Genomic DNA, 57,671 nt, shown 5'->3' with positions numbered 1-57,671 from the left:
TGAAACGAGTAGGACGATTCCTTTCATTTGTTTCTCCATGATTGTAAATGCTGAGGGTTGAGGGTGATGACGGGGGCTTACCAACTGCCATAAGGAATGCCGAAACGTTCGACGTATTGCTTCGAATCTTCGGTTTGTTGAAAGTAATGCCCGTTTGATTTACCCAGATACGGGCCTAAAGGCTCGACTTCGACTTGAGCGCGGTTGAAGGCGACTCGGCGTAAACACTCATCCCACACCCACACTTGAACAATACCGCCGGGGGCAAGTCCCAAGGTCATGCTGGGGTGCCAGGAAGCGGGGCGATCAGGGTATTTGGCGCAGCGTCGAGCGATGGAGTGGCGCATCAGTTGTCGGGCTTCTTCCGGGATTTCTATCCAGCCTTGGTAGGTTTGGGGCTCAACCGAGGATTGCCAACGCACGAAGACCCGTTTCGGGAGATCGGCGCCGGTGACAAAACTTCCATTTCCACCGGTATCCGACCATCCTCTAGCATCTTCGATATCGTCGTTCTGGAAAACTTCAATGCCAATTCCACCGGCACCTAGGTGTGGGAAGAATCGGTTATTGATATCCACCACCGCGCCCATTTCGACCCAACCCGTCATATAGTACGGTGCAGAAAACCGTAAATCCCACCATGGGTGATGGGGGTCATTTACGCCAGACAATGGGTCGGCGGCTTGGCATCCTGCGATCAGAGCTAGACCCAGTAATGCGACGAGTTTTCTGATAATCATCCGGGATCACCAACTGCCATAAGGAATGCCGAAACGTTCGACGTATTGCTTCGAATCTTTGGTTTGTTGGAAGTAGTGCCCGTTTGATTTGCCAAGGTCCGGACCTAAAGGTTCTATCCCAACTTGAGCACGGTTGAAGGCGACTCGGCGTAAACACTCATCCCACACCCACACTTGAACAATACCGCCGGGGGCAAGTCCCAAGGTCATGCTGGGGTGCCAAGAAGCGGGTTCCTCCGGGTCCTCGGCGCACCGTCGAGCGATGGAGTGGCGCATCAATTGTCGGGCTTCTTCCGGGATCTCTATCCAGCCTTGGTAGGTTTGAGGCTCGACCGAGGACTGCCAGCGTACGAAGACCCGTTTCGGGAGATCGGCGCCGGTGACAAAACTCCCGTTTCCGCCGGTATCCGACCATCCTCTAGCATCTTCGATATCGTCGTTCTGGAAAACTTCAATGCCAATTCCACCGGCACCTAGGTGTGGGAAGAATCGGTTATTGATATCCACCACCGCGCCCATTTCGACCCAACCCGTCATATAGTACGGTGCAGAAAACCGTAAATCCCACCATGGGTGATGGGGGTCATTTACGCCAGACAATGGGTCGGCGGCTTGGCATCCTGCGATCAGAGCTAGACCCAATAATGCAGCGAGTTTTCTGATAATCATCCGGGATCACCAACTGCCATAAGGAATGCCGAAGCGTTCGACGTATTGCTTCGAATCTTTGGTTTGTTGGAAGTAGTGCCCGTTTGATTTGCCAAGGTCCGGACCTAAAGGTTCTATCCCAACTTGAGCGCGGTTAAAGGCGACTCGGCGTAAACACTCATCCCACACCCACACTTGAACAATACCGCCGGGGGCAAGTCCCAAGGTCATGCTCGGGTGCCAAGAAGCGGGGTCCTCCGGGTCCTCGGCGCACCGTCGAGCGATGGAGTGGCGCATCAGTTGTCGGGCTTCTTCCGGGATTTCAATCCAGCCTTGGTAGGTTTGGGGCTCAACCGAGGACTGCCAGCGCACGAAGACCCGCTTCGGGAGATCGGCGCCGGTGACAAAACTTCCGTTTCCGCCGGTATCCGCCCATCCATGGGCATATTCGATGCCGTCGTTCCGAAAAGCTCCGGTGCCGATAGCGCCGCCGCCTCTGCGTGGAAAGAATCGGTTATTGATATCCACCACCGCGCTCATCTCGACCCAACCCGTCATATACCTTGGTGCAGAAAACCGTAAATCCCACCATGGGTGATGGGGGTCATTTACGCCAGACAATGGGTCGGCGGCTTGGCATCCAGCGATCAGAACTAGCCCCAATAGTGCCCACAACTTCTTGATCTTCATCGTTCACCTTTGATTGCGTGTGGGTGTTGGACGCGTATGCCATTTGCAGTCGGTGCATTAAAGTAAAAAAGCTTTAGGCCTGTCCCATCTCGCTTAGTCACGGGGTTGTTCCAATGGGCAGAGGTATGGATATAGCGCAGTTTTAAAAGCGCCTCTTCAGCCGCAGTGGTGCTGTACTCACCTGCGACAAATTGATCACACAGCGATTGGAGTTCTTTAGGGAGCTTGTAGTCAGCACGCTGCTCCTCGATATCGATAAACCGTACCTTCTTTTGTTTCGCCAGCGTGTACATCACCCGCAAATAAACTCGCGATAACTCTCCTCGAACTGTTCGCTTGAGTTGTAAACCAGCAAACACTCTTTTTTGTCGGGGAGCCTGTCGATCCTGCGGGTCGATCGCTAACTCCGTAGAGGGCGGGGTTATAATCTCCAGCATCTCAGCGGGCCAGCCTTTAGCGATCATGTGCATTTTGGCCTGCAGCGCGTCGTAGTAAATGGATGTGGTTTTTACGTCACAGTTTTCCGCGACCGTCAGCGCCTGCATGGGGGTGATCAGCACGCATTCGTCCGCCTCGGCGCGATAGCCGCCTCCAACGTCCGAGTGGACTCCGGGCACGATAATTTCAGGATGATCGGGGCCTACTTTATTAAGGGCGAAATTGTCTCGACACTCGTCGCGGGCCACTAATTGCACCACGTGTCTGAAGTCTGACGGTGGCAACGCGATGTTTAACCCAGGGGTAATTGAACTGCTGACATTCAGCAAGTTACTCAACCCACCTGTAGCCGCCACGGTATCGAACAGGCCAATAAATCCAATGCGGATGTGTTTTTTGTATTGGCCCATGAATTTGGGGCTGAATGCAATCTTTTGGCTATTGAGCACAACGCCTAAGGGACCGTTCCTAACTTTGGCGACTTCTGTGGCAAAGTGCCTGGCCGCCGCGGCGCCTCGACTGAAACCGAAGACGTCAAAGATGATATGGGTGATTTCATTATTCGGATCTTGCTTATGTATATCCCGGATATGTCGACCTATCGCAACGAACACCGACTGCACACGTTCGGCCACGCCAGTCTCGCCACGCCCGAGGCTTGACCCGAGCTTGCTGTCTTCTTCTCCCGCCACAGTCCCTATACCGTCGACGTAGATTTTTCGGTAGGCGAACGAACTTTGTTCCCCTACCTCCGCTTCCTCGAACCTTTTGGGTGCGTGATAAAGGCGATATAACTTCGCTACATTGCTTAAATCATTCCCATAACTGCTGTCTGGATCCGCCATGTACGGCTTGCAACTGGCGTCGAGGTCTTGCGGCTGAATCGGGTGATGCGCGCCACACATAATGCCTTGCGCGGTGTTGCTGGCGTTATTGCAGGTGCCATCGAAGAACACACCAATGGTCAAGAAGACCGGCACCTTGCTTGCGCGCTCGCGTTTTTTCTGTTCCTCCACCCTGCGATAGACCTCTTGCCGGTGTGCCTCTCCTTGGGCAATTGCCGCCAGGAAGGGCTTTTGCATTTCTTCGCGGGCGGCGAGTTGCTGAGGGGTCATTTCTTTAGGCCGGTTCGCCAAACATACCCGGCAGGAATTGGGGTCGTGTTTTTCCACAAGCGGTACTCCTGAATAACTGTTCAAACACTAGCCGTTTTAGACTGCGCAACTATTTGCGCACTTGTTGCTCAAAATGGCGCACTTAAGACAAATGAGGCTGCTATAGGTGCAACCGCCCCAATACTGAAGTTCAGGCAGTCAGTGTATAGATACATATGTACTAATAATTTGGTTGCGGAAAAATACGACGATTAAGTTTATTTAACAAGCGGAATTATGCCATTTAAAAAACTCCAATTTCCGTTATCTGAGTGGGATATTTCCTACAGATAGTAGCGAGTTTCAAGTATTGGTAATCTCTATCATAAGTTTCGGAAGCGTCATCAGACGCCCCTGACATAGAACGGTAAAAAATCTTACATAGCGGATGTATTATCGCTCTTATTATTCGACCCAAGTCCGAAGAGCCCAATTATGACGTACGATAAAAAATAGGTTATTCGGTCAGCTTGCACGCTGACACCACGCAAGCACCTCGGGACCGCCTGACCCCACCGCGCAACTCTGAAGCGCCAAAGGACTACGCGCCCAAGACCCCAAATGCACCCGGCATGCTGGACGAGCATTACGGTTTGAAAAAGTGATGTGAGCGGCACGCATCAACAAAAAGCCCGCCGTTCGGAATGAATGGCGGGCTTTTTTGTATGGGCGCTGTGGGAGATTCTTGCCAACGAAAGCGTCATTGCAGGCGAACCAGGTTTTTCGGCTGAAATCGGCGGCGTGATGATGGCCTCTTCGCAGGCAAGCCTGCTCCCACGGGATTTGCGGCTGCTTGCGGTCGTCTGCGTCAATGAATCGTAGGGCTTGATTGCAAATCTCTGAAGGAGCGAATTCATTCGCGAAGGCCGCGACGCGCTGTTCCTGACCAGACCCGAATCTCTGTGGGAGTTCAGCTTGCCAACGAAAGCGTCATTGCAGGCGAACCAGGTTTTTCAGCTGAAATCGGCGGCGTGATGATGGGCCTCTTCGCAGGCAAGCCTGCTCCCACGGGATTTGCGGCTGCTTGCGGTCGTCTGCGTCAATGAATCGTAGGGCTTGATTGCAAATCTCTGAAGGAGCGAATTCATTCGCGAAGGCCGCGACGCGCTGTTCCTGACCAGACCCGAATCTCTGTGTGGCTTGCCAACGAAAGCGTCATTGCAGGCGAACCAGGTTTTTCGGCTGAAATCGGCGGCGTGATGATGGGCCTCTTCGCAGGCAAGCCTGCTCCCACGGGATTTGCGGCTGCTTGCGGTCGTCTGCGTCAATGAATCGTAGAGATTGATTGCAATCTCTGTGGGAGCGAATTCATTCGCGAAGGCCGCGACGCGCTGTTCCTGACCAGACCCGAATCTCTGTGGGAGTTGGCTTGCCAACGAAAGCGTCATTGCAGGCGAACCAGGTTTTTCGGCGGCGTGATGATGGCCTCTTCGCAAGCAAGCCTGCTCCCACGGGATTTGCAGCTGCTTGCGGTCGTCTGCGTCAATGGATCGTAAAGCATGATTGCTAATCTCTGAAGGACCTTCGCCAACAAGTTGGCCCCTACAGATGGCCGTTCGTCTTTAGAAACAGTAGTTTGATAAGCGCCAAATTGTGGCGAGCGTCGCCCCGCGAACCAAGCATGGCCCATAAAAAACCCCGCGAAGAATCTCTCCTTCGCGGGGTTTTTATGGACGCGTTGCGATCAGATCGCGCCGCGGCTCCGTAGCAGTTCCAGCACTTGCTTGACGCTGTCTTCAATGGATAGCGATTGCGTGTCGATCACCAGATCCGCATTCAATGGCACGTCGTACGGGAAGGATTCACCTGGGATGTTGTCGCCATCGGCGGCATACAGGCCTTGTGGGTCTCGCTCGCGGCAAACGGTAGGCGATGCCTGGACGTAGACCGTTATCAGACGATCAGCACCCAGCAGCGTTTTGGCTTGCTCCCGGCCTTCGGCGTCCGGCGCAACGAATGCCGCCAGTGTTAGCAAGCCCGCTTCGTTGAACTGACGCGCAACGTGCGCCGCACGCCGCCAGTTTTCAGTACGACCGGCACGGGTTTGCGGCAGGCCTTTATTCAGGTCGTGACGCAGGTTTTGGCCATCAAGGACGAACACCGCTCGGCCCATGTCGAACAGCTTGCGCTCCAGCGCGTAAGCCAAGGTGCTTTTGCCCGCGCCCGACAAGCCGCTGAACAACACCGTTGCTGGCTGCTGACCAAAGCGACGAGCACGCTCTTCAGTGGCTACGTGGGCTTTATGGTCGTGGTGGCTGGCACCGGCGACGATTGGCCGGGCGATGATCATGCCCGCGGCGACCGTGCCGTTGGTCAACCGATCAATGATGATGAACGAACCGGTGGTGCGGTTGCTGTCGTAACCGTCCAACGCAATCGCGGTGTCGAGGCTGACTTTGACGCGACCGATTTCGTTCAGCTTCAACTCGCTGGCAGGGCCTTCAGCCAAGGTGTTGACGTCGACTTTGTAGCTGATGCTGGCAATCGAGCCCGGTATGTAGCTGGTGGCGCGTTTGATGTCGTATTTCTTGCCCGGCAGCATCGGTTCTTCTGCCATCCACACCAGCATGGCGTCGAAGGTGTCGGAGATTTGCGGAATGCTGTCAGCGTGTACCAGCAAGTCGCCACGGGAGATGTCGATCTCGTCTTCCATGGTCAAGGTCACGGCCTGGCCGGGGCCCGCCTGTTCCAACTCACCATCGAAGGTGACGATGGATTTGACTCGGCTGGTTTTCCCTGACGGCAGTACGACGATTTCGTCGCCCTTGTGTACGACGCCGCTGGCCAATGTGCCGGCGAAACCACGGAAATTCAGGTTGGGACGGTTGACGTACTGCACCGGGAATCGCAGGTCGGTGAGGTTGCGATCAGCCGCCACTTCAACCGTTTCAAGGATTTCCATCAGCGTTTGGCCGGTGTACCACGGCGAACGCTCGCTGTGGTTCACCACGTTGTCGCCTTTTAGGGCCGACATCGGAACGAAATGCATGGTGGTCGGCTTGAGCGCGATGCCATCGGCAAAGCTTTTGTAATCGGCTTTGATCGACTCGAACACGCCTTCATCGAAGCCTTTTAGGTCCATCTTGTTGATGGCCACCACGATGTGCTTGATACCCAGCAACGACGCGATGAAGCTGTGACGACGGGTCTGGGTCTGCACGCCGTAGCGAGCATCCACCAGAATGATCGCTAAGTCACAGGTCGAGGCGCCTGTGGCCATGTTGCGGGTGTACTGCTCATGGCCAGGTGTGTCGGCGATGATGAATTTGCGTTTCGCGGTGGAGAAATAGCGGTAAGCAACATCGATGGTGATGCCCTGCTCGCGCTCGGCCTGAAGGCCGTCGACCAGCAATGCCAGATCGATGTCATCGCCGGTGGTGCCGACTTTCTTCGAATCGCGAGTAATCGCTTCCAAGTGATCTTCGTAGATCATTTTGGAGTCATGCAGCAAGCGGCCGATCAGCGTGCTTTTGCCGTCGTCGACGTTACCGCAGGTGAGAAAGCGCAGCAGTTCCTTGCGTTCGTGCTGGCCCAGATAGGCGAGGATGTCCTCGCTGATCAATTCAGATTGATGCGACATTGTGAGACACCCTGTTTAGAAATAGCCCTGACGTTTCTTTTCTTCCATCGACCCTGCGCCATCGTGATCGATGACTCGGCCTTGGCGCTCGGAAGTTCGCGTCAGGAGCATTTCCTGAATGATGTCGGTGAGGCTGGTCGCCTCGGACTCGACCGCGCCCGTTAACGGGTAGTCGCCCAGTGTGCGGAAGCGGACTTTCTTTTTGACGATGCGTGCGCGGTCTTCTTCGCTGAGGTGATTACGCAGGCGATCGTCGTCGATCATGATCCAGGTGCCATTCATCTCGATGACTTCACGTTCGGCCGCGAAATACAGCGGTACGATCGGGATGCCTTCGAGGTAGATGTACTGCCAGATATCGAGCTCAGTCCAGTTCGACAACGGGAATACGCGGATCGATTCGCCCTTGTTGACCTTGCCGTTATAGACATTCCACAGCTCGGGACGTTGGTTTTTCGGGTCCCAACGGTGTTTGTTATCGCGAAACGAGTAGACGCGCTCTTTGGCACGAGACTTCTCTTCATCACGACGTGCGCCGCCGAACGCCGCATCGAAACCATGTTTGTCCAGTGCCTGCTTAAGGCCCTCGGTCTTCATGATGTCGGTGTGCTTGGCGCTGCCGTGGGTCAGCGGATTGATATCCTGCGCAACACCATCGGGGTTGACGTGCACGATCAAGTCAAGGCCCAGCTCTTCAACCAGCCGGTCGCGAAAGGCGTACATTTCCTTGAACTTCCACCGGGTGTCGACGTGCATTACCGGAAAAGGCAGTTTTCCAGGAAAGAACGCTTTACGCGCCAGGTGCAGCATTACGGCTGAGTCTTTGCCGACGGAGTAGAGCATCACCGGGTTATCAAACTCGGCGGCAACCTCGCGGATGATATGGATGCTTTCCGCCTCCAGCTGTTTCAGATGCGTCAGTTTGTCGACCATGGCTACTCACGGAAACGTACAGATGAACGGCCAGCGGGCCGTGTTCGAGCCGCACACTTTATCACAGCGTCTGCTTATATTAGTGGCCTGGTTAGATCGAAACGATCTACCCATAGACCGCTTCGTTCGGGCTCAGATCGGGTTCGGGCAATCGATAAACAGATGCTCAAGCGCAAAGCGCTTTGCCAGATAATCGCCCAGCGCCTTGACTCCGTAACGCTCGGTGGCGTGGTGCCCGGCGGCGATGAAGCTGATGTTGTTTTCCCGCGCGCTATGGAACGTCTGTTCCGACGCTTCGCCGCTTAGATAAAGATCGACCCCTGCCAAGACCGCCTGATCGATATAGCCCTGACCGCCGCCCGTGCACCACCCCACGCGCCGAATCATCTCGCTGCCTTCGATCAGCAGCGGCTCACGACCGAGAACATCCTGCACCCGCCGAGCAAAATCGCGCGGTGTCATCGGCTCTGCCAATGAGCCCACCAGCCCGACGATGCGCGGGTTTTCCGGGTCCAGCGGTCCTTCTACCGTGATGTCCAGCTCCCGTGCCAGTTGCACGTTATTGCCCACGTCGGGGTGCAGATCCAGCGGCAGATGGTAGGCGAGCAAGCTGATGTCATGTTTGAGCAACGTCTTTAGGCGACGCTGTTTCATTCCGACAACGCAGGGGTCCTCGCCTTTCCAAAAATACCCGTGATGAACCAGGATCAAATCCGCTTGGGCTTCGACTGCTGCATCCAGCAACGCCTGACTGGCAGTGACGCCACTGACGATGCGCATCACTTGCGGACGGCCTTCGACCTGCAAACCGTTGGGGCAGTAATCCTGGATCCGCGCGCAGTTAAGGTAACGGTCCGCTTCCTCGACCAGGGTGCTCAGGGCAACAGCCATAAAAGACTCCTAAATAGGCAGTTCAGCGCTGCTAGGTACTCGTATAATGCCCGCCATTATGGCGCAACCCCGGCAAAAAGCTGCTGCGCTTGGCATTTCTCAGGACCTTTTCAATGTTCAAGGCACTGCGCTTCTTTGCTTGGCCCCTGCTGGCAGGTGTGCTAATCGCCATGCTGATTATCCAGCGTTACCCGCAATGGGTTGGCTTACCCAGTCAGGACGTTAATCTTCAACAAGCGCCGCAGTCGTCAACGGTACAACAAGGCCCGGTGTCGTATGCTGACGCGGTGACAATTGCCGCCCCCGCCGTTGCCAATCTGTACACCACCAAAGTCGTCAACAAAACGACCCATCCATTATTCGAAGACCCACAATTCCGCCGGTTTTTCGGCGATAACTTGCCTAAACAGCGGCGCATGGAATCAAGCCTCGGCTCAGCAGTGATCATGAGCCCCGAAGGCTACTTGCTGACCAATAACCACGTCACCAGTGGTGCCGATCAAATCGTTGTGGCGTTGAAAGACGGTCGTGAAACAACCGCGAGGGTCATCGGCAGCGATCCCGAGACCGACTTGGCAGTATTGAAAATCGATCTGAAAAACCTGCCATCCATTACCATTGGCCGCTCCGACAACATCCGCATCGGTGACGTCGCGCTGGCCATCGGCAACCCGTTTGGCGTTGGTCAAACAGTGACCATGGGCATCATCAGTGCCACCGGGCGTAATCAGTTGGGCCTCAACACCTACGAAGACTTCATTCAGACCGACGCTGCGATCAACCCCGGCAATTCCGGCGGCGCACTGGTGGACGCCAGCGGCAATCTGACAGGCATTAACACGGCGATTTTCTCGAAGTCCGGCGGTTCGCAAGGCATCGGTTTCGCGATCCCTGTGAAGCTGGCAATGGAGGTGATGAAGTCGATCATCGAACACGGCCAAGTGATTCGCGGCTGGCTGGGTATTGAAGTGCAGCCGCTGACCCAGGAGCTGGCTGAGTCATTCGGGTTGAAGGATCGCCCAGGCATTGTCGTCGCTGGCGTATTCCGCGATGGGCCTGCGCAGAAAGCCGGTTTGCTGCTGGGTGATGTGATTTTGAGCATCAACGGTGAGCCCGCCGGTGACGGCCGCCGCTCAATGAACCAGGTAGCGCGCACCAAACCAAGCGACAAAATCGCGATCCAGGTCATGCGCAATGGCAAAGAACTGACGCTAAACGCCGAGGTCGGATTGCGCCCACCGCCTGCACCAACACCGGTGGCGGAAGAGGAATAAATCGACCGCTGTAGGAGCCACTGTGGGACCACTGGGTACTTTACAAATCGCCCAAACCATCAACCAGCGCCTGGTTATGCTCAGGCGTACCGATGCTGATTCGCAGGAATTGCGCGATGCGCTCTTGCTTGAAGTGGCGAACGATAACGCCCTGCTCGCGCAATCTGGCTGCCAGACCTGCGGCGTCGTGCTGCGGATGGCGGGCGAAGATGAAGTTGGCCGCAGACGGCAATACCTCAAACCCCTTAGCCTCCAGTTGCTTGATCAAGACCTCACGGCTATCGATCACTGCCTTACAGGTGCGTTCAAAATACTGACGGTCTTCGAACGCAGCGGTCGCGCCGAGGATTGCCAAGCGATCCAGCGGGTATGAATTAAAGCTGTTTTTGACCCGCTCCAGCGCCTCGATCAGGTCTGGATGTCCTACAGCCAGACCCACTCGCAATCCTGCCAACGAACGCGACTTGGACACTGTTTGGGTAACTAGCAGGTTCGGAAAACGGTCCACCAGACTGATGGCGGTTTCGCCACCGAAGTCGATGTAAGCCTCGTCGACCACCACCACCGAGTCAGGGTTGGCCGTGACCATCTGCTCCACCGCGTCCAGTGCCAAGAGGCAGCCGGTGGGCGCGTTAGGGTTGGGAAAGATGATCCCGCCGTTGGGCCGGGCATAGTCTTCGACGCAAATCTGGAACTGTTCATCCAGTGCTATCGCGTCAAACTCGATGCCGTACAAACCGCAATACACCGGATAAAAGCTGTAACTGATGTCTGGGAACAACAAGGGTTTGTCATGGCGCAACAGTGCATTGAACACGTGTGCCAGCACTTCATCCGAACCATTACCCAAGAACACTTGATTGGGTTGCACGCCGTAATAGGTGGCAACCGCTTGCTTGAGCAGATCGCTGTTCGGGTCCGGGTACAGACGCAAATCGTCGGTCAGCCCGGCGCGCATGGCGGCCAGGGCTTTCGGCGACGGGCCATAAGGGTTTTCATTGGTATTGAGTTTAATCAGCTTGGTCAGCTTCGGTTGCTCACCCGGCACATAAGGCACCAAGGTGCTGACAAACGGACTCCAGAACTTGCTCATGCTTTTGTTCCTTGTTCGGTGCTGTCGACAATTCGGAACTCAGCGCTGCGGGCGTGGGCGGTCAACGACTCGCCTCGCGCCAATACCGATGCCGTTTTGCCCAATTCCGAGGCGCCTTGCTCGGAGCAATAAATGATCGACGAACGCTTTTGAAAATCGTACACGCCCAATGGCGACGAGAACCGCGCAGTACCCGATGTTGGCAACACGTGATTTGGCCCGGCACAGTAATCGCCCAAAGCTTCGGATGTGTGACGGCCCATGAAGATTGCGCCTGCGTGGCGAATCTGCGGCAGCCAGGCTTGCGGGTCGGCTACTGAAAGCTCAAGGTGCTCTGGCGCGATTCGATTGGCGACATCAATCGCTTGCTGCATATCAGCCACTTTAATCAGTGCGCCACGGCCGTTGATCGAGCTGCGAATGATCTCCGCACGCTCCATGGTCGGCATCAGCTTGGCGATGCTTGCGGCCACTTTGTCGAGAAACTCGGCGTCCGGGCTGATCAAAATCGCTTGGGCGTCTTCGTCGTGCTCAGCCTGGGAGAACAAGTCCATGGCTATCCAGTCCGGGTCGGTCAAACCGTCGCATACCACCAGAATCTCGGACGGACCGGCGATCATGTCGATCCCCACCTGGCCAAACACGTGGCGCTTGGCAGTGGCGACATAAATGTTACCGGGGCCAACGACCTTATCGACTTTAGGCACGCTTTCAGTGCCGTACGCCAAGGCTGCAACGGCTTGCGCGCCACCAATGGTGAATACGCGATCAACACCGGCGATGCAGGCCGCAGCGAGCACCAGCTCGTTGATTTCGCCACGCGGGGTCGGAACAACCATGACCACTTCGGTCACGCCAGCGACTTTTGCTGGAATCGCGTTCATCAATACTGACGACGGATACGATGCTTTGCCGCCCGGCACATAGAGCCCGGCGCGGTCCAACGGCGTGACCTTCTGGCCCAACACCGTGCCATCGGCCTCGGTGTAGGTCCAGGAATCCTGTTTCTGCTTTTCGTGATAAATACGCACGCGGTCGGCGGCTTTTTCCAGCGCGGTACGCTGTTCAGGTGTGATACGTGTCAACGCCAGTTCTAGCCGCTCGCGAGGCAAGATCAGCTCCGCCATGGACGCCACTTCAAGCCCATCGAAACGTCGAGTGAATTCCACCAAGGCTGCGTCGCCACGCTCACGAACAGCCTTGATGATCTCAAGCACGCGCTCATTGACTGAGTCATCGGACACACTTTCCCAGCTCAGCAGATGGTCCAGATGGCGTGCAAAATCTGGGTCAGCGGCGTTGAGTCGGCGAATTGCAGTGGTCGTTGTCATAGCGGAGGCCTCAATAATTGGCGGATGCTCAGGCGCCGGTAGACTACCAAGCCATCCGCGTGGGCACCTGAGAAATTTGGCTATGACACGGATAGATGGGCGCGACTCAAGGTCGCGCAGGTGAGTCAGCCGCGGTGTCGCGACTCGACTGCTTTGCGCAGCGTATCGATCAGCGCCTGAATGCGCGCGTGCTGCATCTTCATTGACGCCTTGTTCACCACCAGACGCGAACTGATAGTTGCAATCAGCTCCTGGGGCTCGAGACCGTTGGCACGCAGCGTGTTGCCGGTGTCGACAACGTCGATGATTTTATCCGCCAGACCAATCAGGGGTGCCAGTTCCATCGAGCCATACAGCTTGATGATGTCGACCTGACGACCTTGTTCGGCGTAGTAACGTTTGGCTACGTTGACGAACTTGGTCGCGACACGCAGACGGCCCTTTGGCTCGATCGCACCAATGGCACCGGCGGTCATCAAACGGCATTGGGCAATTTGCAGGTCCAACGGCTCATAAAGGCCTTGGCCACCGTATTCCATCAACACATCTTTCCCGGCCACGCCCAAATCGGCGGCACCGTGTTCAACGTAAGTCGGAACGTCGGTAGCGCGCACGATCAGCAAGCGCACATCGGCTTGGGTCGTGGTAATGATCAGCTTGCGACTTTTGTCCGGATCCTCGGTCGGCACGATGCCTGCTTCAGCGAGAAGCGGCAGGGTGTCGTCAAGGATGCGGCCCTTGGACAGTGCGATGGTTAGCATGGGAAACGTAAGTCCTTGGCAATCGGGCGCATCCATGCGCCCCACGAGTCCTGAATCAATGAGTCAGGACCTTGTGCTGAACGATCAAAACCTAGCCCGGAACGCGACGGATCTTGGCGCCGAGCATCTGCAGTTTTTCTTCGATGCATTCATAACCACGGTCGATGTGGTAAATGCGGTCGATCAAGGTGTCGCCCTGAGCAACCAACGCCGAAATGACCAGGCTGGCCGAGGCACGCAGGTCAGTTGCCATCACTGGCGCGCCTTTGAGCTTCTCAACACCGGTAACGACAGCGGTATTACCTTCAACCAGGATCTGCGCGCCCATGCGGTGCATTTCATACACGTGCATGAAGCGGTTTTCGAAGATGGTTTCGATAACAGCACCGGTGCCTTCAGCGATGGCATTGAGCGAGATGAACTGCGCTTGCATGTCGGTGGGGAACGCTGGGTACGGAGCGGTACGCACGTTGACGGCTTTTGGCCGCTTGCCGTGCATGTTCAGCTCGATCCAATCCTTGCCGGTGGTGATTTCAGCGCCAGCTTCTTGAAGCTTGAGCAATACTGCTTCGAGAATGGTTGGATCGGTGTCCTTGAGCTTGACACGACCACCCGTGGCCGCAGCAGCCACCAAATAGGTGCCAGTCTCGATACGGTCCGGCATCACTTTATAGGTGGCGCTGTGGAGGCGCTTCACACCTTCGATGGTGATGGTGTCGGTGCCCGCACCGGTGATGTTCGCGCCCATGGCGATCAGGCAGTTAGCCAGATCGACCACTTCCGGTTCGCGAGCGGCGTTTTGTAAAACGCTGCGCCCGTTAGCCAGGCTAGCGGCCATCATGATGTTCTCAGTACCGGTTACGCTGACGGTGTCAAAGAAGAAGTTCGCACCACGCAAGCCGCCTTCTGGCGCCTTGGCCTTGATGTAACCACCGTCAACGTCAATGGTTGCGCCCATGGCTTCGAGACCACGGATGTGCAAGTCAACAGGACGCGAACCAATGGCGCAACCACCCGGCAACGCGACTTCGGCGTAACCGAAACGAGCAACCATCGGACCCAACACCAAAATCGAGGCACGCATGGTTTTCACCAGTTCGTACGGGGCGATCAAGGTCTTGATGGTGCGGGCGTCGATTTCAACGCTGAGCTTCTCGTCGATCACAGGCTCAATGCCCATGCGGCCGAACAGCTCGATCATGGTAGTGATGTCATGCAAATGCGGCAGATTGCACACCGTCACCGGCCCATCGGCCAGCAAGGTTGCAGCAAGAATCGGCAGGGCGGAGTTCTTGGCACCTGAAATACGAATCTCGCCATCAAGACGAAAGCCGCCAGTAATAATCAATTTATCCATTAGAGTCTCGACGCCAATTGGCTCAGGTGCGCTCGGACCAAGCAGCGCGGCTGAAAAATTTCATGGTGACCGCATGGATGCTGCCATCGGCGATCCAGGGGTTTAAATGGGCATAGACCTGCTGCTGACGCTTGACTGGGCTGAGGCTAGCCAGCTCGTCACTGATCATGTTCAGCTGAAAATTGCAGCCTTCGCCTTCAACTTCTACCTGGGTTTCTGGCAGCTTTCCTTCAAGGAAGCTCTTAACTTCTACGGCCTGCATGCTTAACCTCAATCGGCGCCCTACGCGCGCGGGTCGGCCATCATACAAAAAAGCCTGCCCGCTGCGAACCCCGGATTAAAAGACTCGGACGGAAAGCGCTTTGGCGGGTCACCGAAAAGCGCTTTGTTTGACCCGCTGATGGCTATTGGTGTTGATCAAACAACTCGGTCAAACCGGAAACCTGCGCAATGTCGCGCATGTCTTCCGGCAGCGACCGAACACTGACAACCTTGCCAGCTGCTTTGGCGTCGCGCATGAATGCAAGCAGCAAAGACAGGCCGACGCTGCTGGATTTCTCCACTTCGGAACAATCCAGAATCAAGGCCGGCGCGTTGCTGGCCTTAATCAGCGCTTGGCCCTGCTTACGCAAGGCCGGGCCGCTGCGATAGTCGAGCACGCCACTCAGGTGCAACTCACCTGCGCCCAGACGAACAGCTGGCTCACTCATTGTGCTGGCTTCTCGGCGGCAGCATCAACGGTGGTTTTGGCCTTGGCAACTTCGCCTGCCCAGCCGTTGATCGTGGTGTCGAGGTTGTTGCCGTTCTGCCGCATGGCATCAGAGAACTGATCACGGAACAGCTTGCCAATGTTGATGCCGTTGACAATGACGTTGCGCACTTTCCACTCGCCATTGACCTTCTCAAGCGTGTAGCTCACAGGGTAAACCGCCCCGCCGTTGCCTTTGACGGACATGTCGACGCTGGTACGGTCGCCACTTTCGTCCTTGGCAGGGGAAACGGTAATGCCCTGGTTGTTGTATTCAAGCAGTGCGTTGCCATAGAACTGAAACAGACTGCGCTTGAAGTTTTCCTGGAACCGCTGCATCTGCTCAGGGGTGGCTTTCCCGGAGTACTTCACGGTCATGACGCTTTTTGAAATGCCCTCGGCATCCACTACCGGACCCACAATCCGGTTCAGCGCATCGTAAAACGCGCTTGGATTGGTTTTGTACTGATCTTTGTGGGCAGCCAAATCGGCCAGCAACGCTTTGGTCGTACCGTCCACCAGGTCATGCGCTGACTGGCTCGGAGCCGCATTCGCGAACAACGGAAGAGCCGTCAGCAGAATCAACAGGCTACGGCGCAAGGTTGAGAACATGGAGAAATTCCTCATTTGGCGTCTTTACTCACAGTGTTGAGCATGAATTTGCCGATCAGGTCCTCGAGCACCAGGGCCGACTGGGTGTCATGGATAACACCGCCGTCTTTAAGCAGCGCTTGATCGCCCCCTACGCTGATGCCGACGTATTTCTCGCCGAGCAAACCTGCGGTAAGGATCGAAGCCGTAGAGTCCAAAGGAAGATTATTCACCTGCTTTTGGACTTCCATGGTCACGCGCCCCGTAAAGGTGTCGTGGTCCAGATCGATAGCCGTGACCTTGCCGATGGTCACACCGGCCATGGTCACCTTGGCTCTGACAGTCAAACCGGCAATATTGTCGAAGTTTGCATAAAGTTTATAGCTGTCGTGGTTCGCGCTTGCGCTCAGACCACTGACACGCAAGGCCAACAAGATCAAAGCCAGGATCCCGGCCAGCAGGAAAAGGCCAACGCCGGTTTCCAGGGTGCGGTTTTGCATCAGAAATCTCCAAACATCAAGGCGGTCAAAATAAAGTCGAGGCCTAATATGGCCAGTGAGGCATACACCACGGTTTTAGTGGTAGCACGGCTGATCCCTTCGGACGTGGGCTCACAGTCATAACCCTGGAACACGGCAATCCAGGTCACTACAAAAGCAAAGATGATGCTTTTGATTACACCGTTCAGCACGTCGCTTTGGAAGTTCACGCTGTTTTGCATGTTCGCCCAGAAAGAGCCCTGGTAAACGCCGAGCCAATCAATAGCGACCCAAGAGCCGCACCAGATGCCGACCACGCTGAAAATCATCGCCAACAATGGCAGCGAAATAAACCCGGCCCACAAGCGTGGCGCAATGATGTATTTGAGTGGATCAACACCAATCATTTCCAGGCTGGACAGCTGCTCAGTGGACTTCATGTTGCCGATTTCGGCGGTCAATGCCGAACCTGCACGCCCCGCGAACAGAAGACCGGCAACCACTGGCCCCAGCTCACGCAGCAAGGTCAACGCGACCATTTGCCCGACCGCTTGCTCGGACCCGTATTTTTCCAGAATGCTGAAACCTTGAAGCGCGAGCACCATCCCGATGAAACCGCCCGACACGACGATAATCAGCAGGGACATCACACCCACTGAATGCAACTGCCTCACCAGCAACTGAAAGCTGCCGCCAATACCGCCACGGCCAAACAATGCATGGACCAGAAACAGCCCGGAGCGGCCCAGCACGGTCACCATGTCGATTGCAGATTGGCCGAACAGATTAATTCGGCCCATTAATGACTGTTTGCGCATCAGCGCTTCCCCAAAAGATCTTCGCGATAATCCGGTGCCGGATAGTGGAATGGAACAGGGCCATCCGGTTCGCCGGTCATAAATTGATGAATGCGCGGATTATCCGAGCCCAGCAACTCTTCCGGAGTTCCCTGACCCAGCACCTGACCATCGCCGACGAAATATAGATAGTCGGCAATGCTCGCGGTTTCTGCGAGATCGTGAGAAACCACAATACTGGTGATCCCCAACGCATCATTCAGCAGACGAATCAGCCGGACCAATACACCCATGGCAATCGGGTCTTGACCAACAAAGGGTTCGTCATACATCAGAATTTGCGGATCGAGGGCGATAGCCCTGGCCAACGCTACACGACGTTTCATACCGCCAGACAACTCGTCAGGCATCAAGTCGACCGCACCGCGCAGACCGACTGCCTGCAATTTAAGCAGGACAATGTCGCGAATCATGTCTTCTGGCAATTGGGTGTGAATACGGAGCGGAAACGCCACGTTTTCGAACACGTCGAGGTCGGTGAACAAGGCCCCGCTTTGAAACAGAACACCCATGTGCTTGCGAGCATCAAACAAATCGCTGCGCGACAATTCGGGCAAATTCTGGCCATTGACCCAGACTTCTCCGCTGCTGGGACGCAATTGAGCACCCATCAATCGTAGTAGCGTGGTCTTGCCGCTGCCCGAAGGCCCCATGATTCCGGTGACCTTGCCCCGCGGAACACGTATATCAATATTATTGAAGATGCTGCGCGCGCCGCGCTTGAAGGACACTCCCTTCAGCTCGACCGCGTAGGCGTTATCGACGCTCATCTAAACTCCTCACGAGGCGGCCTCACTCTCAGAAAATAAAATCCTTGGCGCTGTGCATGCACCGACTGGGTGGGCCGAACTGGCCGCGAACTATACCACTGCGCGCGCGCCTGTCCCACGGAAGAAGCCTCTTTCGCTCAGGGGCATGACAGATAATTCGAACAATTGCGAACCACTCTCCAAGAAGTTAGGACAGCCGCAATGCGCGAACCTCACTCAGACATAAGATCAAGGGTGAGGGAATCGGCCATTACCGCTATAATCGCCGCCTTTTCATCAGGCTAACCGTTTCCGACATGAGCCAATCCAGCGACCTGATTCAAACAGCACAACGCACCATCCGCCTCGAAATAGAAGCCGTAGAAGGTTTACTGGTGCATATCGACGCTGATTTCGTACGCGCTTGCGAAATGATTCTGGCCGGCAAGGGCCGCGTAGTCGTGGTCGGCATGGGCAAGTCGGGGCATATTGGCAAAAAGATCGCCGCCACCCTGGCAAGCACTGGCACCACGGCATTTTTTGTTCACCCGGCCGAAGCCAGCCATGGCGATATGGGCATGATCACCCGTGACGACATCATCTTGGCCATTTCAAACTCGGGTACAACGACCGAAATCGTTACACTTTTGCCCCTGATAAAACGCTTGGGCATCCAGATGATCAGCCTGACCGGCAATCCGGACTCGACGCTGGCCAAGGCGGCGGAAGTCAATCTGAATGTTCACGTCGAACATGAGGCTTGCACGCTGAACCTGGCCCCCACCTCCTCCACCACTGCGGCATTGGTTATGGGTGATGCGCTGGCCGTTGCGCTGCTGGAAGCACGGGATTTCACCGCCGAAGATTTTGCTTTTTCTCATCCTGGGGGCGCCCTGGGTCGACGGTTACTGCTCAAAGTAGAGCACGTCATGCACATTGGGGACGACTTGCCCAAGGTCCAACGCGGTACGCCGTTGCGCGATTCGCTGATGGAAATGACCCGTAAGGGCCTCGGCATGACCGCAGTGCTGGAGGCGGATGGTCGTTTGGCCGGGATATTCACCGACGGCGATTTACGCCGCACGCTTGATCGCGATATCGACATTCGCAAGGCAATGATCGACGACGTCATGACGGTCCACGGCAAAACCGCCCGCCCAGAGATGCTCGCGGCCCAAGCACTGAAGATCATGGAAGATCACAAAATTGGCGCACTGATCGTGGTTGACGAAAACGATCACCCTATCGGCGCTTTTAACCTGCAAGATCTTCTACGTGCGGGAGTGATGTAGTGAGCGACGCAAAAACGAACGATTTGCTGCAACGCGGCAAGAACATCAAGTTGGCGATTTTCGACGTTGATGGCGTACTGACTGATGGCCGCCTGTATTTTCTCGAAGACGGCAGCGAATTCAAGACATTCAATACTCTGGACGGGCAAGGCATCAAGATGCTGATCGCGTCCGGCGTAATCACCGCTATTATCAGCGGACGCAAGACCCCGGTGGTCGAACGCCGAGCAAAGAATCTGGGCATTCAGCATCTGTATCAGGGCCGTGAAGATAAGCTGGTCGTACTCGACGAATTACTGGCCCAACTCAACCTGAGTTACGAACAAGTCGCCTATCTGGGTGATGATCTGCCAGACTTGCCGGTCATTCGACGCGTCGGCCTGGGCATGGCGGTTGCGAATGCGGCCAGTTTTGTCCGGCAACATGCTCATGGCATTACCCTGGCTCGCGGCGGTGAAGGCGCAGCTCGCGAATTTTGCGAACTGATCCTGAACGCCCAAGGCAGCCTTGAAGCGGCCCACGCCGCCTACTTATAGAAGTTATTTATGCTGAGCAAAAAAATTCGCAGGTTCTTGATTCTGGGTGTGCTTGCACTGCTGGTCGCAGCGGCAGGCTACTGGAACATCAGCCCGGAAAGTTTTCTGGAGCAGAAAGCGGCAGTTGTCGATCCGGGCGCTATCGACTTCTACGCCACCAAGACGCACAGCCTGCAGTTCTTGCCTGACGGCAAACTTCAGTACGACATGACATCCGACAAGGTCGAGCATCTTAAGGCCTCGGACATCACGCTTCTGACCAACCCCGACCTGCAACTGTTTCGCGGCGCCCTGTATCCTTGGCACGTACAAAGTTTGAAGGGCGAAGTCTCGCCTGGCGGCACTCAAGTCGAGCTGATTGACTCGGTACGTGTCGCTCGAACAGACGAAAAGAACCGGACAACCATTATTACCAGTAGTCGAATGACGGTATTCCCACAGAAGCAATATGCGCAGACCGAGCAAGCCGTTAGAATCGACGGCTTCGGCGGTGTTACCACCGGAACGGGTATGAAAGCGTATTTGAACGACGGCAGGATGAACCTGCTCTCCCACGTAAGAGGACAGTATGAGGCTCGTTAAAACCCTCCCTTTTTTGCTCGGACTGGGCACAGTACTGGGAAGCGTGAGCGCTTGGGCTCTCCCGACGGACCGCGATCAGCCTATTCATATCCAGTCTGACGATGCGCAACTCGATGACAAGCAAGGCATTGCCACCTATAAAGGCAACGTCATCATCACCCAGGGCACCATGAAGATCACCGGCAACACGGTGACCATCACCCGAACATCTACCGGCGAAGTCAACGTCTTTACTTCGGTGGGCAATCTTGCTTACTACGAACAGACCCCCGAACTGAACAAGCCTATTGTTCAGGCCTACGGCGTGACTATTCAGTATTTCGCCCTTGATAACAAAATCGTCCTGATCGATAAGGCCAAGGTGATCAACGACGGCAACACCTCCGAAGGTGAAAAAATCATCTACGACACGGTGAAGCAGATCGTTAACGCCGGTCGCGCAAACGGCACCAAATTGACCGCGCCGCGACCCCGGATCGACATGGTCATTCAGCCAAAAAACAAACCCGACGCGCAGAAGGCCCCTTAATGGCGACGCTGAAAGCCCAGCACTTGGCTAAAGCCTACAAGGGTCGGCAGGTCGTACGCGATGTCAGCTTGTCTATCGACAGCGGTCAGATCGTCGGACTGCTTGGCCCTAACGGCGCAGGTAAAACAACCTGTTTCTACATGATAGTAGGCCTGGCACAAGCCGATCAGGGCCGTGTATTGATTGACGACCTAGACGTCAGCCACCAGCCAATGCACGGTCGTGCGCGGGCCGGGATCGGTTACCTGCCGCAGGAAGCGTCTATTTTTCGCAAGCTGTCGGTTGCCGATAACATCATGGCGATACTTGAAACCCGCAAGGAACTCGATCGCGCGGCCCGTCGCAAAGAACTGGAAAGCCTGCTGCAGGAATTCCACATCAGTCACATTCGCGACAACCTGGGCATGAGCCTTTCCGGCGGCGAACGCCGTCGCGTAGAAATCGCACGCGCCTTGGCAACTTCACCCAAGTTCATTTTGCTGGATGAGCCGTTTGCAGGTGTCGACCCGATTTCAGTGGGCGATATCAAGCAGATCATCTACCACTTGAAAGCCAAGGGGATTGGCGTTTTGATTACCGATCACAACGTTCGCGATACGCTGGATATTTGTGAAACGGCCTACATCGTCAACGATGGTCAACTGATCGCCGAAGGTAATTCAGAAACCATTCTGGCCAACCAATTGGTTAAAGAGGTTTACCTCGGCCATGAATTCCGCCTGTAAGGTCTGCGGTATTTCGCTCTTCACAGGCGACGGACGCTAGAATCTCGCGTTGGCAAGCATTTTAATTGTCAGCGCACTCTAGGCAAACACTTAGGTTTCAGGCATATAATTTGCTTAAGTTGGCGCTTCGGCGCCCTGTAGTAGATGGCGCATGAGCGCCGGCGAATAAGGTGTTAAGCCCCAGCCATGAAACCATCGCTAGTCCTGAGAATGGGCCAGCAGCTGACGATGACACCTCAGCTGCAACAGGCCATCCGCCTCCTCCAACTGTCGACCCTGGACCTTCAACAAGAGATCCAGGAAGCGTTGGAGTCCAATCCTATGCTGGAGCGCCAGGAAGAAGGCGACGACTTCGACAACGCCGATCCGGTTGCCGACAGCGTAGAGAAACCTAATCCTGACGTTCAGGAACCGACCTATCAGGAAGCTGCCCCCACGGTAGACAACCTGGAAGACGGCGACTGGAGTGAGCGCACACCCAACGAGTTGCCTGTTGATACGGCTTGGGACGACGTTTACCAGACCAGCACCAGCAGTCTGCCGAGCAACGATGATGACGAGTGGGATTTCACCACCCGCACATCCGTTGGCGAAAGCCTGCAGAGCCATCTGCTGTGGCAGCTGAACCTGGCACCAATGTCCGATACCGATCGCCTGATCGCCGTGACGTTGATCGACTGCATTAACAATCAGGGTTACCTCGACGAATCGCTTGAGGAGATTCTCGATGCTTTCGATCCGGAGATGGACGTTGAACTGGATGAAATAGAAGCGGTGCTGCACCGTATCCAGCAATTCGAACCTGCGGGTATCGGCGCTCGTAACCTGAGCGAATGCCTGTCACTGCAATTGCGCCAGTTACCGGCAAAAACCCGCTGGCTGGCAGAAGCACAGCGCCTGGTAGGCGATTACATCGACCTGCTCGGCAGCCGCGATTACAGTCAGTTGATGCGACGCATGAAGCTCAAGGAAGATGAGCTACGCCAAGTGATCGAACTGGTACAGAGCCTCAACCCGCGTCCAGGTTCGCAAATTGAATCCGCTGAAGCCGAATACGTCGTGCCCGACGTGATCGTGCGCAAAGACAACGAACGCTGGTTGGTGGAACTTAATCAAGAGTCGGTGCCACGCCTCCGGGTCAACCCTCAGTACGCAGGCTTCGTTCGCCGGGCCGATACCAGCGCCGACAACACGTTCATGCGCAATCAACTGCAAGAAGCCCGCTGGTTCATCAAGAGCCTGCAAAGCCGCAATGAAACCTTAATGAAGGTGGCGACGCAGATTGTCGAGCATCAGCGCGGCTTTCTTGAGTACGGTGACGAAGCGATGAAGCCGTTGGTCTTGCATGACATCGCAGAAGCGGTCGGCATGCACGAGTCGACAATTTCCCGGGTGACCACTCAGAAATTCATGCACACCCCCCGTGGCATTTACGAACTGAAATATTTCTTTTCAAGCCACGTAAGCACCTCAGAGGGCGGTGAGTGTTCGTCCACAGCCATCCGCGCGATCATCAAAAAACTGGTTGCAGCGGAAAATCAGAAAAAGCCGTTGAGTGACAGCAAGATCGCTGGTTTACTGGAGGCACAAGGCATTCAGGTAGCCCGTCGCACGGTCGCCAAATACCGCGAATCACTAGGCATCGCGCCTTCGAGCGAGCGCAAGCGATTGATGTGACGAGGACTTGAAGCTGTAGCGTTCCAGTGGCAGGTATTTAGCCTGCCTCTTTATGCACTGGCAACGAAGGAGACGCTGTATGCAAGTCAACATCAGTGGACACCAGCTAGAAGTGACAAAGCCCCTGCGTGAGTACATTGAGCTCAAACTCAAAAAGCTAGAAGGGCACTTTGACAAGATTACAAATGTGCAGGTAACGATGGCGGTCGAGAAACTGAAACAGAAGATCGAAGCCACGCTGCACATCCACGGTGGGGAGGTAGTCGCTAACGCAGAACATGACGACATGTATGCGGCCATCGATCTACTTACTGACAAGCTCGACAGACAATTGCTCAAGCATAAGGAAAAGCAGCAGAACATCCTTAAAGGTGCGACAGCTCGCTAAACACTCCCAACTCATGATCCGACTTGAAAATATCCTGACCCCCGGCCGTTCCATCGTGAATGTGCCGGGCGGCAGCAAAGAAAAAGCACTCAGGCAAGTTGCCAATCTGATCGGCCATGAACTGCCAGGTCTGGATTCGCACGATATCTTCGAGAAGCTGACCGCTCGCGAAAAACTCGGTTCGACCGGTTTTGGCAACGGCATCGCCATCCCACACTGCCGCCTGAATGGTTGCAGCGACCCTATCAGTGCCTTAATTCATCTGGATGCCCCGATTGACTACGACGCCATTGATGGCGCTCCAGTTGATCTGTTATTCGTTCTGCTTGTACCCGAAGCCGCCACAGACGCTCACCTTGAGTTGCTGCGACAAATCGCCAGCATGCTCGACCGCAAAGATGTGCGTGACCGGCTGCGCGGCGCAAAAAGTAGCGAGGCTCTCTACCAGGTGGTTCTGGACGTGCAGAACGGACATTAATCATGCGAATGATCATCGTCAGTGGCCGATCTGGCTCCGGCAAAAGCACCGCGCTCAATGTGCTGGAAGATAACGGCTTTTATTGCATCGATAATTTGCCCGCCGGCCTGCTTCCCGAACTGGCTGACCGCGCCCTTGTTCATACCGAATTGGCGGAACCGCTGGTCGCCGTCTCAATTGACGCGCGGAACCTGCCGAGCCATTTATTCCGCTTTCCACAGCTGCTCGAAGAACTCCGCAGTCGGCACATTCAATGCGATGTGCTGTACCTGGACGCAGACGAAGAGACGCTGCTCAAACGCTTCTCGGAAACCCGTCGCCGCCACCCACTAAGCAGCGCCAATCGCTCGCTGGCTGAAGCGATACGAGACGAAAGCTCCCTGCTCGGCCCGATCATTGACCTGGCTGACCTGAAGATCAATACCACGCTCCTCAATCTCTATCAGCTGCGCGACATGATCAAGCTGCGCTTGTTGAACAAGCCGGAGCCAGGAACCGCATTTTTGGTGGAGTCGTTTGGCTTCAAGCGCGGCATGCCGGCGGACGCAGATCTGGTATTCGACGTGCGCTGTCTGCCGAACCCATACTGGAAGCCAGAGCTGCGTGAACAATCAGGTCTCGACCAACCCGTTATCGAGTACTTGGCCGCTCAGCCTGACGTTGAAGAGATGTTCCAGGATATCTACACCTATTTGAACAAATGGTTGCCGCGCTTTGCCGCCAGCAACCGTGCTTACGTCACTATTGCCATTGGCTGCACCGGCGGGCATCACCGTTCCGTCTACCTGACCGAGCGTTTGGGTCAGGTGTTGCAGCAATCCCTCAAGAACGTTCAGGTTCGCCACCGCGACCTCAACTGATAGGACTTACATCGCGATGCCCGTTCATCAAATTACCATTATCAATAAGCTCGGACTGCATGCGCGTGCCGCAGCAAAATTCGTCGGCGTCGCTGGCAGGTTTCCGTGCAAGATTCGAGTCGGTCGCGACGCTGAAAGTATGGTCGACGGCAAGAGCATCATGGCCGTTATGATGTTGGCCGCCGGCAAAGGCACTGATATTCACCTGCACACCGAAGGCGATGAAGAACAAGCGGCACTGGATGGGTTGATTGCGTTGATTAACAACCGGTTTGATGAGGGCGAGTGATCTGCTCTAACAGCGATTCCGGCAGACCCTGAATAGTAGGCGCTAAACATTCCATCGCAGCCTTCGCCAGCCCCTACAATTCCAATATTTGTAATTCAGTCAGTTGAATTTGGTCCCCCAGATGATTCACATCGTTCTGTAGGAGCCAACCTGTTGGCGAAGCGGTCAACCTGATTTACACGCATCAGGCCCCTCGCCAACAAGTTGCTCCTACAGATAGGGGGCCATTTAGCTCCCTGCCACCGTCATCCGCTCGATCAACACCGAACCCGTGCGAATGTTACTGCGCAGTTCAAGATCGCTGCCGATGGCGACGATTTGTTTGAACATGTCCCGCAGGTTGCCAGCGATGGTGACCTCCTGAACCGGGAATTGAATCTCGCCGTTTTCAACCCAAAAACCCGCTGCGCCACGGGAGTAATCACCCGTGACCATGTTCAAACCGCTGCCCATCAACTCGGTAACCAACAGGCCGCGTCCCATGCGACGCAATAAGGCCGCCTGATCTTCAACGCCATGGGTGACGAACAGGTTATGCACGCCGCCTGAGTTTGCGGTACTCGGCAAGCCCAGCTTGCGCCCGGAATAGGTGCCCAACACGTAAGACACCAGATCACCATTCTCCACAAATGGTTTGGCGTAGGTCGCCAGCCCGTCGCCGTCGAACGCAGAGCTGCCCATGGCGCGCATCAGGTGAGGACGTTCGTCGAGGGTTAGCCATTCAGGGAACAAACGTTGGCCCATAGCGCCTTCGAGAAATGACGACTTACGGTAAAGATTGCCCCCGGAGATGGCCGACAAGAAATGTCCGAACAAGCCGCCCGCCAGTTCCGCAGAAAACAATACCGGGACTTCGCACGTCGGGACCGGCCGTGCGCCCAAACGGCTAGCGGCACGTTGCGCGGCACGTCGACCGATACTCTGGGCGTCAGCCAACAGCTCCCCTTGACGGCTGACGTCATACCAGTAGTCGCGCTGCATCTGGCCGTCGCCTTCGGCAATCATCACGCAGCTCAGGCTGTGACGGGTCGAAGCAGAGCTACCGATGAAGCCGTGGCTGTTGCCATAAACACGGCAGCCTTGATGGGTATTAAGCGTAGTGCCGTCGGCATTCTTGATCCGGCTGTCGGCGTCAAACGCCGCCGCTTCACAGATCAAAGCGCGCTCAATGGCTTGTTCCGGCGTTATGTCCCACGCGTGAAACAGGTCGAAATCCTGCAACTCTTTAGCCATCAACGCGGCGTCGGCAAGGCCCGAGCTTTCGTCTTCGGACGTATGCTTGGCGATGGCTAGCGCCGCAGCCACTGTTTCACGAATGGCGTCAGCGCCGCTGGCCGACGTACTGGCAGAGCCTTTGCGCTGGCCGACATACAGGGTAATACCGAACCCTTGGTCGCGATTAAATTCGACGGTTTCCACTTCGCGTTGCCGAACCGATGTCGACAAACCCTGTTCCAGCGATACCGCGACTTCACAGGCGCTAGCGCCCTGGCGCTTGGCTTCAGCGAGAATCTGCTCTACCTGATCTTGCAGTGCCGGCAACGCTTGTGGGCCGACGCTTTGAGATTCACTCATGACTTTCTCCATCAAATTCTGCTTTCGGCATAGGCCGAATACCGACCGGGCCGGACAAGCGGCCCCCGACTGGTTATCATGGCGGCGATTATTAGCGGACTGCCCCCATGGTTGATTCTTACGACGACTCCCTCGACGAGGGTAAAAGCAAAACTCAGGTCAAACGCGAGCTACATGCTCTGGTTGACATGGGCGAGCGCCTGACCACACTCAAGCCTGACCTGCTGGCGAAGCTGCCCCTGACCGACGCCCTGCGCCGGGCCTTGGCTGAAGCGCCTAAGCACACGGCAAACATTGCGCGTAAGCGGCATATCCTGTTCATCGGCAAATTGATGCGCGATCAAGACCTTGACGCCATTCTGGTATTGCTCGATCAACTGGATGCCTCCACTCGCCAATACAACGAACGCTTTCACGGCCTCGAACGCTGGCGTGATCGCTTGCTTGTCGGCACCGACGACGTGATTGAAAAGTTTGTCGGTGATTACCCGGAAGCGGACCGTCAGCAACTGCGCTCGTTCATTCGTCAGGCTCAACATGAGCTGGCGCAAAACAAGCCACCGGCCGCCAGCCGCAAACTGTTCAAGTACATCCGTGAGCTCGACGAGACCCATCGCGGTCTGCGCTAGCCTTCGCTCCGGGGTAGGTGGTTTTTATCACCCAACCCCGGCTCACGTTCAACCGCCTGTACCACCTACCGTGATGGCATCGATCTTCAAGGTCGGCTGACCCACACCCACGGGTAATGACTGACCGTCTTTACCGCAAGTGCCTACGCCGCTGTCCAGCGACAGGTCGGTGCCGACCATCGACACTCGACTCATGGCTTCTGGCCCGTTGCCAATCAAGGTCGCGCCTTTGACCGGCGCAGTGATCTTTCCGTCTTCAATCAAATACGCTTCGCTGGTCGAGAACACGAACTTGCCGCTGGTGATGTCCACTTGTCCGCCGCCAAGGTTCGCGCAGTAAATACCGCGCTTCACCGAAGCAATGATTTCCGCAGGATCACTCTGTCCAGCCAGCATGTAGGTATTGGTCATGCGCGGCATCGGCAGGTGCGCATAGGATTCACGGCGACCATTGCCGGTCCGGGCCACGCCCATCAACCGCGCATTGAGCTTGTCTTGCATGTAGCCCTTGAGCACGCCGTTTTCAATCAGCGTGGTGCATTGGGTCGGCGTGCCTTCATCGTCCACAGACAACGAACCCCGGCGACCGGCCAACGTACCGTCGTCGACGATGGTGCACAGCTTGGACGCAACCATTTCACCCATGCGCCCGCTGTACGCGGAGCTGCCTTTGCGGTTGAAATCGCCTTCCAGACCATGACCAACCGCTTCATGCAACAGCACACCCGACCATCCCGGCCCCAGAACCACAGGCAAGGTGCCCGCAGGTGCCGGAATCGCTTCGAGATTGACCAGTGCCTGACGCAGCGCTTCACGGGCGTAGCCCATGGCGCGGTCATCGCTCAAGAAATAACGGTAATCGGTTCGCCCACCACCGCCGTGACCGCCGCGTTCACGTCGGCCGTTTTGCTCGACAATGACGCTGACGTTAAATCGCACCAGCGGACGCACATCTGCGGCCAAGCTACCATCGGTAGACGCTACCAGAATGCGTTCCCAGACACCGGCCATGCTGACGGTGACTTGCTGAATACGTGAATCCAATGCGCGGGTGGCGACATCGATACGCTTGAGCAACTCGACCTTCTCCGCCCGGCTCATGACTTCAAGCGGGTTATCCGGCGCGTACAGCTGCGCCACGTCTTGCGTCGTAAACGCCTGAACCGTGCCTTGTTGCCCTGCCCGGGAAATCGAACGCGCGGCACGTGCTGCCAAGCTCAACGCTTCGTGGGTAATAGTGTTGCTGTAGGCAAAGCCGGTTTTCTCACCCGACTGCGCCCGCACGCCGACGCCTTGATCGAGGTTGAAACTGCCTTCCTTGACGATGCCGTCTTCCAATGCCCAGGATTCGGAAATCTGTCCCTGGAAATACAGGTCAGCCGCATCGATCCCTGGTCCGGCCAGCTCGCCAAGAACCGACTGCAAGCTGTCGAGGCTCAGGCCGCCAGGCGCTAAAAGGTGTTCGCTGACAGAGGACAAATCGCTCATATTGACTCCGAGGTGTGCACAGGCCGCACGGCGTCCTGCGAAAAAAATCGCCGGTGATTAGACACCGGCATCCGCGCCCGTATGGACGCCTGTTCATCACTGTTGCGCTCGGCTAGCAGCACAGCCTCTCCCTGGGCCTGTTCGGCCAAAACCCGCCCCCAAGGGTCGATAATCGCCGCGTGCCCGTAAGTTTCCCGGGGGCCAGGGTGAATTCCGCCTTGCGCCGCTGCCAGCAGGTAACACTGGGTTTCTATCGCACGTGCCCGAATCAGGATGTCCCAATGTGCAGCACCGGTCACCGCAGTGAATGCCGACGGCGCGGTAATTAGCTGCGCCCCCGCCTCACGTAGCGCGCTGTACAACTCGGGGAAGCGCAGGTCGTAACACACGCTCAACCCCAAGCGTCCTACGGGAGTGTCCGCTACTACCACGTTGTTTCCGTGAGCGTAGTCATCGGACTCACGGTATCGGCCACGGCTATCGGCAACGTCCACATCAAACAGGTGCAACTTGTCGTAACGCGCTACTGGCTCGCCGTGTTCATCGATCAACAACGAACACGCGGTCACTTTGCCGTGCGGTCGGTCACTCGGTGGCAGCGGTAATGTGCCGGCAACTATCCATAACTTGAGGTCGCGGGCGACCAGTTTCAACCATGGCAGGATTGGACCTTCGCCTAACGCTTCGGCACGACCGATTTCCGCGACGTCTCGACGACCCATTGCAGCGAAGTTTTCCGGCAGTACGGCGAGGCGTGCGCCAGCCGCTGCCGCCTGCTCCAGAAGGCGACGGGCCTGAGCAAGATTGGCCAGCACATCGCTGTTGCTGACCATTTGAATCACGGCAAAAGACATGGCGCGCTCCGGACAAGACATGCGGCCACTGTACTCCAACCCGCGCTATTGAGGTTTTTCAAAAGGTTTGTAGAACGTGATTTTCGGGTCTTTGACAGGTCCTTGGACGCTGTATTGCACGCTGGCAAACCGGGCGACCTTATCGCCCAATAGCTTATCGACCAGGAACAAGGCACCGCCAATTGCAGGTGCACCTATGATCAGCGCAGCAATGGGCAGGTTATTGGTCACCGGCAGCGTCACGAGTAGTTTCGCGTCGACTCGGTCCTTGACCATGTCCAACGTGCCATCAAGCTCAAGGTTGCTCGATGGACCGGTCAACGTGATCGGGTTGCGCGTTACATAGACGCCATCGCTGGCAACCAGCAGGCCTTTGACTTGATCGTAGCTCAGGCCTTTACCGAGCAAGTCCGAGAAATCCAGGCGTAATCGGCGGCCAATGGAGTTGAAGTTCAGCAGGCCAAACACCCTGAGCGCCTGAGCAGTGCCTTCGACTTCAACGAACTGGCCTCGGCGCAATGTCGCATCGAGGCTGCCCGAGTAACGCTTGAGCGCAACCCAGGCGGGTGAGCCGGGCCAGCGGCCATCGGCGTTAAGCTCGAAGGACTCACTGGTAACTGAGGGCGCAAAGCCCCAGGCTTTCAACACATCCGCCAAGTTCTTACCGTCGATTTGACCCTTGTACCAACTGCTGGTCGATCCGGGCGCCCCTTCCCACCCCCCTTCACCCTGCAGCAACATGCCTTTGAGACCCAGGCTCAAATCCGACAGTCGTGTTCCGTTCGGGGTCGGTCGCGCCTTAAGCGACCAGCCGCCAATCAATTGATCGCCCTGAAACAGCTGGGTGATCTTGATGTCCATGGCCGGAATCGAGCGGGGATCAACATCCGCCAGCGGGTCCGGTGCATTCTCTACCACGGCGGCATTGGGGTCGGCGGCTGGCAACTTCACGTACAGCAGGTCGATAGCGATCGGCGCCGTTTTCGCGTCGGGCAAACTGGCGCTACCTTTGAGCAATGAACTGTCCACCGCCACGGCCCATGCAGCGTCTTTGCGATCAAGCTGCACGCTGACATTTTCGAGAGTCGAACCCAAAGCGCTCAGCTTGCCGATTTGCAGGTCTGCGTTGCTCAACAGCTGCTTGGCGCTGCCGCCGGGATCGTTACCCGCATAGCGGTCGACTACGCTTTTCCAGGGTGCAACGTCCAACTCGGACAATTCACCGCGCACTCTCAGGCCTTTGGCGTCTGGAACAACCGCGCCGCCCTTACCGAGAAATAGCTCACCCCGCCCTTGCGCCATCTTTCCAGCGGGTGAAGCGAAAGCGAGGTTGGCAAGGTCGCCGTAGGTGACCCAGAAACGCCGCTCCGGGCCTTGCAAATTCATTCGAAACTGGCTGTCACGGGACTCATCAGCGCCCTTGCCGAACGGTGCCGGCAAGTCGACAGCGAGTCCTTTAAGGTTGGAATCAATCTGAAGCTGGCTGTTGGCACCGCCCAGGGTCACTTGCAATTGGAACGGCATATCGCCGGAAACCGGCATCGGCTGGGAATCCCCCAACCATTCGGCGAGGCGTTTCTGTCCCACTTGGCCGCTGGCGGCGATCCGGGTAGTGATCGCCCCGGGTTTGCCTTCGGCAAAAATTTGCGCGGTGACGGAGTGTTCAAACGCTTGAGCGCGAATGTTGTTGCCGCTCAGGCCCTTGGTGTTGTCGAAGCGAAACGAGCCTTTGAGTTGGGTCAAGTCCAGTGAAGGGTTCGCCAACCTCAGACGCGAACCGTCGGTGTCGAAATCCACCAAAACTTTAGGTTCTTCGCCTTTTCCCAAGGGTATGTCCAGTTTGAGTTTGCCCTGCAAGGGGCCATCACCCTGCCAACCAGCGAACGTATCCGCGGTCCCTATGGGCGCTTCCTGGAGGATTTTCACGCCGTCGGCCAAATCCCCCGCGAAGTCACTGTCGACCAATAAATGGCTATTTTTCCCGGCAGCGGCATGGGGAATATTAACCAGGACATTGCTGACTTGGGTGTTCAGCAGAGTGCCCTTGCTGGCCTTGATTCTGACGCCGGCCCCATCAACAAATACTTTGCCGTCTACGCCGCTCAGTTGCGGCCAACCCGGTTGAAACGCCAACGAAGCGTCGTGAACTTTGAAAAACAGACTGATGTTACGCGCCGCATCCACTGCATCGTGCTGCAGCGAGCCTTGATACTGGAAGTAACCCTGATCCACGACTCCTCCCAGAATCGAAGTGCGTAACCACTCATCCAGCGCCGGGCTAAGCACTGCCGGTAAATACTTGCCGGTGTAACGACCATCTCCATCAACCAGACCGACACGCAGGTCCATGTAGTCTTCCAGCGGAGAATCGAAGTGCAGCCTAATCAGAAAATCGCTGGCGATTTTCCCCTCGTCGCCGAGCACCTTGATATACGGCGCAATCAAGGTAAAACCTTGCTTGTCCAGCTTCCAGGTCAATCGGGCGTTGGCTTTCTGGTATTGCCACGGTTTAGCAAAGATCGGATACAGGTACAGCATGAAGTCGTCGGTATCGAGGCGCAGCTCACCCTGGCCTAAATCGCCACTGATGCTGCCACTGACATTTCCGGCCGCCGGGGCGCCGTGGTAGGCGTTGAAACCTACTTTGTCGAGATTGGCGGCAAAACTGAACCGTGTGTCGTCAGTTGCCTGAGGTCGGTAATCAAGCAGGACGTTGCGCACACCGCCGGTCACTTTCAGGTTATCCAGCACCACCATGAGTTGATCGGGCAGCGGCGCCAGCGAGTCAAGAATCGGCGTAATAGGCGTCAGATCCAGACGGTCGGCCTGCACGTGCCAGCGTTCGTCGTTGTCGGCAGTGGCAGCTTGCTGCTTGAGCTGAATTCGGCTTTCCCAGCGTTTGTCGCCAATGTTCATCGCCAGTGATTCGAGGGACAGGGTAAAACCCGTCTCTTCACGCCGGAACCAGGCATTGACTGCCAGATTGCTGATCTTGGCCGGCTTGCGGTCAGCGTAGGCACCGATGAACTGCGGCGCATTCACCCGGGCCACCGCACTTTGCAGCATGCCTTTGCCCCACGTCAGCCATAGCTCACCGCCCGCCTTAAGCGAAGACAACTTCCACTGCTGGGTGAGGCTGGCTGGCAGCCAATGCGCCCAATCACTTTGCGGCAGGCTCATGTACGCCTGGGCTTCGCCATCGCGCCAATTTTGCGGCTGCACCCGTGAACGCAGGTTGAGCGCCATCGGCTGGCCATCCGGCAAGGTCAAACGCGCGTCAAGCCGCTGGTTATCGCCCGCAGTTTCGAGGGTAAAACTGAGATAGGTGAACGTTAGCGGTGGCTGCCCATAGGGCTGCAATGTGACCTGGCTGTCGAGCAATGACAGGCGTGCCACCGCTTTTATCTGGGTCAACATCTGTTCTGGATCGAGCGGTTTATCGTCTTTAACCGGCAGTCCCTGAAGTGCCCAATGCCCCTCATTGTCTTCTTTGAGGCTCAGTTGCAAGCCATCGAGTTCAAGATGAGCGATGCGCACTTCGTGGGCCACCAGGCTGGCCCAAAGATCCGGCACTGCCCTGACATGATCCAGGCGCAACGCGTTGGCGCCATCGCCTACGATCACATCATGGGCCAACAACACGGGGGCAAACCCACTCCAACGACCTTCAAGACTGCCGATGCTCAGAGGCATATCCAATGCGGCGCGGGCTTTGGTCTCAATCTCGGAACGATACTCGGCGACCAGCGGGACCAGCTGCCTGCCCACACTGACGTAGAGCGCCGTCAGCACCAAAAACAACGCGCACGAGCCCAAGCCCAAACGAATCAAGACGCCAAGAACCCGTGTCAGCCGCCCCATATCAGCGGACCGTCCAAGTTAAAGTCTGAACATGCCAACGGCACAGCCGCGCAGTCATCGGGAGGATCGGGGATTGCTCATTCGCCACGCATAATTCTCATTAGAAGGCGTCCTGCCATTATTCTGAAGCTGACGGGTCGCTGATCAGAGCAACACGACGTCATATTGTTCCTGGGAGTACATGGTCTCGACCTGAAAACGAATAGTGCGGCCGATAAAACCTTCCAACTCAGCGACATTACCTGACTCTTCGTCAAGCAGGCGGTCCACGACTTTCTGATTCGCCAACACACGATAGCCTTCAGCTTGATACGCGCGGGCTTCACGGAGGATTTCGCGAAAAATTTCGTAGCAAACTGTTTCGGGGGTCTTTAACTTGCCGCGGCCCTGACAACTGCTGCAGGGCTCGCACAGCACTTGCTCAAGACTTTCGCGGCTGCGCTTGCGGGTCATCTGCACCAGGCCCAACTCGGTAATGCCGATGATGTTGGTCTTGGCGTGGTCGCGCTCCAGTTGTTTTTCCAGCGTTCGCAGAACCTGACGCTGGTGTTCACCATCCTCCATGTCAATGAAGTCGATGATGATGATCCCGCCCAGATTGCGCAGGCGTAGTTGGCGTGCAATGGCGGTGGCGGCTTCGAGATTGGTCTTGAAGATAGTTTCTTCCAGGTTGCGATGACCAACAAACGCACCGGTATTGACGTCGATGGTGCTCATCGCTTCGGCCGGGTCGATCACCAGGTAGCCGCCCGACTTGAGCGGCACCTTACGTTCGAGGGCTTTCTGGATTTCGTCTTCGACGCCATACAGGTCGAAAATAGGCCGCTCGCCAGGGTAATGTTCCAGACGATCGGCAATTTCCGGCATTAGCTCGGAGACGAATTGAGTGGTTCTCTGAAAGGTTTCCCGTGAATCAATACGAATTTTTTCGATCCGGGGGCTGACCAGATCACGCAACGTGCGCAAGGCCAGGCCGAGGTCTTCGTAAATCACGCTGGGGGCGCTGACGGTCTGGATTTGCACGCCAATTTGATCCCACAGACGGCGCAGGTAGCGGATGTCCATTAGGATCTCATCGGCGCCGGCACCTTCGGCTGCCGTTCGCAGAATAAAACCGCCGGCTTCCTTGATGCCTTCTTGCGCGACGCAGTCGGTAACTACTTTTTTGAGTCGCTCACGCTCAGCCTCGTCTTCGATTCTCAGCGAAATCCCAACGTGAGCGGTCCGGGGCATGTACACCAGGTAGCGCGACGGGATCGACAATTGAGTGGTCAGGCGGGCACCTTTGCTGCCAATCGGGTCTTTGGTGACTTGCACCACCAGGCCCTGACCTTCGTGAACCAGCGAGCTGATACTTTCAACCGACGGGCCTTCGCGCATGGAGATTTCCGAGGCGTGAATAAACGCGGCGCGGTCCAAACCAATGTCGATAAACGCCGCTTGCATGCCGGGTAAGACCCGCACGACTTTGCCTTTGTAAATGTTGCCAACGATACCGCGCCGCTGGGTCCGCTCAACGTGGACTTCCTGCAGCACACCGTTCTCAACCACGGCCACGCGCGACTCCATCGGCGTGATGTTGATCAGTATCTCTTCACTCATGGCTTCTTACCTTCCAGGCGTTGCCAACAGGGTATGCCGAAACGGCCAAGCATTTCTGCGGTTTCGCACAATGGCAAACCGACGACGGCTGAATAACTGCCTTGCAGGCTATCGACGAAAATCGCCGCCAGTCCTTGAATTGCATAACCACCGGCCTTGTCTTGTGGTTCGCCGCTGTCCCAATAGGCCTGAGCCTCCGCGCTCTGGATCGAACGAAACCGAACAAGGCTATGGACGGTGCGAACTTCAGATCTTTGATGGTCGACGAGCGCAACGGAGGTCAGCACTTCATGCTCCCGGCCGGACAATGCACTCAGCATGGCCAGTGCATCGGCTTGATCAACCGGCTTGCCCAGGATTCGACCGTCGAGAACAACGGCGGTATCGGCGCCCAAGACGCACGCTGTTGGGCCCGTTGCGTTGATTGCAAGCAACGCCAGACCCGCCTCGGCCTTTGCGCTCGCCAGCCGCTCCACGTAGGCCACCGGAGACTCTTCAGGAAAAGGGGTTTCGTCGATGTCAGCGCTGAGCGTGGTAAAGGGCACGCCTATCTGCGTCAATAACTCACGGCGACGCGGTGAACCAGAAGCCAGATAAAGCAAGGGCATAAGGACATCTCCTTGTCGGTGATCAGGGCATCGCCACTGTGTTCGTGACTCTGCGAAAAATGCCACCGTGGAAAACGTCAGCCAAGTACATGACCGGTTAAACAGCTCAATAAATAGCCAAGCGCTTGCTCAAGCCTCTCAAGCCATAACTGACCCATGGCCACAGTAGCGCACTGACCAGCGCTGGCAATACCAACGCCAGCGTGGGCTGGCGATTACCGGTCAAGGCACTCAACCAAAGTTGCGCCAACTGCGCCAAGCCGAAAATCACCAGAATGACCATGCACTGCTGCCACATCGGGAAGGTGCGCATACGCTGCTGCAGGGACATCACTAAAAACGTGATCAGGGTCAGAATCATCGCGTTCTGTCCGAGCAATGTGCCATAAAGCACGTCTTCGGCCAGCCCGAGCATCCACGCAGTGGTCATGCCGATTTTATGCGGCAGTGCCAACGCCCAGAACGCCAACAGCAGCGCTAGCCAGAGCGGGCGAAATATTTCCATGAACTGCGGCAGTGGCGAGACACTCAGCAGCAGGCCGATAGCAAAACTGAACCACACTACCCAACCATTTTTTGCGGGCGCCAGACGGACCATTATTCTTCCCTTGCCTTAGGTGCTGCGGGTGCGGTAACCGGTGGCTTGGGCACCGCGGACTTGACCGGCGGCTTCGCAGCCGGGATCGCCGGCGCATGAGGTGCGGGGACCGCTGGCGCCGGAGCCGTCGAATGCGCCGGCGCTGTCGAGCCATGGGTTGAGGCTGGCGACGTCGGGGCATGCGAAGCAGCTGGCGTTGCAGGTGCCACAACAGCGTGCGCCGCAGCAGGGGTCGGTGGGGCATGCACCGCACGGACAGTAGATATAGCGTGCGTCTCCGCAGGTATCACACCGCCGGGCACCGAAGGATTGGCAGGCGTCGCGGCCTCTGCGCCAGGATGATCAATCGCCTCCTGAGCTTGCGCGGCGTCCGCCGCCCGTTGCTCGGGTGACCGGCCATCACTGAACACCAACAACAGGTAACGGCTGCGATTCAATGCGGCAGTGGGAACGGCTCGCACAATGGCGAAAGGTTGGCCAGGGTCGTGAATCACTTCCTTGACCGTCGCCACCGGGTAACCCGCCGGGAAGCGCTGGCCGAGGCCAGAACTGACCAATAGGTCGCCTTCCTTGATGTCGGCCGTGTCGGCCACATGCCGCAGTTCCAGGCGTTCCGGATTGCCGGTGCCGCTGGCAATGGCACGCAAGCCGTTGCGATTGACCTGAACCGGGATGCTGTGGGTGGTATCGGTCAGCAGCAGGACTCGGGAGGTATAGGGCATCAGCTCGACCACCTGGCCCATCAGGCCCCGCGCATCAAGGACGGGCTGACCCAGCACCACGCCGTCGCGCTCACCCTTGTTGATGATGATGCGTTGTGTAAACGGATTCGGGTCCATGCCGATCAACTCGGCCACTTCGACCTTTTCGTTGACCAGCGCGGAAGAGTTGAGCAATTCGCGCAGACGCACATTCTGCTCAGTCAAGGCCGCCAGCTTTTGCAGGCGCCCTTGCAGCAGCAAGGCTTCAGTCTTGAGTTTTTCGTTCTCGGCGACAAGCTCGGTGCGGCTGCCAAATTGGCTGGCGACACCTTGATAAAGGCGTTGAGGTAGATCGGCGATCCAGTAGGACTGCATCAATACCAGCGACATCTGGCTGCGGACGGGCTTCAAAACCGTGAAACGGGCATCCACCACCATCAGCGCAACGGATAAGACGACCAGTACCAACAGGCGCACACCCAGTGAGGGGCCTTTTGCGAAAAGCGGTTTAATAGGCCGCTCCTCGCGGGCATGCGTTCGATGGATTGAGCATCAACTGGTTGTACTTATTCTTCATACGGCATGCAACCGGCCTAACAACAATGGACAGAAAATAACGCCCTATTTGGCGCCAGCCTAACGAATACAGGCAGCATTGCTGCTACCTGTAGACCACGGCTGCTGGGCTTTGCGCTCAGCGAACTCACTCGGTAGAGAGCAGATCCATGGTGTGTTTGTCCATCATTTCCAGCGCACGACCGCCGCCGCGAGCAACGCAGGTCAGCGGGTCTTCGGCAACGATCACCGGCAAACCTGTTTCCTGGGCCAGCAACTTGTCGAGGTCACGCAACAAGGCGCCACCACCGGTCAGTACCAGACCGCGCTCGGCGATGTCCGAAGCCAATTCCGGCGGCGATTGCTCCAGCGCGCTTTTAACCGCCTGAACGATGGTCGCCAAGGATTCCTGCAGCGCTTCAAGCACTTCGTTGGAGTTCAGCGTAAAGGCACGTGGAACGCCTTCAGCCAGGTTACGGCCACGTACGTCAACTTCCCGCACTTCTCCGCCTGGGTAAGCGGTGCCGATTTCCTGCTTGATGCGCTCGGCTGTGGATTCACCAATCAGGCTGCCGTAGTTGCGACGCACGTAAGTGATGATCGCTTCGTCGAAACGGTCGCCGCCCACTCGCACGGACTCGGCATACACCACACCGTTGAGTGAGATCAGTGCGATTTCAGTGGTACCACCACCAATATCGACAACCATCGAGCCGCGCGCTTCTTCCACTGGCAAGCCAGCACCGATCGCGGCAGCCATTGGCTCCTCGATCAGGAACACTTCACGAGCACCGGCACCAAGGGCCGATTCACGGATGGCCCGACGCTCCACCTGGGTGGATTTGCACGGTACGCAGATCAGCACCCGAGGGCTTGGCTGCAGAAAGCTGTTTTCATGAACCTTGTTGATAAAGTACTGCAGCATTTTTTCGCACACGCTGAAGTCGGCAATAACGCCGTCTTTCATCGGACGAATGGCCGCGATATTGCCTGGAGTCCGGCCGAGCATACGCTTGGCTTCCATCCCGACCGCAACGACGCTTTTCTGATTCCCGTGGGTGCGGATAGCCACAACCGACGGTTCATTCAGTACGATACCGCGCTCACGCACGTAAATAAGGGTGTTGGCAGTGCCCAGGTCGATCGAGAGATCGCTTGAGAACATGCCACGCAGTTTCTTGAACATGGGAAAAGGACCCTAGGCAACGCGTGAGTAAAAAAGTGCGGCAAACTCTAACAACGACAGGGATTTTGGGCAAGGAGCCAATATGTTAAATTGGCTGTTTTTCCAAGCACGACCTAAGACGTTCGCGGCCATACAACCGCAGAAATGCGGTAGTGTTCGCACAATCTAACACACGGATCCCATCCGTCTGCTTTCCACTGGAGATTCCCATGGCGCTTGATCGCTCCGACGTGGAAAAAATCGCTCATTTGGCTCGATTAGGCCTGAATGAAGCTGATATTCCGCGTACTACCGATGCACTTAATAATATTCTCGGGCTGGTAGATCAGATGCAAGCCGTCGATACCCGCGGTATCGAGCCACTGGCGCACCCGCTCGAAGCCTCTCAACGCCTTCGTGCGGACGTCGTGACCGAGCGAAATCAGCGCGACGCTTACCAAGCCATCGCACCAGCGGTCGAAAACGGCCTTTATCTGGTTCCGAAAGTCATCGAGTAAGGGAAAGAGCCTGCAATGCACCATTTGACTCTGGCCGAGATCGCCCGCGGACTCGCCGAAAAAAAGTTTTCTTCCGAAGAATTGACTCAGGTTTTGCTGGCGCGTATCGCCCAACTTGACCCCAAGATCAATAGCTTCATCACGCTCACCGAAGACCTGGCAACTGTCCAGGCGCGCGCGGCTGACGCCCGGCGCGCTGCTGGCGAGAGTGGCGCCCTGCTGGGTGTCCCATTGGCCCACAAAGATTTGTTCTGCACACAGGGCGTACGCACCAGTTGCGGCTCGAAGATGCTTGACAACTTCAAAGCACCCTACGACGCAACCATTGTTGCCAAGCTGGCGGCGGCGGGCACAGTGACGCTGGGCAAGACCAACATGGACGAGTTCGCCATGGGTTCTGCCAACGAGTCGAGCTACTACGGCCCTGTTAAAAACCCGTGGAACCTCGAACATGTTCCCGGCGGCTCGTCGGGCGGTTCGGCAGCCGCCGTAGCCGCTCGTCTGCTACCTGCCGCTACGGGCACTGACACCGGCGGTTCCATTCGTCAGCCGGCGGCATTGACCAACCTCACCGGCCTGAAACCGACATACGGTCGTGTGTCGCGCTGGGGAATGATCGCGTACGCCTCCAGCCTCGATCAGGCCGGTCCATTGGCGCGCACCGCTGAAGACTGCGCCCTGCTGCTGCAAGGCATGGCCGGCTTCGATCCGCAGGACTCCACCAGCATCGACGAGCCCGTGCCGGATTACGCCGCCAGCCTCAACGGCTCGCTACAAGGGCTGCGTATCGGCATTCCAAAAGAATACTTCGGTGCAGGTCTTGACCCACGCATCGCTGAATTGGTGCTTGAAAGCGTCAAGGAGCTGGAAAAACTCGGCGCCGTCGTCAAGGAAGTCAGCCTGCCAAACCTGCAACACGCCATCCCGGCTTACTACGTGATCGCGCCCGCTGAGGCCTCGTCGAACCTGTCACGTTTCGATGGCGTGCGTTTTGGCCATCGTTGTGAAGACCCGAAAAACCTTGAAGACCTGTACAAGCGTTCTCGGGCAGAAGGCTTCGGCCCAGAAGTGCAGCGGCGAATTTTGGTCGGCGCCTATGCGCTGTCCGCCGGTTATTACGACGCGTACTACCTGCAAGCGCAGAAAATTCGTCGCCTTATCAAGAACGACTTCATGAACGCGTTCGCTGAAGTTGACGTGATTCTGGGTCCAACCACGCCGAACCCGGCCTGGAAAATCGGCGCCAAGAACGATGATCCGATTTCTGCCTATCTGGAAGACTTCTACACCATCACCGCCAACCTCGCGGGCTTGCCAGGCTTGTCCATGCCAGCTGGTTTCGTTGAAGGCTTGCCCGTTGGGGTGCAATTGCTGGCCCCGTATTTCCAGGAAGGCCGCTTGCTAAACGTCGCTCACCAGTATCAACAAGTGACCGATTGGCACACGCGCACGCCATCAGGCTTCTAAGGAGAAAACACATGCAATGGGAAGTTGTGATCGGGCTGGAGATTCATACTCAGCTCTCGACCCAATCGAAGATTTTCTCCGGCAGCAGCACCACGTTTGGCTCTGAGCCGAACACCCAAGCCAGCCTTGTCGACCTCGGCATGCCTGGCGTGTTGCCGGTGCTCAACCAGGAAGCGGTGCGGATGGCGGTCAAGCTGGGCTTGGCGATTGACGCCGAGATTGGCCAACACAACGTGTTCGCGCGCAAAAACTATTTCTACCCGGATCTGCCAAAGGGTTATCAGATCAGCCAAATGGAGTTGCCAATTGTTGGCAAGGGCCATCTGGACATCACCTTGGAAGACGGCACGGTCAAACGTATCGGCGTCACCCGCGCGCACTTGGAAGAAGATGCCGGCAAAAGCCTGCATGAAGATTTCAACGGCATGACCGGGATTGACCTGAACCGCGCGGGCACGCCGCTGCTGGAAATCGTTTCCGAACCCGACATGCGTTCCGCCAAAGAAGCCGTGGCTTACGTCAAAGCCATGCACGCACTGGTTCGTTACCTGGACATTTGCGACGGCAACATGGCTGAAGGCTCTCTGCGTTGCGACTGTAACGTGTCGATCCGTCCGTTTGGGCAAGTCGAGTTTGGCACCCGCTGCGAGATCAAGAACGTCAACTCGTTCCGCTTCATCGAGAAAGCCATCAACACCGAAGTTCGGCGCCAGATCGAGCTGATCGAAGACGGTGGGCGCGTCATCCAGCAAACCCGTCTGTACGACCCAAGCAAAGACGAAACCCGCGCCATGCGTAGCAAAGAGGAAGCCAACGACTACCGTTACTTCCCGGACCCAGACCTGCTGCCGGTGGTGATCGAGAATTCGTTCCTCGATGAAGTTCGCGCCACCCTGCCTGAATTGCCGCCGCAAAAACGCGAACGCTTCCAGGCGCAGTTTGGCTTATCGGCTTACGACGCCAGCGTGTTGGCTTCGAGCCGTGAGCAAGCCGATTACTTCGAAAAAGTCGTGAGCATCAGTGGCGACGCCAAACTGGCCGCCAACTGGGTCATGGTCGAACTGGGCAGCTTGCTGAACAAACTGGCCGTGGAAATTGACCAATCACCGGTCAGCGCCGAGCAATTGGGCGGCATGCTGCTGCGCATTACCGACAACACCATCTCCGGCAAGATCGCGAAGATGGTGTTTGAAGGCATGGCCAATGGCGAAGGCAGCGCTGATGAAGTCATTGAGCAACGCGGCCTGAAACAAGTCACCGACAGCGGCGCCATCGAGTCCATGCTCGACGAAATGCTGGCGGCCAACGCCCAACAAGTCCTGGATTACCGTGCAGCAGACGAAGCCAAACGCGGCAAGATGTTCGGCTTCTTCGTCGGCCAGGCCATGAAAGCGTCCAAAGGCAAAGCCAACCCGCAACAGGTGAATGAACTGCTGAAAAACAAACTGGAGGGGTAACCCCGGATTCGGGGTCTCATCCTATGCAGGTGTGGGACCGAATTCATTCGCGAATGCAGCACCGCGGTCACTCAAATACACCGCGTTGTCCGCTTCCCGAATGAACTCGGTCCCACAGAAGTGTTGGGTTAATCCAAGCCGACAAACATTGAAGGACCAAACCATGTGGCGGCTCTTCAGCGCGTGCGCATTACTGAGTGTGCTGGCCGGTTGTGCCAGCCATGACATCAATCCCCGTGGTTACAACGAAACCGGTAGCGCTTCGTTTTACGGTGCCAAGCATCAAGGTAAACGCACTGCCAGCGGTGAGCGTTTCGACCAAAACTCACTGACCGCCGCACACCGAGACTTACCCTTCGGCACGCGGCTGTTGGTGACTAATCTGGATAACAATAAAACCGTCGAAGTTCGGGTCAATGATCGCGGCCCTCACACCCGCGGGCGTCTGATCGATTTGTCACGCAAAGCGGCAGAACAACTCGGTATGCTGGGCGCTGGTGTGGCGCAGGTACGCGTACAGACCTTAGGCAACTGACGGGTGAATTGAATTCTCGAGCTATCCACGCTTGCGCTGCCGAATCTGCTTCAACTGTTCGGCGGCTTATTTTTATTGGTGATTGGCGCTGAGTTATCAGTCCGTGCCGCTGTGCGCCTGGCCGCCAGCCTAAAAGTCCGCCCATTGATCATTGGGTTGACGGTGGTTGCCATGAGCAGCAGCGCTCCGCAAATGGCGGTTAGCTTGCAAGCGGCTTTTTCATCCAGTCCCGACATCTCAGTGGGCAGTGTGGTGGGCAGCAACATTTTCAACGTGCTGGTCACCCTCGGTCTTTGCGCGCTAATCATCCCACTGCGAGTTGCCCGCCAACTGGTACGCGTCGACATCCCGTTAATGATCGGCGCCAGCGCGCTGGTCTTCGCCTTGGCGTATAACGGCGAACTCAGCGCTATTGATGGCGCCATCCTTCTGTTTGCATTGCTGGCCTATTTACTGGTGCTGGCGCGACGCTCGCAGGGGCAGGTGCCGAAAAACCCACCGGGACAACCCCACGCGTCCCGCGCACAGCAATTCATCAGCCTCATGACCATGGTTTTCGGTCTGGCGCTGCTGGTGATGGGTGCAGGCTTGCTGGTACAGGCCGCCGCAGTCATCGCTCAGGATCTCGGTCTATCGGAACGGGTGATCGGCTTGACTGTGATCGCGGGCAGCACCTCGTTACCTGCGCTGACCACGTCGTTGATCGCCGCCATGCGCGGCGAACGGGATATTGCAGTCGGGAACGTGATTGGCAGCAATCTGTTCAACCTCCTCGGCGTATTGGGACTGACGGCGATGGTCGCACCGAGCCCGTTGTCCATATCGCCGAACGCGCTGAATTTCGATTTGCCGGTGATGCTGGCGGTTTCTGCGGTGTGTTTGCCGGTGTTCTATTCCGGCTATCGGGTCACGCGCACCGAGGGTTTACTGTTGTTGTCGCTGTACTTGGCTTATGGACTGCACATCGTCTCGTTCACCACCGGAATGCCACTGGCCAACACCTTGGAAAAACTGATGAGCTACGGGGTCCTGCCGCTGCTGGCGGCGCTCATCTTATTTACCACGGTGAGAGCGTGGCGGCGTCAGCACTAAGACGGCGGACTAAATCCAACCGCCCCACTGCAAGATGAAAATACCGATATTGGTGGTTACCGCCGCGGCCAGGGTGGTGATCACGATAATTGCCGCCGCCAATTCATGATTGCCATTGGCCGCCCGCGCCATCACAAAGCTGACAGACGCGGTTGGGCTGCCGAAGTACAGAAACAAAATCCCCAACTCTGCCCCGCGAAAACCACACAACCATGCGCCCAAGGTGCTGAGCACCGGCAGCCAGATCATTTTCACCATGCTGGCGCTGATCGCTATGTCGCCACTTTTGCGCAACGCCGCCAGCGACAAGGTGCCGCCAATACAAATCAACGCCAGCGGCAGCGTCATCTGCGCCAGGTATTCACCCGACGTTTGCAGCCAGCCCGGCAGGCCGATTTTGAAGTACGCAAACGGCGCCGCCGCCAGCACGCTGATAATCAGGGGATTGCACAGGATGCTTTTGAACACGCTCCACGGATCGGACTTGATCACCGGGCTGTAGACCGCGAGCACAATGGTCGACAACGTGTTGTAGAACAGAATCACCAGCGCCGCGAGAATCGCACCCAAGGAAATCCCATAGTCGCCATACAGACTACCCGCCAGCGCGAGGCCAATGACGCCGTTGTTCCCACGAAACGCGCCTTGGGTGAAAATTCCTCGGTCTTCGTAAGGACAGCGCCAAATCGCCCAGCCCCAGGCGAAGGCAAAGCTGACCAGCGTTGCGACGAAGAAATACCCCAGCAGCGCCGGCTTTAGCGCCGCACTCAGGTCCGCATGAATGATGCCGAGGAACAGCAACGCAGGCATGGTGACGTTGAATACCAAGGCCGAAGCGGTATGGATGAAGCTGTCATTGATCCAGCCCACCCGCTTGAGCGCCACGCCGAGAAAGAGCATGGCAAAAACCGGCGCGGTGATATTCAGGGTTTCTAAAAGTATACCCAGCATGCGTTCAAAACCCTGACCTGTCGTTAGGTGGCAAATGATATGTCAGCGGGCGTCCAGATTCACTGTGCAGGCGGTGTGAGACCGAATTTATTCGGGCATACGGGGGGCGGGGCCAATGTGTTACACCACCGGCACGCCTTCCAGTTCCACCACTTCCGGTCGCTTCAGCAGCGCATACGACACACCGGTCAGCAGGCTGCCGGCGACGATGGCGAGCAGGTACAACAACGCGTGGTTGATCGCGTTCGGGATCAACATTACGAACAAGCCGCCGTGGGGCGCCATGAGTTTGCAGCCAAAGAACATCGACAATGCCCCAGTCAGCGCGCCGCCGGCGACGCTGGCCGGGATCACGCGCAACGGGTCTTTCGCGGCGAATGGAATCGCGCCCTCAGAAATAAAACACAGGCCCAACACCAACGCCGCCTTGCCCGCCTCGCGCTCGCTTTGCGCGAACTTGTGCCGCGCGATGACGCTGGCGATGGCCATGCCAATGGGCGGCACCATACCGGCGGCCATCGCGGCGGCCATGGGCGCATAACTCTGGGATGCCAGCAGCCCCACCGAAAACGCATAAGACGCTTTGTTGATCGGCCCACCCAAGTCGACGCACATCATGGCACCAAGCAACACGCCCAACAGCACCGCATTGGTCGTGCCCATGCTGTCGAGAAAATGCGTCAACCCCAGCAGCATCGCTGCCACGGGAGTGCCTATCACGTAGATCATCACCAGCCCGGTGAACAAACTCGCCAACAGTGGAATGATCAGAATCGGCTTAAGCGCCTCCAGACTTGCCGGCAGCCGCGCGTAACGGTTGATCGCCCATGCGCTGTAACCCGCCAGAAAACCAGCAATGATCCCGCCGATAAACCCCGCACCCAAGGTACTCGCGAGCAAACCACCAATCATTCCCGGCGCGAGGCCCGGACGGTCGGCAATCGAATAAGCGATGTAACCGGCCAGCAATGGCACCATCAATTTGAACGCGGTGTCGCCACCGATTTTCATCAATGCAGCGGCCAACGTGCCTGGTTCTTCATAGGCGTGGATCCCGAAAACAAACGACAACGCGATCAACAGCCCCCCCGCCACCACCATCGGCAACATGAACGACACACCGGTCAACAGGTGCTTGTAGACGCCAGTTCGCTCTTTTTTGCGCGGTGCTACGTTCACGCCCACCGCCGACTCCACCGTGCCTTCGGCCAAGGCTGTTTTCAAGGTAGCGTCCGGGTGTTTAAGCGCAACGCCGGTGCCGCAGCGATAAATTCGTTTCCCGGCAAACCGCTCGGTATTGACCTCGATGTCTGCCGCCAGCAACACCACGTCCGCCTCAGCGATGGCCTGGGCGTCCAATGGGTTGCGCGCACCCACCGAGCCTTGGGTCTCCACATGCAGCTCATAACCCAAGCGCTTGGCCGATTGCTGAATAGCTTCCGCTGCCATGAACGTGTGGGCGACCCCGGTCGGGCAGGCTGTGACCGCGACCAAGCGTGGGGATCTGGCGTTTGCGGTGGTTGATGGCGACGTTTTAACGGGTGCTGCGGCCAGCACGACGGCTTGCTCAGCAGCGCTGCGCAAAAAACCTGCAATATCCTCCAACGCGTGAGCGGGTGTGGTCTGAAACACAGGCTTGCCCACAAAGCGGCTCAAATCCAACTCGCCGGTGTTGACCACCAACACCCAATCAGCGGCGACAATCACTTCCGGCGACAGTTGATTATCCGGCTGACGAGGGTCATGAACCTCAACACTGGTGTGCCAACCCTGTCGTTGCGCGGCGGCTTCCAGCAAACGGGCACTGAGAAAGCTGCTGATTTTTCCATTGGGGCAGGCGGTAATGATGACTAACTTCATGGGTGACAATCCTTCTTATTGTTCTGTCAGGGCGCGCACGTTGACGCCCTTTTCAAGCAATTTCAGTTGCGCCAAATCACTGATGCCGAAACCGATTTGGGTCACTGCCATCGCCGCGATCGCGGTGGCGGTGCGCAGGGTCTGTTGTGGCGAATGCCCGCTGATCAGGCCGTGAACCATTCCCGCCAGCAATGAATCCCCGGCACCGACCGTGCTGGCGACCGTCACCTGGGGTGGCAACGCTTGCAACGCCACGACAGAACTAAACCAGTGCACCCCTTGCGACCCTTGGGAAATCACCACGTGCTCGATGCCTTGCCCACGCAAACGAGCGGCCACCTCGGCCTGGGCCTCAATGGAAATAATCGGTGCATCCAACGCCTCGGCCAACTCTTCGGTGTTGGGTTTTATCAACCATGGGCTCGCCGACAGCGCGGCGCGTAACGCCATCCCACTGGTGTCGAGGGCGACTTTCAGGCCCATGGCGTTGAGACGCAGCAATAGCGCTTGCAGCCATTGAGGGCTGACGCCGCGCGGCAAGCTGCCGGCCACTACTACGGCGTCGAACCCCCCGGCGATTTGTTCCACACGGGTCATCAACTCATGTTGCAGATCTTCACCGACCTGCGGCCCTGGGCCGTTCAGGTCGGTAATGCGCCCGCTGCTCTCGGCCAACTTGATGTTGCTGCGGGTTTCACCGGGCACCCGGACGAACTCGTCGACGAACCGCCGATGGGCAAACAGCGTCTCGAACGGCTGCTGATTGTCGATGCCGAGAAATCCACCCACCGTCAATTCGTGCCCCAAGTCGGCCAACACCTGCGCGACATTCAGGCCTTTGCCAGCGGCATGAGTGAACATGGCGTGGCTGCGATTGACCTGTCCCACCTGCAACGGGCCCATCTGTACGGTCAGGTCCAGTGCCGGGTTTAGGGTCAAGGTTAGAATTTTCGCCATTACAAAGCCTCCAAAAGCCGGGCATCCATTGCCAAGGTTTCAACAAGCGCACGCACTTCGGTGGCTGTCCCAAGCGTTAACGCACGCTGCGCCAGGTGTTGCACGTCGCCCAAGTTCAACTCACGGACGCAGGCTTTGACTTCGCCGATGCTTCGCGCCGCGACACTCAACTCATCGACGCCCAGCCCCACCAACAGCGCCACCGCCACTGGATCAGCCGCTAACTCACCGCAGATGCCGACCCACTTACCGTGGGCATGGGCAGCGCGCACGGTGATGTCGATCAGTTGCAATACGGCGGGGTGTAGGCCGTCTGCCTGACCCGATAATGTCGGATGACCGCGATCGATGGCCAAGGTGTACTGCGTCAGATCGTTGGTGCCCACGCTGAAGAAATCCACTTCCCGCGCTAACACAGGCGCCAATAATGCCGCCGATGGCACTTCGATCATGATCCCCAGTTGCAGGTCCGCCACGGGAATTTCTTCACGCAGGCGCAAGGTCATGTCCCGCGCCTGACGCCACTCTTCAACGGTGCCGACCATAGGAAACATGATCCGCAACGGGCGATTGTCGGCAGCGCGCAATAGAGCACGCAGTTGGCTTTCCATGATGTCCGGTCGTTGCAAAGTCAGACGAATGCCTCGTACGCCCAAGAACGGATTTTCTTCCTTGCCCATTGGCCAATACGGCAACGGCTTGTCGCCGCCAACGTCCAGCGTTCGCACCACCAGCGGTCGTCCCTGGAGGGCATCCAGCACGCGTCGATATTCAACTTCTTGGGTGGCTTCGTCTGGGGCCTGGGCATGGGCCATGAAAATCAGCTCAGTGCGCAGCAGGCCAACGCCCTCCGCTCCGAGTTCCACTGCCAGCGCTGTGCTCGCGCTGTCACCGATATTGGCGAACACCTCGACGGCGTGCCCGCAACGGGTCAGCGCGGGTTCCAGGCGTAATGCGGCAGCCGCATTCAAGCGCTCTGTGCGGATGTCGCGATCATGGATGGCGCGCAGCAAGGTGGCAGTATCTGGCGCGACGCTGAGTCGTCCGCGCAGGCCATCGAGCAGCAACGGCGTACCGGGTTTGATCAGCAACACCGCGTCGCCCGCCCCCACCACCGCCGGAATGCCCAAGGCGCGGGCGACAATGGCGCTGTGTGCAGTCGCGCCACCACGGGCTGTCAGTATGCCGGCGACCCGTGCGGGATTGAGGCGTGCGACATCGGACGGGCCGACTTCTGCCATGACCAGAATGTACGGTTGCTCGGGCTCGGCGACCGTTTCCACACCGCATAACTGCGCCAGCACCCGGCGCCCGATGTCTCGCAGGTCTGCGGCGCGCTCGGCCAGCAGTGCGTCGTGCAATTGCTCCTGCTGCAAGGCGGCGGCTTCGATGACGCCGATCCAGGCAGCCGGCGCACTTTCGCCTTGCTCCAGGCGGGCGGCGACTTCGTCAGTCAAGCCGGGGTCGTCGAGCATTTCCTGGTGAGTAACGAAAATCTCCCGAATCGCCTTGGCCTCGGCGCGCTGGATCAGTCTTTCAAGGTCCTGACGCACCGCAAACAATGCCAATTGCAGGCGCTGGTGCTCGGCCGCGCTTGATTCACCCTGTGAAGGAAAGTCGAACCGCTGCGGCACCTGAATGTGCGCCGGCCCCACCGCAATACCGGGGGCAGCAGCAATGGCTTGGATCACAACGCCATCGGCGGGCCCCATCACGCTCTGGGTGCCCGTATTCATTGCCGTCGTCACTGGCGATACGGCGGCGACCACCGGTGCCGCTGAGGATGGGCGGGACAGCACGTCAACTTCCTCACCCAGCCCCTCGAGAACCGCTGCAATCAGCGCGGGCAACGCATTGATGGCGACGGAGGGATCAACGGTGAACTCCAGGGTTTGACCATGACGCGCGCCCAGGCTCAGCAGCTTGGTCAGGCTTTTGACCGACACCGCACTTTCGCCACTTTCCACAACGCGTACGCGAATCTCGCCTTCGAAGGTTTTAGCCAGTTGCGCTAGGGTCTTCGCCGGCCGGGCATGAAGTCCATGGGCGTTGCTCAGCGTCACCCGCTGGCTCGGCCAATCTTCCGGCAATTCGCCGCCCAGTACCGCCAATACCGCGCGACTGCTGGTGGCGAGACCCAACTCGTGGCCTCGGCCTTCGATCAACACCGCACACAAGCGCTCAAGCAGTACCTGATGGGCTTCACCCATGCTGGCAAGGCAAAATAACCCGGTGAGCGGTTTGCCTAGAAAACGAATTGGTTTGTCTGGCGTGACAAACGCCAGGCCGGGACGCTTGACGGTTTGCTCACTGTGCAGCCACCAAAGGCCATCGCCCAACGGCAGCGCTTCAACCTGTTGCAGTACCGCAGCGAAGCCGTTGCTCACGCAATCAGCCTTGCGCAGCAGGCGCGCACCGCGCCACACCAATTCTTCGAAATCATCGGCCGATACACCGAGGCTGATCAATTGCGCATCCAGGGCCAAGGCTTGCGGAGCACCTTGCAACAATCCAATTAACGCGTCAGGGGTCGTTGCCTGGCGCAACGCCTCACCTAGATCAGCTTCGCCCAGCGCACGGGTGAGCAGTTGCAGTAAACGTAAGTGTTCGTCGCTTTTAGCCGCTATACCAATGGCCAAGTACACAATCTGCCCGTCACCCCAATCCACGCCGTTAGGGAACTGCAACAGGCGCACGCCGGTGGCGAACACCAGGTCGCGGGTTTCTGGAGTGCCGTGAGGAATGGCGATGCCTTGGCCCAGGAAGGTCGAACCCTGGGCCTCTCGGCCTTGCAGCCCCTGAAGATAACCCTCAGCCACCAAACCATCGGCGACCAGTTTACTGGCCAGTAATTCCAATGCAGCAGATTTGTCCACGGCCGTTTGGCCCATGGATATCTGCCCTACGGTGAGTTCGAGCATGCCTTTCTCCTTTTTGTTTTAGGGACTGCATCCACACAATTACCGATTGAACCAGCTTAGGCGAGTGTGGCGATAACCCTCTGACACCCATGAGGCGGGCAGTGCGACTGGATTATTTTTCAAGCTGAATCGATTAATCTATCAAGTGCGGCACGTTACTCGATAATCTGCTGCCGTTGAAGCCCAAGCGTCATATGACTTGGACGGTTTTTCAAAAAATTGCGCGAAATAACTGAGAGCTTCAAGTTGTGCGAAGGTCTCCTGAGAATAAGCGCCTGAGATTAGAAGTCAGCGGGAGGTTACCCGCTGTAGCGGTATTTCAGACACACCGCAATCCAACAACAAAAAGGATATTTGGGTTGAAACTCACTGATATTGCTCGTCTGGCCGGTGTTTCAGTGACCACCGCCAGCTACGTCATCAACGGCAAAGCCGAACAGCAACGCATCAGCAGCGCGACCGTCGAGCGTGTGCGCAAGGTGGTTGATCAACATGGCTTCCGCCCCAACCCACAAGCCGCCGGTTTGCGCAGCCGTCATACGCGAACCCTGGGATTCATCCTCCCAGACCTGGAAAACCCCAGCTACGCACGCATCGCCAAACTGCTGGAACAACGCGCCCGCGCCCACGGCTATCAACTGCTGATTGCCAGCTCCGACGACTCCCCTGCCAGCGAGCTGCAACTGCTGCAGCTGTTTCGCGCCCGGCGTTGTGATGCGCTGTTTGTCGCCAGCTGCCTGCCATACGATGACGACAGCTACCGCGAACTGCAAAAGGTCGGCATGCCGATTATCGCGATAGACCGCCAGATGGACCCTGCGCATTTCTGCTCAGTGGTCAGCGATGACCATCAAGCCAGCCTGCAACTGACCCACAGCTTGTTGAAGCCGATGCCCCGGCACATCGCGCTGATCAGCGCGCACCCAGAACTGATCGTCAGCCAGATCCGCACCGCCGGTTTCGAGCAAGCGCTCACACGCTTCAGCGGCGAGGTCATCGTTCAACAGGGCGAAGCCTTTAGCCGTGAGTGTGGCAAGCGACTGGCCAGCGAACTGCTTGAACGTTTGGGCCAGTTGCCCGACGCACTGATCACCACGTCCTACGTGTTGTTGCAGGGTGTTTTTGACCTGCTGCACAGTCAGGCGCTGAATCCGGCGCAACTGCATTTAGGCACCTTTGGTGACACTCAATTGCTAGACTTCCTGCCGCTGCCGGTCAATGCCATGGCGCAACAGCACCAACTGATCGCAGATCAAGCACTGGCGCTGGCGTTAGCGGCGGTGGAAAAAGACGATTACCAGCCGGGCGTGCATGCCATTGCACGGACGTTCAAACAACGTATTCACGAGGTCTGAATATGACGTTGATCGACACCCATACTCATTTGGATTTTCCAGACTTCGACGCTGACCGCCAGACGCTGATGGCAAACTGCCGAGCGGTGGGCGTCGAACGGGCGGTGGTGCTAGGTGTGCATCAGCGCAACTGGCAGCGGGTGTGGGATTTGGTGCAAAGCGACGCCAGCCTGTTCGCGGCATTCGGCCTGCACCCACTGTATCTCGATGAGCATCTGCTTGACCACGTGGAGGAATTGGGCGACTGGCTGACACGCCTCAAGGGGCATCCACAGCTGTGCGCGGTGGGTGAATTCGGGCTGGATTACTTTGTTGAGACCCTGGACCGAGACCGTCAACAAGGGATGTTCGAGGCGCAACTGCAACTGGCCGACGACTTCAATTTGCCGGCCCTTTTGCATGTCAGACGCAGCCACGCCAACGTGATCGCCACACTCAAAGACTACAACCTCAAGCGCGGTGGGATCATCCATGCCTTTGCCGGAAGCCGCGAAGAAGCTAGCGAATACATCAAGCTGGGGTTCAAGCTCGGCCTGGGTGGCGCAGCGACCTGGCCCCAAGCGCTGCGCATGCACCGGGTCATCGCTAAACTGCCGCTGGACAGCGTCGTGCTGGAGACCGACGCCCCGGACATGGCGCCCGCCATGTACCCTAACCAGCGCAACAGCCCCGAGCATTTGCCTGACATCTGCTTGGCCCTGGCCCAGTTAATGGGCGTGCCAGCTGAGGAGTTGGCCAACGCCAGCACCCGCAACGCCTACGAGCTGTTCAACTGGAAATAAGCAGCGCTATACGCGAAACGCGCTAATCAGCTGCTTCAACTCCACGACCTGCGCCGATAATTGACGGCTGGCGTGTTCCGTTTGATTCGCACCTTCTGCCGTGCGCTCACCCGCACGGTTGATTTCGACAATGTTTCGATCGATGTCATGGGCCACCGCCGTTTGCTGCTCCACGGCGGCCGCGATCTGCTGATTCTGATCGACGATCATGCTGACGGCGCCAAGGATATTTTCCAGCGCTTGCTGGACCTTTTCTGACTGCCCCACGGTGCCATTGGCCATTTCATGGCTGACGCCCATCGCCTTGACCGCCGCCCCGACACCGCCTTGTAACTTGGCGATCATCTGTTCGATTTCCTCAGTGGATTGCTGAGTGCGCTTGGCCAGGGTACGCACTTCATCTGCCACTACCGCAAAGCCCCGGCCCTGCTCCCCGGCCCGCGCCGCTTCGATAGCAGCGTTGAGCGCCAGTAAATTGGTTTGCTCGGCGATACTTTTGATGACATCCAAAACACGGCTGATGGACGAGCTGTCGGTTGCCAATTGATTGATCACCAACACCGATTGATCGATCTCGCTGGCGAGCCGAGAGATGCTGATCTGCTGGGATTCGACCAGCCCACGACCACTGACTGTTTCTTGGTTGACGCTGTGCGCGCTGCTAACTGCCGCAGCCGCACTGCGCGCTACCTCCTGCGCCGTGGCCGACATTTGGTTCATCGCTGTGGCCACCAATTCGATTTGGTTGCGCTGCCCCGCCACCGCCTGATTGCTCACCGCCGACACCGATTCAACCTGTCCGGCTTGCCGCTCGACCTCACTGACGGTCTTGCCCACCAATTCGATCAGGTCATGAATTTTCTTCACCGTGCCGTTGAACACCCGGCCGAGTTCGCCCAACTCATCACGGCTGTGAGCGGTAAAACTGGCGGTCATGTCACCCGCAGCCACCTTGTCCATGACGTCACCCAACCGCCTCAACGTGGTGCGCGTCGAAGCGTAGAAACCGCTGTAGAGATAAACGATCAGCAAGAAGGCCCCGGCCAGCGCAACCACCAATAGAATCGTGTGCTGACGGTTTTGCACCAGCCGACCTTGCAGGTCCTGATTAAGGAAGGCCACGGTCGCGTCGTCCAGTTGATAAGTCTTGGCGATCAGCCCAGTGACCTGTTGATAGAACGCCTCCCACGGCGCATTCAAGCTGTCGGCCGACACCACCTGCTGCTCGAATATCTCACTGCTTTGTTTGAGTGTCGCCAGGCTGGCCTGCGCCGGACCTTGTAATGCGTTGCGCGCAGCAGCGCTGTTACCGAAGGCGTCCTGCAGCTTCAAGGCGTAATCACCCTGGATGCGTTCAAGTTGTTGCAACAGCTCATCAAAACGGGTGCTGGCCGATGAGTTGATCATGCCCTGCCCCAACGAATACGAACCCATGGTCCGACCGTCGCCGATGGCCTGGGTGATCAACGGGGTGACGCTGGTAATCAAATCGATAAGTTGCCGCACATCGCTGCTGCGGTCCTGGCTAAGACCCGCTTGGCTGACGACGACTTTGCTGAAGGTCTGCGCCTTGCTTAACAATCGCGACATCATCCCGCTTTTGCTTTGCAGCGACGACTCGGCCTGCTGCGCCTTGAAAGCGGAAATAAGTTCGTCACGCTTGGCGTTGAAGGCAGCAACCTGGCTTGGATCTTCCGCCGGCGCGTTCAGGTTCTGCAAGGTGCTTAACACGGTGGTTTCCAGAGCGGAAATTCGCGAACTCAGGGCTTCGAATTGACTGGCCTGGCCAAGCACGACGTTCATGCCCACCAGCCCGTCTAGGGTCTCCAAATCTCGCCGCAGGTTTAGACTGGCGCCTACCAGTTCGAGGCTTTGCAGCTCGGTTCGGGTACCGACAAACTCGCGATAGGAATCCCTGACCAAATAAAAGTTGGTCACCAACATGGGCAGGAAAAACAGAATACTAATGAGGGTGAACTTCATCGCGAAGCTCAGCCGGTTCATCAGCGCGATGGCTGGATACAAAAGGCTCTTCACAAGAACGCTCCCTTTTTCTTATTTTTAGGGGTGCAGCGATTCGTCGAAATAGCGCAAAGCCACCATTCGCGACTAGGTCTGTATACCTGATATCCACCGGACGTTTTGTAAGTAAAGGTAAACGAAGGCGCTAAACCGGCCGACGCGCCCCCCTCTGTAGAGCCAACTTGTTGGCGAAGGCCTTTAAGCGGTATGCCTGATACACCGCCTCGCGAACACGTTCGCTACCAGAGGCGAGAGGTACGACGCGTGCATCAGGTAAAACGCTTCCCGAATGAATTCGGTCCCACAGATTTCTGTAGGAGCGAATTCATTCGCGAATGGACTAACGCGGTCGGGCCAAAGGACCGCTTAAACCAGCAACGTCCACAACGCAAACCCGGCGTACCAAACCACCGCTGAGCGCAGCAACAGTTCCCACAGCGCATCCAAGTTGGCAACGCCGTCTGCGCCAACCACAGGGGTCGGGATTTCGCTGGCCACTTGGCCAGTTTTTGTCACTAACTGCGCCGCGCTGATGTTCCAGTTCAGCAACTCATGCAGCATCAACCGGCTGACCGCGACGAAATTTCCGACCAGGGCAAAACTGGCGGCGAGCAGCCGCACCGGCACCCAATCAAACGCGTGATGCAACTGAGCTGCGCGCTCGACCAGTGCAGGATTTTTGCCATGGGTAACGGCCAGCGCCAGCAGTCGATAACCCAAGGCCGCCACCGGTCCCAACAAGAAGTACCAAAAAATTACCGCAAAAAAGCTCTGATAGGCTTGCCACAACAAGTAGCGCTGAACGCCTTCGAGCAGTTGTTCGCCATCTTCGGCGATGACGCCCATATCACGCTCAGCAACGAGACTGGCAGCTTGCGCGTCGCCTCTGCGCCAGGCATCGCGAAAAGGCCCCAACGTGGCCAACAGGTCGCCGCGACCCAAACTGTAGATCAATACCACCAAGTGCACCGGCAAACCCAGCCAGCCATACGCCACCGACTGCACCACCACCAGTAGCAAGGCCAATAGCACCACCGGCAGCAGAATCAGCAATGCCAAAATCAACCACGGCCGGGTGCTCAGGCGCGGGGTGTTTTCAAGCTTTGCCAGCTCCCGCAACCATGGGCCATCACGCTGTACGCGTTGGCGCAAGGCGGAGAACTTCTCTATCCAGACGGCGAACAGCAATACCAAAAAACTCATTCCTTGTCCCTCACTTCAATCCTGCAATGCCGCTCGAAAACGCGCCCACTCAAAACATGGGCCCGGGTCTGTCTTGCGTCCCGGAGCAATATCGCTGTGGCCGCAAATTCGCTGCGTGGTAATGGCTGAAAATGTCGACTGCAACTGGCGAGTCAATTCAATCAGGGCGTCGTATTGAGCGTCGGTGAAAGGCAATTCATCGGTGCCTTCCAGCTCGATTCCAATGGAGTAGTCGTTACAGGTTTCACGCCCTTCAAAACGGGAGATTCCCGCGTGCCAAGCGCGGTCCAGGCAGGACACAAACTGCGTCAGCACGCCGTCGCGCTCGATCAAAAAATGCGCCGATACCCGCACATCAACGATGCTTTCAAAATAAGGGTGTTGTGTGACATCCAGCTGGTTCTGAAAGAACGCTTGCACGTAGCCGGTCTTGAACTGAGCGGGGGGCAAACTGATGTTATGGATCACCAACAGCGAAATCTCGGCCTCGGGCCGCTCATTGAAGTTGGGCGACGGACAGTGGTGCGCGCCATGGCACCAACCGCTGACGGGGTCCAGCTGCATGAAGGGTTCCTTGAACGGCGGATCAATAACGCAAGTATGCCCGCGACGGGGAATCACGGGGCAGCAATATTTTGTGTTGCCGACAAAACAGGGCGTTTTGTCGGGATGAGTGCTTGGCCGAGCGCGGCAATCAAGCCCCGCCCTTAAGCCTGCGCAGGTTGCCGATCACGGCCTCCAGTGCGCGGTCGAATAGCAGGGCGTCGTCGAGCAGGCGAACAGCGCCTCGACGAAACTCCACCGCCAGGCCCATGCGGGTTTTTTCCAGCACCTTCATGCCCGTGCGGTTAACAAACACGTAACGACCGGCCGGCTCAATGATGGCTGCCAGCTTACAGCGCAGTTTGTGCTCCTCGTCTTCCTGTATTTCGACCCAGCTGCCGATGCGCAGTTTGTGGACTTCAAGGACCGCATCGTCATCGTCTTCCAGGCGCACGCTTTGATCGCTGTGCGGTTGTTCACCCGGCGCGATCAGCACAATCTCCTCGACAACCGCGATCATTTCCGCAATTGACGCCGATTTGATTGGGTTCTCGCCAAGATCATCCTGTTGAGGGGCCAAGTATTGGAACGCCTGGACATGCAGGCTTTCCAGCTGATTAAAAAAGTCGCCAGTGGCGAATGGATCAAACGCCGCGCTGGTCAGGCCATCGCGCAAGGATTTGAGCAAGCCGGGCACCAGAT

At 57.1% G+C, this 57,671-nt stretch carries 56 protein-coding genes and 1 pseudogene (2 of these 57 cut by a window edge); 21 read left to right on the top strand and 36 right to left on the bottom strand.

Translation table 11 applies throughout. The features are described from left to right. The 5 genes in view from RHM59_RS21215 to RHM59_RS21195 are tightly spaced (at most 50 nt apart) and all read right to left on the bottom strand, a layout consistent with a single transcriptional unit that may run on beyond the window. Positions 1-27: the 5' portion of a hypothetical protein gene (locus RHM59_RS21215; protein WP_322184924.1), read on the bottom strand. Its footprint begins 351 nt before the window's first position; only the first 27 of its 378 coding nucleotides appear in the window; its start codon is at positions 25-27; the stop codon falls past the left edge of the window. 50 nt (positions 28-77) lie between these two features. Further along, positions 78-734, bottom strand: a complete 657-nt coding sequence (locus tag RHM59_RS21210; protein WP_322286738.1) for a DUF2931 family protein — start codon at positions 732-734, stop codon at positions 78-80. Positions 735-746: 12 nt separating this feature from the next. Next, positions 747-1,403 carry a DUF2931 family protein gene (locus RHM59_RS21205; RefSeq protein WP_322286737.1) on the bottom strand — a complete coding sequence of 219 codons (657 nt, stop codon included), beginning with the start codon at positions 1,401-1,403 and terminating at the stop codon, positions 747-749. A 12-nt stretch (positions 1,404-1,415) separates the two neighbouring features. Continuing rightward, positions 1,416-2,072 carry a DUF2931 family protein gene (locus RHM59_RS21200; protein ID WP_322286736.1) on the bottom strand — a complete coding sequence of 219 codons (657 nt, stop codon included), beginning with the start codon at positions 2,070-2,072 and terminating at the stop codon, positions 1,416-1,418. A gap of 2 nt (positions 2,073-2,074) precedes the next feature. Then, complete coding sequence (locus RHM59_RS21195) at positions 2,075-3,688, bottom strand: phospholipase effector Tle1 domain-containing protein (protein ID WP_322285331.1); 1,614 nt, start codon at positions 3,686-3,688, stop codon at positions 2,075-2,077. 449 nt (positions 3,689-4,137) lie between these two features. On the opposite strand from RHM59_RS21195, the pseudogene RHM59_RS21190 reads away from it, so the two are divergent. Beyond that, a pseudogene (locus RHM59_RS21190) lies at positions 4,138-4,275 on the top strand (DUF1043 domain-containing protein); the annotation flags it as partial. 43 nt (positions 4,276-4,318) lie between these two features. Next, positions 4,319-4,492, top strand: a complete 174-nt coding sequence (locus RHM59_RS21185; protein ID WP_322285330.1) for a hypothetical protein — start codon at positions 4,319-4,321, stop codon at positions 4,490-4,492. Between the two features lie 131 nt (positions 4,493-4,623). On the opposite strand, the gene RHM59_RS21180 is transcribed toward RHM59_RS21185, so the two are convergent. From RHM59_RS21180 to RHM59_RS21165, 4 genes are all read right to left on the bottom strand, one after another. Beyond that, positions 4,624-5,058, bottom strand: a complete 435-nt coding sequence (locus tag RHM59_RS21180; RefSeq protein WP_322285329.1) for a hypothetical protein — start codon at positions 5,056-5,058, stop codon at positions 4,624-4,626. Positions 5,059-5,354: 296 nt separating this feature from the next. Then, complete coding sequence (cysN, locus tag RHM59_RS21175) at positions 5,355-7,250, bottom strand: sulfate adenylyltransferase subunit CysN (protein ID WP_322166046.1); 1,896 nt, start codon at positions 7,248-7,250, stop codon at positions 5,355-5,357. Between the two features lie 15 nt (positions 7,251-7,265). Next, positions 7,266-8,183 (bottom strand): sulfate adenylyltransferase subunit CysD, encoded by a 918-nt coding sequence (gene cysD, locus RHM59_RS21170; protein ID WP_322166047.1) that lies wholly within the window; start codon positions 8,181-8,183, stop codon positions 7,266-7,268. Positions 8,184-8,315: 132 nt separating this feature from the next. Then, the gene (locus RHM59_RS21165) at positions 8,316-9,074 is read right to left on the bottom strand and encodes a Nif3-like dinuclear metal center hexameric protein (protein ID WP_322166048.1); all 759 of its coding nucleotides are present in this window, start codon (positions 9,072-9,074) and stop codon (positions 8,316-8,318) included. 113 nt (positions 9,075-9,187) lie between these two features. Here RHM59_RS21165 and algW point away from each other — a divergent pair, with 113 nt between their 5' ends. Beyond that, on the top strand, positions 9,188-10,348 hold the full coding sequence (gene algW / locus RHM59_RS21160) for a Do family serine endopeptidase AlgW (protein WP_322166049.1): 1,161 nt from the start codon (positions 9,188-9,190) through the stop codon (positions 10,346-10,348). A 40-nt stretch (positions 10,349-10,388) separates the two neighbouring features. Here algW and hisC read toward each other — a convergent pair whose 3' ends face one another. The 10 genes from hisC to RHM59_RS21110 all read right to left on the bottom strand — a co-directional run bounded on the left by hisC (position 10,389) and on the right by RHM59_RS21110 (position 18,335). After that, positions 10,389-11,441, bottom strand: coding sequence for a histidinol-phosphate transaminase (gene hisC, locus RHM59_RS21155; RefSeq protein ID WP_322285328.1), 1,053 nt, complete (start codon positions 11,439-11,441; stop codon positions 10,389-10,391). Further along, positions 11,438-12,772, bottom strand: coding sequence for a histidinol dehydrogenase (gene hisD / locus RHM59_RS21150; protein WP_322184912.1), 1,335 nt, complete (start codon positions 12,770-12,772; stop codon positions 11,438-11,440). The genes hisC and hisD overlap by 4 nt, the downstream gene beginning before the upstream one ends. 125 nt (positions 12,773-12,897) lie before the next feature. After that, on the bottom strand, positions 12,898-13,533 hold the full coding sequence (gene hisG, locus RHM59_RS21145; RefSeq protein ID WP_322166052.1) for an ATP phosphoribosyltransferase: 636 nt from the start codon (positions 13,531-13,533) through the stop codon (positions 12,898-12,900). A 91-nt stretch (positions 13,534-13,624) separates the two neighbouring features. Next, positions 13,625-14,890 carry a UDP-N-acetylglucosamine 1-carboxyvinyltransferase gene (gene murA / locus RHM59_RS21140; RefSeq protein WP_322166053.1) on the bottom strand — a complete coding sequence of 422 codons (1,266 nt, stop codon included), beginning with the start codon at positions 14,888-14,890 and terminating at the stop codon, positions 13,625-13,627. A 22-nt stretch (positions 14,891-14,912) separates the two neighbouring features. Further along, entirely contained in the window at positions 14,913-15,152 is a 240-nt protein-coding gene (locus RHM59_RS21135) for a BolA family protein (RefSeq protein ID WP_322166054.1), read from the bottom strand. A 142-nt stretch (positions 15,153-15,294) separates the two neighbouring features. Next, positions 15,295-15,600, bottom strand: coding sequence for an STAS domain-containing protein (locus RHM59_RS21130; protein ID WP_322166055.1), 306 nt, complete (start codon positions 15,598-15,600; stop codon positions 15,295-15,297). Further along, on the bottom strand, positions 15,597-16,250 hold the full coding sequence (locus RHM59_RS21125) for an ABC transporter substrate-binding protein (RefSeq protein WP_322166056.1): 654 nt from the start codon (positions 16,248-16,250) through the stop codon (positions 15,597-15,599). Before RHM59_RS21125 ends, RHM59_RS21130 begins: the two co-directional genes overlap by 4 nt. Positions 16,251-16,261: 11 nt before the next feature. Then, entirely contained in the window at positions 16,262-16,729 is a 468-nt protein-coding gene (gene mlaD / locus RHM59_RS21120) for an outer membrane lipid asymmetry maintenance protein MlaD (protein WP_322166057.1), read from the bottom strand. Further along, complete coding sequence (mlaE, locus tag RHM59_RS21115) at positions 16,729-17,526, bottom strand: lipid asymmetry maintenance ABC transporter permease subunit MlaE (RefSeq protein WP_322166058.1); 798 nt, start codon at positions 17,524-17,526, stop codon at positions 16,729-16,731. Before mlaE ends, mlaD begins: the two co-directional genes overlap by 1 nt. Beyond that, positions 17,526-18,335 (bottom strand): ATP-binding cassette domain-containing protein, encoded by an 810-nt coding sequence (locus RHM59_RS21110; RefSeq protein WP_322285327.1) that lies wholly within the window; start codon positions 18,333-18,335, stop codon positions 17,526-17,528. Before RHM59_RS21110 ends, mlaE begins: the two co-directional genes overlap by 1 nt. Before the next feature lie 296 nt (positions 18,336-18,631). Here RHM59_RS21110 and RHM59_RS21105 point away from each other — a divergent pair, with 296 nt between their 5' ends. From RHM59_RS21105 to RHM59_RS21060, 10 genes are all read left to right on the top strand, one after another. Further along, positions 18,632-19,606 carry a KpsF/GutQ family sugar-phosphate isomerase gene (locus tag RHM59_RS21105; RefSeq protein ID WP_322166060.1) on the top strand — a complete coding sequence of 325 codons (975 nt, stop codon included), beginning with the start codon at positions 18,632-18,634 and terminating at the stop codon, positions 19,604-19,606. Next, positions 19,606-20,142: an HAD family hydrolase gene (locus RHM59_RS21100; RefSeq protein WP_322184908.1), complete on the top strand. Its 537-nt coding sequence runs from the start codon at positions 19,606-19,608 to the stop codon at positions 20,140-20,142. The genes RHM59_RS21105 and RHM59_RS21100 overlap by 1 nt, the downstream gene beginning before the upstream one ends. Positions 20,143-20,151: 9 nt before the next feature. Then, positions 20,152-20,724, top strand: coding sequence for an LPS export ABC transporter periplasmic protein LptC (lptC, locus tag RHM59_RS21095; RefSeq protein WP_322184906.1), 573 nt, complete (start codon positions 20,152-20,154; stop codon positions 20,722-20,724). Further along, on the top strand, positions 20,711-21,253 hold the full coding sequence (gene lptA / locus RHM59_RS21090) for a lipopolysaccharide transport periplasmic protein LptA (RefSeq protein WP_322166063.1): 543 nt from the start codon (positions 20,711-20,713) through the stop codon (positions 21,251-21,253). The genes lptC and lptA overlap by 14 nt, the downstream gene beginning before the upstream one ends. Then, positions 21,253-21,978 carry an LPS export ABC transporter ATP-binding protein gene (gene lptB, locus RHM59_RS21085; protein ID WP_322166064.1) on the top strand — a complete coding sequence of 242 codons (726 nt, stop codon included), beginning with the start codon at positions 21,253-21,255 and terminating at the stop codon, positions 21,976-21,978. Before lptA ends, lptB begins: the two co-directional genes overlap by 1 nt. 186 nt (positions 21,979-22,164) lie before the next feature. Beyond that, positions 22,165-23,655: an RNA polymerase factor sigma-54 gene (locus tag RHM59_RS21080; protein WP_322184904.1), complete on the top strand. Its 1,491-nt coding sequence runs from the start codon at positions 22,165-22,167 to the stop codon at positions 23,653-23,655. 79 nt (positions 23,656-23,734) lie between these two features. Then, entirely contained in the window at positions 23,735-24,043 is a 309-nt protein-coding gene (hpf, locus tag RHM59_RS21075; RefSeq protein ID WP_065832888.1) for a ribosome hibernation-promoting factor, HPF/YfiA family, read from the top strand. Between the two features lie 13 nt (positions 24,044-24,056). Beyond that, positions 24,057-24,521, top strand: a complete 465-nt coding sequence (gene ptsN, locus RHM59_RS21070) for a PTS IIA-like nitrogen regulatory protein PtsN (RefSeq protein WP_322166066.1) — start codon at positions 24,057-24,059, stop codon at positions 24,519-24,521. Between the two features lie 2 nt (positions 24,522-24,523). Next, entirely contained in the window at positions 24,524-25,381 is an 858-nt protein-coding gene (gene rapZ, locus RHM59_RS21065) for an RNase adapter RapZ (protein ID WP_322166067.1), read from the top strand. Between the two features lie 16 nt (positions 25,382-25,397). Further along, the gene (locus RHM59_RS21060) at positions 25,398-25,670 is read left to right on the top strand and encodes an HPr family phosphocarrier protein (protein WP_322166068.1); all 273 of its coding nucleotides are present in this window, start codon (positions 25,398-25,400) and stop codon (positions 25,668-25,670) included. A gap of 228 nt (positions 25,671-25,898) precedes the next feature. Here the strand turns inward: RHM59_RS21060 and pmbA are convergent, their stop codons facing one another. Continuing rightward, entirely contained in the window at positions 25,899-27,245 is a 1,347-nt protein-coding gene (pmbA, locus tag RHM59_RS21055; protein WP_322166069.1) for a metalloprotease PmbA, read from the bottom strand. Positions 27,246-27,352: 107 nt separating this feature from the next. Between pmbA and yjgA the strand changes: the two genes are divergently transcribed. Further along, positions 27,353-27,874 carry a ribosome biogenesis factor YjgA gene (yjgA, locus tag RHM59_RS21050; RefSeq protein WP_322166070.1) on the top strand — a complete coding sequence of 174 codons (522 nt, stop codon included), beginning with the start codon at positions 27,353-27,355 and terminating at the stop codon, positions 27,872-27,874. Positions 27,875-27,922: 48 nt separating this feature from the next. On the opposite strand, the gene tldD is transcribed toward yjgA, so the two are convergent. From tldD to mreB, 8 genes are all read right to left on the bottom strand, one after another. Next, the gene (gene tldD, locus RHM59_RS21045; protein ID WP_322184900.1) at positions 27,923-29,362 is read right to left on the bottom strand and encodes a metalloprotease TldD; all 1,440 of its coding nucleotides are present in this window, start codon (positions 29,360-29,362) and stop codon (positions 27,923-27,925) included. Further along, complete coding sequence (locus RHM59_RS21040) at positions 29,359-30,216, bottom strand: carbon-nitrogen hydrolase family protein (RefSeq protein ID WP_322166072.1); 858 nt, start codon at positions 30,214-30,216, stop codon at positions 29,359-29,361. Before RHM59_RS21040 ends, tldD begins: the two co-directional genes overlap by 4 nt. A 45-nt stretch (positions 30,217-30,261) precedes the next feature. Further along, entirely contained in the window at positions 30,262-34,077 is a 3,816-nt protein-coding gene (locus RHM59_RS21035; protein WP_322285326.1) for a YhdP family protein, read from the bottom strand. Between the two features lie 144 nt (positions 34,078-34,221). Further along, the gene (rng, locus tag RHM59_RS21030) at positions 34,222-35,679 is read right to left on the bottom strand and encodes a ribonuclease G (protein ID WP_322285325.1); all 1,458 of its coding nucleotides are present in this window, start codon (positions 35,677-35,679) and stop codon (positions 34,222-34,224) included. Then, the gene (locus tag RHM59_RS21025) at positions 35,676-36,287 is read right to left on the bottom strand and encodes a Maf family protein (RefSeq protein WP_322285324.1); all 612 of its coding nucleotides are present in this window, start codon (positions 36,285-36,287) and stop codon (positions 35,676-35,678) included. Before RHM59_RS21025 ends, rng begins: the two co-directional genes overlap by 4 nt. 106 nt (positions 36,288-36,393) lie before the next feature. After that, complete coding sequence (mreD, locus tag RHM59_RS21020) at positions 36,394-36,885, bottom strand: rod shape-determining protein MreD (protein WP_322166076.1); 492 nt, start codon at positions 36,883-36,885, stop codon at positions 36,394-36,396. Then, positions 36,885-38,063 (bottom strand): rod shape-determining protein MreC, encoded by a 1,179-nt coding sequence (gene mreC / locus RHM59_RS21015; RefSeq protein ID WP_322285323.1) that lies wholly within the window; start codon positions 38,061-38,063, stop codon positions 36,885-36,887. Before mreC ends, mreD begins: the two co-directional genes overlap by 1 nt. Before the next feature lie 226 nt (positions 38,064-38,289). Further along, positions 38,290-39,327, bottom strand: coding sequence for a rod shape-determining protein MreB (mreB, locus tag RHM59_RS21010; protein ID WP_322166077.1), 1,038 nt, complete (start codon positions 39,325-39,327; stop codon positions 38,290-38,292). A 209-nt stretch (positions 39,328-39,536) separates the two neighbouring features. On the opposite strand from mreB, the gene gatC reads away from it, so the two are divergent. The 5 genes from gatC to RHM59_RS20985 all read left to right on the top strand — a co-directional run bounded on the left by gatC (position 39,537) and on the right by RHM59_RS20985 (position 44,375). Beyond that, positions 39,537-39,824: an Asp-tRNA(Asn)/Glu-tRNA(Gln) amidotransferase subunit GatC gene (gene gatC / locus RHM59_RS21005; protein ID WP_322166078.1), complete on the top strand. Its 288-nt coding sequence runs from the start codon at positions 39,537-39,539 to the stop codon at positions 39,822-39,824. Positions 39,825-39,839: 15 nt separating this feature from the next. Next, positions 39,840-41,291 carry an Asp-tRNA(Asn)/Glu-tRNA(Gln) amidotransferase subunit GatA gene (gene gatA / locus RHM59_RS21000; RefSeq protein ID WP_322285322.1) on the top strand — a complete coding sequence of 484 codons (1,452 nt, stop codon included), beginning with the start codon at positions 39,840-39,842 and terminating at the stop codon, positions 41,289-41,291. Between the two features lie 11 nt (positions 41,292-41,302). Further along, positions 41,303-42,748 (top strand): Asp-tRNA(Asn)/Glu-tRNA(Gln) amidotransferase subunit GatB, encoded by a 1,446-nt coding sequence (gene gatB / locus RHM59_RS20995; protein ID WP_322166080.1) that lies wholly within the window; start codon positions 41,303-41,305, stop codon positions 42,746-42,748. A 163-nt stretch (positions 42,749-42,911) separates the two neighbouring features. After that, a complete protein-coding gene (locus RHM59_RS20990; RefSeq protein ID WP_322184891.1) occupies positions 42,912-43,283 on the top strand; it encodes a septal ring lytic transglycosylase RlpA family protein in 372 nt (123 codons plus the stop codon). Positions 43,284-43,328: 45 nt separating this feature from the next. Continuing rightward, positions 43,329-44,375 carry a calcium/sodium antiporter gene (locus RHM59_RS20985; RefSeq protein WP_322286735.1) on the top strand — a complete coding sequence of 349 codons (1,047 nt, stop codon included), beginning with the start codon at positions 43,329-43,331 and terminating at the stop codon, positions 44,373-44,375. 9 nt (positions 44,376-44,384) lie between these two features. On the opposite strand, the gene RHM59_RS20980 is transcribed toward RHM59_RS20985, so the two are convergent. From RHM59_RS20980 to ptsP, 4 genes are all read right to left on the bottom strand, one after another. After that, the gene (locus RHM59_RS20980) at positions 44,385-45,326 is read right to left on the bottom strand and encodes an AEC family transporter (RefSeq protein WP_322166082.1); all 942 of its coding nucleotides are present in this window, start codon (positions 45,324-45,326) and stop codon (positions 44,385-44,387) included. A 120-nt stretch (positions 45,327-45,446) separates the two neighbouring features. Continuing rightward, positions 45,447-47,186: a PTS fructose-like transporter subunit IIB gene (locus tag RHM59_RS20975; protein WP_322285321.1), complete on the bottom strand. Its 1,740-nt coding sequence runs from the start codon at positions 47,184-47,186 to the stop codon at positions 45,447-45,449. Between the two features lie 15 nt (positions 47,187-47,201). Next, a complete protein-coding gene (pfkB, locus tag RHM59_RS20970; protein ID WP_322285320.1) occupies positions 47,202-48,143 on the bottom strand; it encodes a 1-phosphofructokinase in 942 nt (313 codons plus the stop codon). Beyond that, entirely contained in the window at positions 48,143-51,064 is a 2,922-nt protein-coding gene (gene ptsP, locus RHM59_RS20965; RefSeq protein ID WP_322166085.1) for a phosphoenolpyruvate--protein phosphotransferase, read from the bottom strand. The genes pfkB and ptsP overlap by 1 nt, the downstream gene beginning before the upstream one ends. Before the next feature lie 359 nt (positions 51,065-51,423). Between ptsP and cra the strand changes: the two genes are divergently transcribed. Then, positions 51,424-52,419 carry a catabolite repressor/activator gene (cra, locus tag RHM59_RS20960; RefSeq protein ID WP_322285319.1) on the top strand — a complete coding sequence of 332 codons (996 nt, stop codon included), beginning with the start codon at positions 51,424-51,426 and terminating at the stop codon, positions 52,417-52,419. After that, on the top strand, positions 52,416-53,201 hold the full coding sequence (locus RHM59_RS20955; protein WP_322171147.1) for a TatD family hydrolase: 786 nt from the start codon (positions 52,416-52,418) through the stop codon (positions 53,199-53,201). Before cra ends, RHM59_RS20955 begins: the two co-directional genes overlap by 4 nt. A gap of 6 nt (positions 53,202-53,207) precedes the next feature. Here RHM59_RS20955 and RHM59_RS25590 read toward each other — a convergent pair whose 3' ends face one another. The 4 genes from RHM59_RS25590 to RHM59_RS20935 form a co-directional block, all read right to left on the bottom strand. After that, entirely contained in the window at positions 53,208-53,912 is a 705-nt protein-coding gene (locus tag RHM59_RS25590) for a methyl-accepting chemotaxis protein (protein WP_416195105.1), read from the bottom strand. Between the two features lie 1,677 nt (positions 53,913-55,589). Beyond that, on the bottom strand, positions 55,590-56,426 hold the full coding sequence (gene ampE / locus RHM59_RS20945; RefSeq protein WP_322184883.1) for a regulatory signaling modulator protein AmpE: 837 nt from the start codon (positions 56,424-56,426) through the stop codon (positions 55,590-55,592). 15 nt (positions 56,427-56,441) lie between these two features. Beyond that, positions 56,442-56,990, bottom strand: coding sequence for a 1,6-anhydro-N-acetylmuramyl-L-alanine amidase AmpD (ampD, locus tag RHM59_RS20940; RefSeq protein ID WP_322184881.1), 549 nt, complete (start codon positions 56,988-56,990; stop codon positions 56,442-56,444). 130 nt (positions 56,991-57,120) lie between these two features. After that, a protein-coding gene (locus RHM59_RS20935; RefSeq protein ID WP_322285318.1) for a DUF1631 domain-containing protein crosses the window boundary here: on the bottom strand, positions 57,121-57,671 show its end. It continues 1,693 nt past the right edge of the window; 551 of the gene's 2,244 nt are visible here — the last part of the coding sequence; the start codon falls outside the window, past its right edge; it ends in the stop codon at positions 57,121-57,123.

Origin of the sequence: Pseudomonas sp. MH10 (assembly GCF_034353045.1) — a bacterium.
Taxonomy (GTDB): domain Bacteria; phylum Pseudomonadota; class Gammaproteobacteria; order Pseudomonadales; family Pseudomonadaceae; genus Aquipseudomonas.
Note: the sequence above shows the minus strand (reverse complement) of the source record. Positions and strands in the feature narration are given on the sequence as shown.

Coding starts and splice junctions, on each gene's coding strand:
- RHM59_RS21185 (WP_322285330.1), top strand. CDS start 4,319: ATGGCGGGCTTTTTTGTATGGGCGCTGTGGGAGATTCTTGCCAACGAA.
- RHM59_RS21180 (WP_322285329.1), bottom strand. CDS start 5,058: ATGACGCTTTCGTTGGCAAGCCAACTCCCACAGAGATTCGGGTCTGGT.
- cysN (WP_322166046.1), bottom strand. CDS start 7,250: ATGTCGCATCAATCTGAATTGATCAGCGAGGACATCCTCGCCTATCTG.
- cysD (WP_322166047.1), bottom strand. CDS start 8,183: ATGGTCGACAAACTGACGCATCTGAAACAGCTGGAGGCGGAAAGCATC.
- RHM59_RS21165 (WP_322166048.1), bottom strand. CDS start 9,074: ATGGCTGTTGCCCTGAGCACCCTGGTCGAGGAAGCGGACCGTTACCTT.
- algW (WP_322166049.1), top strand. CDS start 9,188: ATGTTCAAGGCACTGCGCTTCTTTGCTTGGCCCCTGCTGGCAGGTGTG.
- hisC (WP_322285328.1), bottom strand. CDS start 11,441: ATGAGCAAGTTCTGGAGTCCGTTTGTCAGCACCTTGGTGCCTTATGTG.
- hisD (WP_322184912.1), bottom strand. CDS start 12,772: ATGACAACGACCACTGCAATTCGCCGACTCAACGCCGCTGACCCAGAT.
- hisG (WP_322166052.1), bottom strand. CDS start 13,533: ATGCTAACCATCGCACTGTCCAAGGGCCGCATCCTTGACGACACCCTG.
- murA (WP_322166053.1), bottom strand. CDS start 14,890: ATGGATAAATTGATTATTACTGGCGGCTTTCGTCTTGATGGCGAGATT.
- RHM59_RS21135 (WP_322166054.1), bottom strand. CDS start 15,152: ATGCAGGCCGTAGAAGTTAAGAGCTTCCTTGAAGGAAAGCTGCCAGAA.
- RHM59_RS21130 (WP_322166055.1), bottom strand. CDS start 15,600: ATGAGTGAGCCAGCTGTTCGTCTGGGCGCAGGTGAGTTGCACCTGAGT.
- RHM59_RS21125 (WP_322166056.1), bottom strand. CDS start 16,250: ATGTTCTCAACCTTGCGCCGTAGCCTGTTGATTCTGCTGACGGCTCTT.
- mlaD (WP_322166057.1), bottom strand. CDS start 16,729: ATGCAAAACCGCACCCTGGAAACCGGCGTTGGCCTTTTCCTGCTGGCC.
- mlaE (WP_322166058.1), bottom strand. CDS start 17,526: ATGCGCAAACAGTCATTAATGGGCCGAATTAATCTGTTCGGCCAATCT.
- RHM59_RS21110 (WP_322285327.1), bottom strand. CDS start 18,335: ATGAGCGTCGATAACGCCTACGCGGTCGAGCTGAAGGGAGTGTCCTTC.
- RHM59_RS21105 (WP_322166060.1), top strand. CDS start 18,632: ATGAGCCAATCCAGCGACCTGATTCAAACAGCACAACGCACCATCCGC.
- lptC (WP_322184906.1), top strand. CDS start 20,152: ATGCTGAGCAAAAAAATTCGCAGGTTCTTGATTCTGGGTGTGCTTGCA.
- lptA (WP_322166063.1), top strand. CDS start 20,711: ATGAGGCTCGTTAAAACCCTCCCTTTTTTGCTCGGACTGGGCACAGTA.
- lptB (WP_322166064.1), top strand. CDS start 21,253: ATGGCGACGCTGAAAGCCCAGCACTTGGCTAAAGCCTACAAGGGTCGG.
- RHM59_RS21080 (WP_322184904.1), top strand. CDS start 22,165: ATGAAACCATCGCTAGTCCTGAGAATGGGCCAGCAGCTGACGATGACA.
- hpf (WP_065832888.1), top strand. CDS start 23,735: ATGCAAGTCAACATCAGTGGACACCAGCTAGAAGTGACAAAGCCCCTG.
- ptsN (WP_322166066.1), top strand. CDS start 24,057: ATGATCCGACTTGAAAATATCCTGACCCCCGGCCGTTCCATCGTGAAT.
- rapZ (WP_322166067.1), top strand. CDS start 24,524: ATGCGAATGATCATCGTCAGTGGCCGATCTGGCTCCGGCAAAAGCACC.
- RHM59_RS21060 (WP_322166068.1), top strand. CDS start 25,398: ATGCCCGTTCATCAAATTACCATTATCAATAAGCTCGGACTGCATGCG.
- pmbA (WP_322166069.1), bottom strand. CDS start 27,245: ATGAGTGAATCTCAAAGCGTCGGCCCACAAGCGTTGCCGGCACTGCAA.
- yjgA (WP_322166070.1), top strand. CDS start 27,353: ATGGTTGATTCTTACGACGACTCCCTCGACGAGGGTAAAAGCAAAACT.
- tldD (WP_322184900.1), bottom strand. CDS start 29,362: ATGAGCGATTTGTCCTCTGTCAGCGAACACCTTTTAGCGCCTGGCGGC.
- RHM59_RS21040 (WP_322166072.1), bottom strand. CDS start 30,216: ATGTCTTTTGCCGTGATTCAAATGGTCAGCAACAGCGATGTGCTGGCC.
- RHM59_RS21035 (WP_322285326.1), bottom strand. CDS start 34,077: ATGGGGCGGCTGACACGGGTTCTTGGCGTCTTGATTCGTTTGGGCTTG.
- rng (WP_322285325.1), bottom strand. CDS start 35,679: ATGAGTGAAGAGATACTGATCAACATCACGCCGATGGAGTCGCGCGTG.
- RHM59_RS21025 (WP_322285324.1), bottom strand. CDS start 36,287: ATGCCCTTGCTTTATCTGGCTTCTGGTTCACCGCGTCGCCGTGAGTTA.
- mreD (WP_322166076.1), bottom strand. CDS start 36,885: ATGGTCCGTCTGGCGCCCGCAAAAAATGGTTGGGTAGTGTGGTTCAGT.
- mreB (WP_322166077.1), bottom strand. CDS start 39,327: ATGTTCAAGAAACTGCGTGGCATGTTCTCAAGCGATCTCTCGATCGAC.
- gatC (WP_322166078.1), top strand. CDS start 39,537: ATGGCGCTTGATCGCTCCGACGTGGAAAAAATCGCTCATTTGGCTCGA.
- gatA (WP_322285322.1), top strand. CDS start 39,840: ATGCACCATTTGACTCTGGCCGAGATCGCCCGCGGACTCGCCGAAAAA.
- gatB (WP_322166080.1), top strand. CDS start 41,303: ATGCAATGGGAAGTTGTGATCGGGCTGGAGATTCATACTCAGCTCTCG.
- RHM59_RS20990 (WP_322184891.1), top strand. CDS start 42,912: ATGTGGCGGCTCTTCAGCGCGTGCGCATTACTGAGTGTGCTGGCCGGT.
- RHM59_RS20980 (WP_322166082.1), bottom strand. CDS start 45,326: ATGCTGGGTATACTTTTAGAAACCCTGAATATCACCGCGCCGGTTTTT.
- RHM59_RS20975 (WP_322285321.1), bottom strand. CDS start 47,186: ATGAAGTTAGTCATCATTACCGCCTGCCCCAATGGAAAAATCAGCAGC.
- pfkB (WP_322285320.1), bottom strand. CDS start 48,143: ATGGCGAAAATTCTAACCTTGACCCTAAACCCGGCACTGGACCTGACC.
- ptsP (WP_322166085.1), bottom strand. CDS start 51,064: ATGCTCGAACTCACCGTAGGGCAGATATCCATGGGCCAAACGGCCGTG.
- RHM59_RS25590 (WP_416195105.1), bottom strand. CDS start 53,912: ATGTCGGCCACGGCGCAGGAGGTAGCGCGCAGTGCGGCTGCGGCAGTT.
- ampE (WP_322184883.1), bottom strand. CDS start 56,426: ATGAGTTTTTTGGTATTGCTGTTCGCCGTCTGGATAGAGAAGTTCTCC.
- ampD (WP_322184881.1), bottom strand. CDS start 56,990: ATGCAGCTGGACCCCGTCAGCGGTTGGTGCCATGGCGCGCACCACTGT.